Origin of the sequence: Streptomyces sp. NPDC003300, from assembly GCF_040610915.1 — a bacterium.
Taxonomy (GTDB): Bacteria; Actinomycetota; Actinomycetes; order Streptomycetales; family Streptomycetaceae; genus Actinacidiphila.
On record NZ_JBEXNE010000001.1, the window covers coordinates 1 to 56,540 of the forward strand.

The 56,540-nt window shown below is 72.0% G+C and carries 51 protein-coding genes and 7 tRNA genes (1 of these 58 running past the window's edge); 24 read left to right on the forward strand and 34 right to left on the reverse strand.

The genetic code is table 11. The annotated features are described in order from the left end of the window. Positions 1–91 precede the first annotated feature (91 nt). Positions 92–925 (reverse strand): FCD domain-containing protein, encoded by an 834-nt coding sequence (locus ABZX65_RS00005; RefSeq protein WP_355332494.1) that lies wholly within the window; start codon positions 923–925, stop codon positions 92–94. Between the two features lie 72 nt (positions 926–997). Between ABZX65_RS00005 and ABZX65_RS00010 the strand changes: the two genes are divergently transcribed. Genes ABZX65_RS00010 through ABZX65_RS00020 form a run of 3 tightly spaced genes read left to right on the forward strand, consistent with a single transcriptional unit; the run spans position 998 to position 4,584 of the window. Further along, on the forward strand, positions 998–2,371 hold the full coding sequence (locus tag ABZX65_RS00010) for a glutamine synthetase family protein (RefSeq protein WP_355332496.1): 1,374 nt from the start codon (positions 998–1,000) through the stop codon (positions 2,369–2,371). A gap of 11 nt (positions 2,372–2,382) precedes the next feature. Further along, positions 2,383–3,744, forward strand: a complete 1,362-nt coding sequence (locus ABZX65_RS00015; protein WP_355332498.1) for an aldehyde dehydrogenase family protein — start codon at positions 2,383–2,385, stop codon at positions 3,742–3,744. Between the two features lie 6 nt (positions 3,745–3,750). Further along, positions 3,751–4,584 (forward strand): 3-oxoacyl-ACP reductase, encoded by an 834-nt coding sequence (locus tag ABZX65_RS00020; RefSeq protein WP_355332501.1) that lies wholly within the window; start codon positions 3,751–3,753, stop codon positions 4,582–4,584. Between the two features lie 25 nt (positions 4,585–4,609). On the opposite strand, the gene ABZX65_RS00025 is transcribed toward ABZX65_RS00020, so the two are convergent. From ABZX65_RS00025 to ABZX65_RS00035, 3 genes are all read right to left on the reverse strand, one after another. After that, positions 4,610–5,260, reverse strand: a complete 651-nt coding sequence (locus tag ABZX65_RS00025) for a vitamin K epoxide reductase family protein (protein WP_355332503.1) — start codon at positions 5,258–5,260, stop codon at positions 4,610–4,612. 101 nt (positions 5,261–5,361) lie between these two features. Beyond that, positions 5,362–6,651, reverse strand: coding sequence for a histidine--tRNA ligase (gene hisS / locus ABZX65_RS00030; RefSeq protein ID WP_355333550.1), 1,290 nt, complete (start codon positions 6,649–6,651; stop codon positions 5,362–5,364). Next, entirely contained in the window at positions 6,645–7,355 is a 711-nt protein-coding gene (locus ABZX65_RS00035; RefSeq protein WP_355332505.1) for an MBL fold metallo-hydrolase, read from the reverse strand. Before ABZX65_RS00035 ends, hisS begins: the two co-directional genes overlap by 7 nt. A gap of 266 nt (positions 7,356–7,621) precedes the next feature. Here ABZX65_RS00035 and ABZX65_RS00040 point away from each other — a divergent pair, with 266 nt between their 5' ends. After that, on the forward strand, positions 7,622–8,476 hold the full coding sequence (locus ABZX65_RS00040; protein WP_355332507.1) for a peptidylprolyl isomerase: 855 nt from the start codon (positions 7,622–7,624) through the stop codon (positions 8,474–8,476). A gap of 143 nt (positions 8,477–8,619) precedes the next feature. After that, positions 8,620–9,849 (forward strand): DUF349 domain-containing protein, encoded by a 1,230-nt coding sequence (locus ABZX65_RS00045; RefSeq protein ID WP_188285205.1) that lies wholly within the window; start codon positions 8,620–8,622, stop codon positions 9,847–9,849. Positions 9,850–9,954: 105 nt separating this feature from the next. On the opposite strand, the gene ABZX65_RS00050 is transcribed toward ABZX65_RS00045, so the two are convergent. From ABZX65_RS00050 to pgsA, 15 genes are all read right to left on the reverse strand, one after another. Next, positions 9,955–12,285: a bifunctional (p)ppGpp synthetase/guanosine-3',5'-bis(diphosphate) 3'-pyrophosphohydrolase gene (locus ABZX65_RS00050; protein WP_355333552.1), complete on the reverse strand. Its 2,331-nt coding sequence runs from the start codon at positions 12,283–12,285 to the stop codon at positions 9,955–9,957. A gap of 381 nt (positions 12,286–12,666) precedes the next feature. Beyond that, positions 12,667–13,227: an adenine phosphoribosyltransferase gene (locus ABZX65_RS00055; RefSeq protein WP_355332509.1), complete on the reverse strand. Its 561-nt coding sequence runs from the start codon at positions 13,225–13,227 to the stop codon at positions 12,667–12,669. A gap of 169 nt (positions 13,228–13,396) precedes the next feature. Next, a complete protein-coding gene (gene secF / locus ABZX65_RS00060; protein ID WP_355332512.1) occupies positions 13,397–14,593 on the reverse strand; it encodes a protein translocase subunit SecF in 1,197 nt (398 codons plus the stop codon). Then, the gene (secD, locus tag ABZX65_RS00065) at positions 14,593–16,359 is read right to left on the reverse strand and encodes a protein translocase subunit SecD (RefSeq protein ID WP_355332515.1); all 1,767 of its coding nucleotides are present in this window, start codon (positions 16,357–16,359) and stop codon (positions 14,593–14,595) included. Before secD ends, secF begins: the two co-directional genes overlap by 1 nt. A 78-nt stretch (positions 16,360–16,437) precedes the next feature. After that, positions 16,438–16,911 (reverse strand): preprotein translocase subunit YajC, encoded by a 474-nt coding sequence (yajC, locus tag ABZX65_RS00070; protein WP_355332517.1) that lies wholly within the window; start codon positions 16,909–16,911, stop codon positions 16,438–16,440. A 163-nt stretch (positions 16,912–17,074) separates the two neighbouring features. Next, complete coding sequence (ruvB, locus tag ABZX65_RS00075; protein WP_355332520.1) at positions 17,075–18,139, reverse strand: Holliday junction branch migration DNA helicase RuvB; 1,065 nt, start codon at positions 18,137–18,139, stop codon at positions 17,075–17,077. 84 nt (positions 18,140–18,223) lie between these two features. Beyond that, the gene (gene ruvA, locus ABZX65_RS00080) at positions 18,224–18,835 is read right to left on the reverse strand and encodes a Holliday junction branch migration protein RuvA (RefSeq protein ID WP_355332522.1); all 612 of its coding nucleotides are present in this window, start codon (positions 18,833–18,835) and stop codon (positions 18,224–18,226) included. Beyond that, positions 18,832–19,371 (reverse strand): crossover junction endodeoxyribonuclease RuvC, encoded by a 540-nt coding sequence (ruvC, locus tag ABZX65_RS00085; protein WP_355332524.1) that lies wholly within the window; start codon positions 19,369–19,371, stop codon positions 18,832–18,834. Before ruvC ends, ruvA begins: the two co-directional genes overlap by 4 nt. Before the next feature lie 175 nt (positions 19,372–19,546). After that, positions 19,547–20,299, reverse strand: coding sequence for a YebC/PmpR family DNA-binding transcriptional regulator (locus ABZX65_RS00090; RefSeq protein WP_188285213.1), 753 nt, complete (start codon positions 20,297–20,299; stop codon positions 19,547–19,549). A gap of 66 nt (positions 20,300–20,365) precedes the next feature. Beyond that, positions 20,366–20,959 (reverse strand): pyridoxal 5'-phosphate synthase glutaminase subunit PdxT, encoded by a 594-nt coding sequence (gene pdxT, locus ABZX65_RS00095; RefSeq protein ID WP_355332527.1) that lies wholly within the window; start codon positions 20,957–20,959, stop codon positions 20,366–20,368. A gap of 7 nt (positions 20,960–20,966) precedes the next feature. Next, on the reverse strand, positions 20,967–21,875 hold the full coding sequence (gene pdxS, locus ABZX65_RS00100) for a pyridoxal 5'-phosphate synthase lyase subunit PdxS (RefSeq protein WP_355332529.1): 909 nt from the start codon (positions 21,873–21,875) through the stop codon (positions 20,967–20,969). Positions 21,876–22,051: 176 nt separating this feature from the next. Further along, positions 22,052–22,600 (reverse strand): hypothetical protein, encoded by a 549-nt coding sequence (locus tag ABZX65_RS00105; protein WP_355332532.1) that lies wholly within the window; start codon positions 22,598–22,600, stop codon positions 22,052–22,054. A gap of 2 nt (positions 22,601–22,602) precedes the next feature. Then, positions 22,603–23,763 carry a glycosyltransferase family 4 protein gene (locus ABZX65_RS00110; RefSeq protein ID WP_355332534.1) on the reverse strand — a complete coding sequence of 387 codons (1,161 nt, stop codon included), beginning with the start codon at positions 23,761–23,763 and terminating at the stop codon, positions 22,603–22,605. Then, entirely contained in the window at positions 23,760–24,908 is a 1,149-nt protein-coding gene (locus ABZX65_RS00115) for a phosphatidylinositol mannoside acyltransferase (protein WP_355332536.1), read from the reverse strand. Before ABZX65_RS00115 ends, ABZX65_RS00110 begins: the two co-directional genes overlap by 4 nt. After that, positions 24,905–25,573 carry a phosphatidylinositol phosphate synthase gene (pgsA, locus tag ABZX65_RS00120; protein ID WP_355332539.1) on the reverse strand — a complete coding sequence of 223 codons (669 nt, stop codon included), beginning with the start codon at positions 25,571–25,573 and terminating at the stop codon, positions 24,905–24,907. Before pgsA ends, ABZX65_RS00115 begins: the two co-directional genes overlap by 4 nt. A gap of 286 nt (positions 25,574–25,859) precedes the next feature. On the opposite strand from pgsA, the gene ABZX65_RS00125 reads away from it, so the two are divergent. Beyond that, on the forward strand, positions 25,860–28,094 hold the full coding sequence (locus ABZX65_RS00125; protein ID WP_355332543.1) for an elongation factor G-like protein EF-G2: 2,235 nt from the start codon (positions 25,860–25,862) through the stop codon (positions 28,092–28,094). Positions 28,095–28,298: 204 nt separating this feature from the next. Next, positions 28,299–29,984: a hypothetical protein gene (locus tag ABZX65_RS00130; protein ID WP_355332546.1), complete on the forward strand. Its 1,686-nt coding sequence runs from the start codon at positions 28,299–28,301 to the stop codon at positions 29,982–29,984. Positions 29,985–30,064: 80 nt separating this feature from the next. Here the strand turns inward: ABZX65_RS00130 and ABZX65_RS00135 are convergent, their stop codons facing one another. From ABZX65_RS00135 to ABZX65_RS00145, 3 genes are all read right to left on the reverse strand, one after another. Further along, entirely contained in the window at positions 30,065–30,622 is a 558-nt protein-coding gene (locus ABZX65_RS00135) for an HIT domain-containing protein (protein WP_188285222.1), read from the reverse strand. A gap of 70 nt (positions 30,623–30,692) precedes the next feature. After that, positions 30,693–32,675 carry a threonine--tRNA ligase gene (gene thrS / locus ABZX65_RS00140; RefSeq protein ID WP_355332550.1) on the reverse strand — a complete coding sequence of 661 codons (1,983 nt, stop codon included), beginning with the start codon at positions 32,673–32,675 and terminating at the stop codon, positions 30,693–30,695. A gap of 164 nt (positions 32,676–32,839) precedes the next feature. Next, on the reverse strand, positions 32,840–34,027 hold the full coding sequence (locus tag ABZX65_RS00145) for a CoA transferase (RefSeq protein ID WP_355332553.1): 1,188 nt from the start codon (positions 34,025–34,027) through the stop codon (positions 32,840–32,842). Between the two features lie 185 nt (positions 34,028–34,212). Between ABZX65_RS00145 and ABZX65_RS00150 the strand changes: the two genes are divergently transcribed. Further along, the gene (locus ABZX65_RS00150) at positions 34,213–35,898 is read left to right on the forward strand and encodes a helix-turn-helix domain-containing protein (protein WP_355332555.1); all 1,686 of its coding nucleotides are present in this window, start codon (positions 34,213–34,215) and stop codon (positions 35,896–35,898) included. Positions 35,899–36,002: 104 nt separating this feature from the next. Further along, the gene (locus ABZX65_RS00155; RefSeq protein WP_355332558.1) at positions 36,003–37,487 is read left to right on the forward strand and encodes an amidohydrolase family protein; all 1,485 of its coding nucleotides are present in this window, start codon (positions 36,003–36,005) and stop codon (positions 37,485–37,487) included. Between the two features lie 63 nt (positions 37,488–37,550). Here ABZX65_RS00155 and ABZX65_RS00160 read toward each other — a convergent pair whose 3' ends face one another. After that, positions 37,551–38,984: a hypothetical protein gene (locus tag ABZX65_RS00160; protein WP_355332560.1), complete on the reverse strand. Its 1,434-nt coding sequence runs from the start codon at positions 38,982–38,984 to the stop codon at positions 37,551–37,553. Between the two features lie 364 nt (positions 38,985–39,348). Between ABZX65_RS00160 and ABZX65_RS00165 the strand changes: the two genes are divergently transcribed. The 4 genes from ABZX65_RS00165 to solA are packed head-to-tail and all read left to right on the forward strand — an operon-like array spanning position 39,349 to position 43,150. Next, entirely contained in the window at positions 39,349–40,239 is an 891-nt protein-coding gene (locus tag ABZX65_RS00165; RefSeq protein ID WP_355332563.1) for an ABC transporter substrate-binding protein, read from the forward strand. Next, entirely contained in the window at positions 40,226–41,209 is a 984-nt protein-coding gene (locus ABZX65_RS00170) for an amino acid ABC transporter permease (protein ID WP_355332566.1), read from the forward strand. The genes ABZX65_RS00165 and ABZX65_RS00170 overlap by 14 nt, the downstream gene beginning before the upstream one ends. Before the next feature lie 20 nt (positions 41,210–41,229). Continuing rightward, positions 41,230–41,985 (forward strand): amino acid ABC transporter ATP-binding protein, encoded by a 756-nt coding sequence (locus tag ABZX65_RS00175; protein WP_355333555.1) that lies wholly within the window; start codon positions 41,230–41,232, stop codon positions 41,983–41,985. Between the two features lie 28 nt (positions 41,986–42,013). Then, on the forward strand, positions 42,014–43,150 hold the full coding sequence (gene solA / locus ABZX65_RS00180; protein ID WP_355332568.1) for an N-methyl-L-tryptophan oxidase: 1,137 nt from the start codon (positions 42,014–42,016) through the stop codon (positions 43,148–43,150). 105 nt (positions 43,151–43,255) lie between these two features. Here solA and ABZX65_RS00185 read toward each other — a convergent pair. The 4 genes from ABZX65_RS00185 to ABZX65_RS00200 form a co-directional block, all read right to left on the reverse strand. After that, positions 43,256–43,327: transfer RNA gene (locus ABZX65_RS00185), tRNA-Val, on the reverse strand. A gap of 38 nt (positions 43,328–43,365) precedes the next feature. Further along, a complete protein-coding gene (locus ABZX65_RS00190; protein ID WP_355332571.1) occupies positions 43,366–43,836 on the reverse strand; it encodes an SRPBCC family protein in 471 nt (156 codons plus the stop codon). A 97-nt stretch (positions 43,837–43,933) separates the two neighbouring features. Further along, positions 43,934–44,005, reverse strand: a tRNA-Val gene (locus ABZX65_RS00195). Positions 44,006–44,083: 78 nt separating this feature from the next. Further along, on the reverse strand, positions 44,084–44,497 hold the full coding sequence (locus tag ABZX65_RS00200; protein ID WP_355332573.1) for a TIGR02611 family protein: 414 nt from the start codon (positions 44,495–44,497) through the stop codon (positions 44,084–44,086). A gap of 189 nt (positions 44,498–44,686) precedes the next feature. Between ABZX65_RS00200 and ABZX65_RS00205 the strand changes: the two genes are divergently transcribed. Further along, positions 44,687–45,100 carry an SsgA family sporulation/cell division regulator gene (locus ABZX65_RS00205; protein ID WP_003959770.1) on the forward strand — a complete coding sequence of 138 codons (414 nt, stop codon included), beginning with the start codon at positions 44,687–44,689 and terminating at the stop codon, positions 45,098–45,100. A 303-nt stretch (positions 45,101–45,403) separates the two neighbouring features. Next, positions 45,404–45,961: a CGNR zinc finger domain-containing protein gene (locus tag ABZX65_RS00210; RefSeq protein ID WP_355332576.1), complete on the forward strand. Its 558-nt coding sequence runs from the start codon at positions 45,404–45,406 to the stop codon at positions 45,959–45,961. Positions 45,962–46,025: 64 nt separating this feature from the next. Here ABZX65_RS00210 and ABZX65_RS00215 read toward each other — a convergent pair whose 3' ends face one another. Both ABZX65_RS00215 and ABZX65_RS00220 read right to left on the reverse strand, forming a co-directional pair. Continuing rightward, entirely contained in the window at positions 46,026–46,262 is a 237-nt protein-coding gene (locus ABZX65_RS00215) for a hypothetical protein (RefSeq protein ID WP_355332579.1), read from the reverse strand. Between the two features lie 113 nt (positions 46,263–46,375). After that, on the reverse strand, positions 46,376–46,825 hold the full coding sequence (locus tag ABZX65_RS00220; RefSeq protein ID WP_355332582.1) for a hypothetical protein: 450 nt from the start codon (positions 46,823–46,825) through the stop codon (positions 46,376–46,378). Between the two features lie 168 nt (positions 46,826–46,993). Here ABZX65_RS00220 and ABZX65_RS00225 point away from each other — a divergent pair, with 168 nt between their 5' ends. Then, positions 46,994–47,584 (forward strand): DsbA family protein, encoded by a 591-nt coding sequence (locus ABZX65_RS00225; protein WP_355332584.1) that lies wholly within the window; start codon positions 46,994–46,996, stop codon positions 47,582–47,584. A 93-nt stretch (positions 47,585–47,677) separates the two neighbouring features. On the opposite strand, the gene ABZX65_RS00230 is transcribed toward ABZX65_RS00225, so the two are convergent. From ABZX65_RS00230 to ABZX65_RS00240, 3 genes are all read right to left on the reverse strand, one after another. Continuing rightward, positions 47,678–48,523, reverse strand: a complete 846-nt coding sequence (locus ABZX65_RS00230) for a GNAT family N-acetyltransferase (RefSeq protein WP_355332587.1) — start codon at positions 48,521–48,523, stop codon at positions 47,678–47,680. Between the two features lie 94 nt (positions 48,524–48,617). Further along, positions 48,618–49,439, reverse strand: coding sequence for an aminodeoxychorismate lyase (locus ABZX65_RS00235; protein ID WP_355332590.1), 822 nt, complete (start codon positions 49,437–49,439; stop codon positions 48,618–48,620). Continuing rightward, positions 49,436–50,515: a chorismate-binding protein gene (locus tag ABZX65_RS00240; protein ID WP_355332593.1), complete on the reverse strand. Its 1,080-nt coding sequence runs from the start codon at positions 50,513–50,515 to the stop codon at positions 49,436–49,438. Before ABZX65_RS00240 ends, ABZX65_RS00235 begins: the two co-directional genes overlap by 4 nt. A 222-nt stretch (positions 50,516–50,737) precedes the next feature. Here ABZX65_RS00240 and ABZX65_RS00245 point away from each other — a divergent pair. From ABZX65_RS00245 to ABZX65_RS00265, 5 genes are all read left to right on the forward strand, one after another. Further along, positions 50,738–50,810: transfer RNA gene (locus ABZX65_RS00245), tRNA-Gly, on the forward strand. A 35-nt stretch (positions 50,811–50,845) separates the two neighbouring features. Continuing rightward, a tRNA-Cys gene (locus ABZX65_RS00250) sits at positions 50,846–50,919 on the forward strand. A gap of 1 nt (position 50,920) precedes the next feature. Next, positions 50,921–50,992, forward strand: a tRNA-Val gene (locus ABZX65_RS00255). A 32-nt stretch (positions 50,993–51,024) separates the two neighbouring features. Then, a tRNA-Val gene (locus ABZX65_RS00260) sits at positions 51,025–51,096 on the forward strand. 38 nt (positions 51,097–51,134) lie between these two features. After that, a tRNA-Val gene (locus ABZX65_RS00265) sits at positions 51,135–51,206 on the forward strand. 275 nt (positions 51,207–51,481) lie between these two features. Here ABZX65_RS00265 and ABZX65_RS00270 read toward each other — a convergent pair. After that, positions 51,482–51,685: a hypothetical protein gene (locus ABZX65_RS00270; protein ID WP_355332595.1), complete on the reverse strand. Its 204-nt coding sequence runs from the start codon at positions 51,683–51,685 to the stop codon at positions 51,482–51,484. 354 nt (positions 51,686–52,039) lie between these two features. Beyond that, positions 52,040–52,273 carry a hypothetical protein gene (locus ABZX65_RS00275; RefSeq protein WP_188285447.1) on the reverse strand — a complete coding sequence of 78 codons (234 nt, stop codon included), beginning with the start codon at positions 52,271–52,273 and terminating at the stop codon, positions 52,040–52,042. Between the two features lie 241 nt (positions 52,274–52,514). Between ABZX65_RS00275 and ABZX65_RS00280 the strand changes: the two genes are divergently transcribed. The 3 genes from ABZX65_RS00280 to ABZX65_RS00290 form a co-directional block, all read left to right on the forward strand. Next, on the forward strand, positions 52,515–53,855 hold the full coding sequence (locus ABZX65_RS00280) for a serine/threonine-protein kinase (RefSeq protein ID WP_355332597.1): 1,341 nt from the start codon (positions 52,515–52,517) through the stop codon (positions 53,853–53,855). 680 nt (positions 53,856–54,535) lie between these two features. After that, entirely contained in the window at positions 54,536–55,741 is a 1,206-nt protein-coding gene (locus ABZX65_RS00285) for an acyl-CoA dehydrogenase family protein (RefSeq protein WP_355332600.1), read from the forward strand. Continuing rightward, a protein-coding gene (locus ABZX65_RS00290) for an acyl-CoA dehydrogenase family protein (protein ID WP_355332603.1) crosses the window boundary here: on the forward strand, positions 55,738–56,540 show its 5' portion. It continues 343 nt past the right edge of the window; 803 of the gene's 1,146 nt are visible here — the first part of the coding sequence; it begins with the start codon at positions 55,738–55,740; its stop codon lies beyond the right edge, outside the window. The genes ABZX65_RS00285 and ABZX65_RS00290 overlap by 4 nt, the downstream gene beginning before the upstream one ends.

Sequence of the window (56,540 nt, forward strand, 5' to 3'; positions counted from 1 at the left end):
CGCCACCATGCACAACCTCGCCCAGACAGGATGACACCAGCAGGCCAACCGCCACACCAACCCGCCCACACCCACCCTTCTGCAACAACCTTTAGGACAGAAAGCCCCGCAGTAGTGACGCCGTGCCCGCGAGGTGCTGCCGCATCGTCTGCCGCGCCCGCGTTTCGTCGGCGGCCAGGACGGCGGCGACCAGGGCGGCGTGCTGGCCCTGGGAGTGCTCGATGTTGCGGACCAGCATGGGGATGCCGTCCAGGAGTTGGTTGACCCGGGCGCGGACGGCGGCGTACTGGCGGGCCAGCGAGGGGGAGCCGGACAGCTCGGCTATCGCGAGGTGCAGGAGCGTGTCGGCGCGCCGGTAGTCCTCGATGGAGGCGTCCCCGGTGGCGCGCAGCCGGGCCCGCAGCAGGTCGGCGTCCGCTCCGGTGAGGCGGGCGCGGGCGCAGAGCCCGGCGGCGCCCACCTCCAGCACCTCGCGGAAGCGGAGCACGTCGTCCAGGGCCGCCGCGTCCAGACCTGCCGCGCCCAGGCCCGCCGCGTCCACGGGCGGGCCGTCCGCGCCGGGCGGCCTCGGCCGGACGAAGGTGCCGCCCTGGCGACCGCGGCGGCTCTCGACCAGACCCTGCTCGTGCAGCACGCGCAGCGCCTCGCGCAGGGTGACCCGGCTGATCGCCAGCCGCCCGGCGAGTTCCCGTTCCGGGGGCAGGCGTCCGCCCGCGGGGACCAGGCCGAGCCGGACCACTTGGAGCAGCCGTTCCACGGCCTCCTCGAAGCCGTTGCCGCCGCGCACCGGGCGCAGCACCGTGTCGAGCGGATCGGCGGCCAGCGCCGGGGGCTCCGCCGGCCGCCCGGCCGCTGACCCGGCCGCCGGCTCGGCCGTCGAATCGGCCGTCGAATCGGCCATCGGCTCCGTCATCCGCTCCGTCATGGCGAGGCCCCCTTCCCTTCAATGGTTCACAGCCATACCTTAAGTCTTCCGACCGATCCGAGAGGTTCCGCTGTGGCAGAACACACTCCAGCCCTGTCCGTCGGCGCGCTCCGCTCGCTGGTGGCGGCGGGCGAGATCCACACCGTCGTCCTGGCCTTCACCGATATGCAGGGGCGGCTCCAGGGCAAGCGGTTCGCGGCTCCGTTCTTCCTGGAGGAGGTGCTGCCGCACGGCTCGGAGGGATGCAATTACCTGCTCGCCGTCGACATCGACCTCAATACGGTGGACGGCTACGCGATGTCGTCCTGGGAGCGGGGCTACGGCGACTTCGCGATGCGCCCCGATCCCTCGACGCTGCGCCGCGTCCCCTGGCAGGACGGCACCGCGCTGCTGCTGGCCGATCTGACGTGGGAGGACGGCAGCCCGGTCAGTGCCTCGCCGCGGCAGATCCTGCGGCAGCAGCTCGACCGGCTCGCCGGACACGGCCTGACCGCGCACGCGGGCACCGAGCTGGAGTTCCTGGTCTTCCGCGACACCTACGAGCGGGCGTGGGACAGCGGCTACCGCGGGCTGACCCCGGCCAACCAGTACAACGCCGACTACTCGGTGCTGGCCACCGCCCGGGTCGAGCCGCTGCTGCGCCGCATCCGCAACGAGATGGCGGGCGCCGGGCTCGTCCCGGAGTCCGCGAAGGGCGAGTGCAACCTCGGCCAGCACGAGGTGGTGTTCCGCTACGACGAGGCGCTGACCACCTGCGACCAGCACAGCGTCTACAAGACCGGCGCCAAGGAGATCGCCTCGCAGGAGGGCATGGCGGTCACCTTCATGGCGAAGTTCAACGAGCGCGAGGGCAACTCCTGCCATATCCACCTGTCGCTGCGGGACGCGGACGGCGCCCCGGCGATGGCCGACCCCGAGGACCACTCCCCCACCGCGATGTCCCCGCTGATGCGGCACTTCCTGGCCGGACAGCTCGCCGCCCTGCGGGAGTTCTCGCTGTTCTTCGCGCCGAACATCAACTCCTACAAGCGGTTCCGCCCCGGCTCCTTCGCGCCCACCGCGGTCGCCTGGGGCCGGGACAACCGCACCTGCGCGCTGCGCGTGGTCGGCCACGGCCCGTCGCTGCGGCTGGAGAACCGGGTGCCGGGCGGCGACGTGAACCCGTATCTGGCGGTCGCCGCGATGGTCGCGGCCGGACTGCACGGCGTCGAGCGGGAGTTGGAGCTGCCGGAGCCGTGTACGGGCAACGCGTACACGGAGTCGTACGAGCGGGTGCCCGGCTCGCTGCGGGAGGCCGCCGAGCTGTGGTCGGGCAGCGACCTGGCCCGTGAGGTGTTCGGCCCCGAGGTCGTCGCGCACTACGCGAACATGGCGCGGATCGAGCAGCGGCAGTTCGACACCGCGGTCACGGACTGGGAGCGGTTCCGCTCCTTCGAGCGGATGTAAGGGCGGACGGGATGCAGGAGAGCCACAACGTACTCAACCCCGCCACCGAGGAGGTCGTCGCGACGGTCGCGGCGACCTCCCCGGAGGGCGTGGACGCGGCGGTCGCCGCCGCGGTGCGGGCCCAGCGGGGCTGGGCGGCGCTCGCGCCGGGTGAACGCGCCCGGCTGCTGCGGCGGTTCGCCGCCGAGGTCGACGCGCACCTGGAGGAACTGGCCGCGCTGGAGGTGCGGGAGGCGGGCCACACCGTGGGCAACGCCCGCTGGGAGGCGGGCAACGTCCGGGACCTGCTGGAGTACGCGGCGGGCGGCGTCGAGCGCCTGAGCGGCCGTCAGATCCCGGTGGCGGGCGGCCTCGACCTGACCTTCCACGAACCGCTCGGCGTGGTCGGCGTCATCGTGCCGTGGAACTTCCCGATGCCGATCGCCGCCTGGGGCTTCGCCCCCGCGCTGGCCGCGGGCAACGCCGTCGTGCTCAAGCCCGCGGAGACCACCCCGCTGACCGCCCTGCGGCTGGCCGAACTCGCCCTGGCCGCCGGGCTGCCCGAGGGCCTGTTCCAGGTGGTGCCCGGCGCGGGTCCCGTCGCCGGGGCGCGGCTGGTCGACCACCCCGACGTACGGAAGATCGTCTTCACCGGCTCCACGGCGGTCGGCAAGCGGATCATGGAGCGGTGCGCGGCCCAAGTGAAGCGGCTCACGCTGGAGTTGGGCGGCAAGAGCCCCAACGTCGTCTTCGCGGACGCCGATCTGGAGCGCGCCGCGGACCCGATGGCGTTCCTGGACAACGCGGGCCAGGACTGCTGCGCCCGCACCCGGCTGCTGGTGCAGCGCGAGGTCTACGACCGCTTCCTCGACCTGCTGGCCTCCGGCGTGCGGGCGGTGCGGGTCGGCGACCCGGCGGACCCGGCGACCGCGATGGGCCCGCTGATCTCGGCGGTCCAGCGCGAGCGGGTCCGCGGCTACGTCACGCCCGAACTGCCGGTCGTGGCACGGGGTTCCGCGCCCGAGGGCCCCGGTTTCTGGTACCCGCCGACGGTGCTCGCCCCGGCTGACCCCGGCGTGCCAGCGGCCACCGAGGAGATCTTCGGCCCGGTGGCGGTCGTGCTGCCCTTCGACGACGAGGCGGACGCGCTGCGGCTGGCGAACGCGACACCGTACGGCCTGTCCGGCTCGCTGTGGACCCGCGACCTGGGCCGCGCGCTGCGGCTCGCGCGCGGTGTCGCGGCGGGGAATCTGTCCGTCAACTCGCACAGCAGTGTGCGCTATTGGACGCCCTTCGGCGGCTTCAAGCAGTCGGGGCTCGGCCGCGAGCTGGGACCCGACGCGCTCACCGCGTTCACCGAGACCAAGAACGTCTTCATCGGCACCGAGGAGTAGCAGGGTATGCCCGAGACCACAGACAGCACAGACGTGACCGGCACGGCTGCCGCCGCCGGGACGGAGCAGCCGGTCTGCCGCCGCCTCGTCGGCCGTACCGCCGTCATCACCGGCGGCGGCAGCGGCATCGGCCTGGCCACGGCGCGGCGGTTCGCCGCGGAAGGGGCCAGGGTCGTGGTCGCCGACATCGACCAGGACAGCGGGCGGGCGGCGGCCGAGGAGACCGGCGGGCTCTTCGTCGCCACCGACGTGACCGACCCGGAGCAGGTCGAGGCGCTGTTCAAGGCCGCCCACGACACCTACGGCTCGGTCGACATCGCCTTCAACAACGCGGGGATCTCACCGCCCGACGACGACTCGATCCTCACCACCGGGCTGGACGCGTGGCGCCGGGTGCAGGAGGTCAATCTGACGTCGGTCTACCTGTGCTGCAAGGCCGCGCTGCCGTACATGCGGCGGCAGGGCAAGGGGGCGATCATCAACACCGCGTCGTTCGTGGCGGTGATGGGCGCGGCGACCTCGCAGATCTCGTACACCGCGTCCAAGGGCGGGGTGCTGGCGATGACGCGGGAGCTGGGCGTGCAGTTCGCCCGCGAGGGAATCCGGGTGAACGCGCTGTGCCCCGGGCCCGTGGACACCCCGCTGCTGCGCGAGCTGTTCGCGAAGGACCCGGAGCGGGCGGCGCGGCGGCTGGTGCACATTCCGCTGGGGCGGTTCGCGGCGGCCGAGGAGATCGCCGCCGCCGTGGCGTTCCTGGCCAGCGACGACGCCGGATTCATCACCGCCGCCGAGTTCCTGGTGGACGGCGGCATCTCCGGCGCCTACGTCACGCCGCTGTAGCGGGCGGGCCGCTCGGCGGACCCGCTCAGACCAGCGTCTTCCAGTACGACCACCAGCGGGTCAGGATCAGCAGGATGAGCACCCCGTACCAGAGCACCGGCACGACCCAGTGGAACTCCAGCACGGCGGTGCGCGCGCCCTCGGGCACCTTGATGATCCGGTGCTTGACGTTGTGCACCGCCGTGTACCAGAACGCGGCGATGGTCACGACCCAGGCGAGGCTGCACCACAGGCAGAGCGAGCCGATGCTGTACAGCGACTGGTACTGGAGCCAGGTGCAGAATCCGACACCGAACAGGGTGCCCGCCTGGAGGCCGAGCCAGAACCAGGGACGGTAGCGGGCGCCGGCCAGGATGCCCATCGCGACGCAGATCATGACCGGGTAGGCGATCATGCCGATCATCGGGTTCGGGAAGCCGAACGCGTGGGCCTGCTCGCTCTTCATGATGTTGCCGCAGGAGATGATCGGGTTCAGGCTGCACGCGGGGGTGTAATTCGGGTCTTCCAGCAGCTTGAACTTGTCATCGGTGATCACGAACGCGGCGACCGTGCCGAGCAGGCCGCAGATCAGCAGCAGCCAGGTGTACGCGCGCCCTGCTCCGATGCCGTCGGCCGGCCGCCGCTCGTCCTCGGCGCCGCCGTCCGTACGCGTCTCGTCCAACGCGGAAGTCGTCATGATCGCCGATCTCTTAGGTCGTGGGGAGCGGGCACCCAACATTGTGCACCAGGGCGGTCAGGACTGGATAAGTCCTGCACGCCCTGGTACACGGAAGAGGGTCAAACGAGCCGCGCCTTGACGCTCGCGACCACCTCGGCGAGCGGGACCGCAGTCTGCTCGCCGCTGCCCAGGTCCTTGAGCTGGACGACGCCCTCGGCGAGGTCCCGCTCCCCCGCGACGAGCGCGAATCGGGCGCCGGAGCGGTTCGCGGACTTCATCGCGTTCTTCATGCCCTTGCCGCCGAAGGCGAAGTCCGCGGCGATCCCGGCCCTGCGCAGCGCGGTGACCGTGCCGAACAGCGCCCGCCGCGCCTCGTCGCCGAGCGGTACGGCGTAGACGTCGGTGACCGCGGGAAGGGCCAGTTTCACGCCCTCCGAGCGCAGCGCGAGCACCGTACGGTCCACGCCCAGCGCCCAGCCGACCGACGGCAGCGCCGGGCCGCCGATCATCTCGGAGAGCCCGTCGTAGCGCCCGCCGCCGCCGACCGCGGACTGCGAGCCGAGCCCGTCGTGGACGAATTCGAAGGTGGTGCGGGTGTAGTAGTCCAGGCCGCGCACCAGCCGGGGGTCGTCCTCGAAGGCCACGCCCGCCTCGGTCAGCAGCGCGCGCACCTCCTCGTGGTACGCCTTGCACGCCTCGCACAGGTGGTCGCGGATCAGCGGCGCGTCGGCGAGCTGCTTCTGTACGGAGTCGCGCTTGTCGTCGAGCACCCGCAGCGGATTGATCTCGATCCGGGCGCGGGTCTCCTCGTCCAGGTCCAGGCCGCGCAGGTAGTCCTGGAGGGCGGCCCGGTAGACCGGACGGCACTCGCGGTCGCCGAGCGAGTTGAGCAGCAGCCGGAAGTCGCGCAGCCCGAGGTCGGTGTACGCGTCCACCGCCAGGATGATCAGCTCCGCGTCGAGCAGCGGGTCCTCGGCGCCGATCGCCTCCGCGCCGACCTGCGAGAAGTGCCGGTAGCGGCCCGCCTGCGGGCGCTCGTAGCGGTAGTAGGAGCCGGAGTACCAGAGCTTGACCGGCAGATTCCCCGTCTTGTGCAGATTGGCCTGGAGGGCCGCGCGCAGGACGGAGGCGGTGCCCTCGGGGCGCAGCGCGAGTTCGCTGCCGCCCTTGGTGGTGAGGGTGTACATCTCCTTGGTCACGATGTCGGTGGACTCCCCGACACCGCGGGAGAACAGTTCGACGTTCTCGAAACCGGGGGTCTCGACATAGCCGTAACCGGCCCGGCGGGCGGGCGCGGCGATGGCCTCGCGCACCGCGAGGAACACCGCGGAGTCGGGCGGCAGCAGGTCGTAGGTGCCCTTGGGGGCCTGGAAGGCGCGTACGGCGGAACTCACTGAATCCGTCACAATCCTCGTCGCGGAGCCGGGTCTCCGGCTCTTGGGCCGCGGGCCACCTCACCCAGGTAGGGGTTGGCGGCGCGCTCGCGGCCGATGGTCGTCTGGGGGCCGTGGCCGGAGAGCACCACGGTCGAGTCGTCGAGCGGCAGGCACACACGCGCCAGCGACTCGTACAGCTCGGCCATGGAGCCGCCGGGCAGGTCGGTGCGTCCGACGGAGCCGGCGAAGAGCAGGTCGCCGGAGAACAGCACCGACGGGATGTCGGCGGTCTCTGGCAGCCTGAACGTCACCGACCCCCTGGTATGGCCGGGCGCGTGCGCGACGGAGAACTCCAGACCCGCCACCGTCAGCGCGGCGCCGTCGGCCAGTTCCTTGACGTCGTCGGGCTCGCCGATGGTCAGCTCCCCCATCAGCGGCTGCCCGATGGCGCGGCCGAGCGCCTTCTCGGGGTCGCTGAGCATGTACCGGTCCTCGGGGTGGATCCAGGCGGGCACGTCGTGCGCGCCGCAGACCGGTACGACGGAGGCGACATGGTCGATGTGGCCGTGGCTGAGGATGACGGCGACGGGCTTCAGTCGGTGCTTGGCGAGCGTGTCCTCGACGCCCTGGACCGCGAGGTGGCCCGGGTCGACGATCACGCACTCCTCACCCGCGGCGGGGGCGACCACATAACAATTGGTGCCCCAGGCCCCGGCGGGGAACCCGGCAATGAGCACGTTCGTCCTTCTGTCGTCCGCGGTGTCGGCCGCGGGAGATATCGGCCGTTCACGAGCCTACCGGCCGCCGTACCGCCGCAGCGAACTCGTATTGTGCCTTCATCGGACCGCGTGCGGACTGGACGGGGGACGCGCATGCCGCGAAGATCTGCGGCACGCGTATTCGCGTTCGAGCGCACCGCGGCACACGGCCTGCCGACAGGTCGTGGACAGCGGAAACACAGTCATCGCACAGCACTCACGAGACACGACCGGGAGACGGCGAAGTGGTCACCAAGGATCAGCGGCGGCGGCAGCTCGCCCGGGAGAAGTTCGAGCGGCAGCAGCAGCGGCGGGTGCAGATGCGCCGCAAGTCGCGGACGCGCAATTCGGTGATCGCCGCCGTGCTCGCCGTGGTCGTCATCGGCGGCGGTTCCGCCTGGGGCCTGGGCGCCTTCGACAGCAGCGGCAAGAAGAAGTCCACGGACGACGCGGCGGCCAACGCCAGCGCGTCGCCGTCGGCGACCCCCTCGAAGGCGCCGGACCCGTGCGGCAAGGCGGACGCGGGCGCGCCGGGCACGGAGCAGTGGAAGACCGAGCCGAAGATGGCGATCGACAAGAGCGCGAAGTACACCTTCACGCTCCAGACGACCTGCGGCTCGATCCCGATCGCGCTGGACGCGGCGAAGGCCCCCGACACCACGAACTCCTTCAAGTTCCTCGCGGACAAGGGCTTCTTCGACCACACCAAGTGCCACCGGCTGACCACCGAGGGCATCTTCGTCCTCCAGTGCGGCGACCCGACCGCGCAGGGCAACGGCGGCCCCGGCTACACGATCCCGGACGAGAATCTGACGGCGTTCGGCAAGGCCGACGCGCAGAAGACCGTGACGTACCCGGCGGGCACCGTGGCCATGGCCAACACCGGCCAGGCGCACACCGGCGGCAGCCAGTTCTTCCTGGTCTACAAGGACAGCCCGCTGGCTCCGAGCTACACGCCGTTCGGCACGATCGACGCCGCCGGTATGAAGGTGCTCGACAAAATCGCCGCCGCGGGCGCCCAGCCCGCCGACCAGACGACGGGCAACACCGCGCCGAACGCGACCGTGGTGATCAACAAGGCGACCGTCAGCAAATCCTGATTGGGCCCGCATCGGATGCGGACAGCCGGGGTGCTGGTCGCCTATGTTGGCGTTGGACCGGTCAGGGCGTGCGGCCCAACCGGTGAAATTCTGTGGAAGATGCCCGGCCGTGAGCCGGCCGGGCATCACGTGGAGGAGGCGCTGTGAGCAGCGACCCGTGGGGCCGCGTCGATGAGACGGGGACCGTGTACGTGCGTACGGCCGACGGGGAGAAGGAGGTCGGTTCGTGGCAGGCGGGTTCTCCTGAGGAGGCGCTCGCCTACTTCGAGCGCAAGTACGAAGGACTCGTCGTGGAGATCGGCCTCCTCGAACGACGGGTGCGGACCACCGATCTCGCGCCCAAGGACGCGCTGGCCGCGATCGAGCACCTGCGCGTCTCGGTGACCGAGGCGCACGCGGTGGGCGACCTGGCGGCGCTGGGCGAACGGCTCGACGCGCTGGTCGCGCTGGTGGACTCCCGGCGCGAGGAGCGCAAGGCGGCCAGGGCGAAGCAGAGCGAAGAGGCGAAGGTCGCCAAGGAGCAGCTTGTCGCGGAGGCCGAGCAGCTCGCCGAGAGCGAGCAGTGGCGGACCGCGGGCGAGCGGCTGCGCGCCCTGGTCGACACCTGGAAGGGCCTGCCGCGACTCGACCGCAAGGCGGACGACGAGCTGTGGCACCGCTTCAGCCACGCCCGTTCGGTGTTCTCCAAGCGCCGCAAGGCGCACTTCGCGTCGCTCGACGCGCAGCGCGAGGAGGCCAGGCGGACGAAGGAGAAGCTGGTCACCGAGGCGCAGTCGCTGTCGAACTCGACGGACTGGGGGCCCACCGCGGCCCGCTACCGCGAGCTGATGACGGAGTGGAAGGCGGCCGGGCGTGCGCAGCGCGAGGCCGAGGACGATCTGTGGAACCGCTTCCGCGGCGCCCAGGACGTCTTCTTCGCCGCCCGCTCCGAGGTGTTCGCCGAGCGGGACACCGAGCAGCGCGACAACCTCGCGCTCAAGGAGGAGCTGGTCGTCGAGGCCGAGAAGCTGCTCCCGGTGACCGAGCTGAAGTCGGCGCGTGCCGCCTTCCGCTCGCTCAACGAGCGCTGGGAGGCCATCGGGCACGTGCCGCGGGACGCGCGGCCGCGGATCGAGGCCCGCATGCACGCGGTGGAGCGTGCGCTGGCCGAGTCCGAGGAAGCCGAGTGGCGGCGCACCAACCCCGAGGTCCGGGCGCGGGCGGCCGGTCTGACCGGTCAGCTCCAGGCGGCGGTCGAGAAGCTCCAGAAGCAGATCGACGCGGCGCGCTCCGCGGGGAACACCGCGAAGGCGGACAAGCTCCAGTCGGAGCTTGACGGGCGTCAGGCGCTGCTGGACGCGGCCCTGAAGGGCATGGGCGAGTTCGGCGGCTGACCGGCCGCTCGCACGCCCGACGGCCCCGGCACTCATGATGAGTGCCGGGGCCGTCGGGCGTCCGCGGGCCGGTGGTGGGTCGTGCCCGCCCGCCCGCGGCCTCGCTTACCTCTGGCGGCCCGAGGTCACCCGGTAGACGTCGTAGACGCCCTCCACGCCGCGTACCGCCTTCAGGACGTGGCCCAGGTGCTTCGGGTCGCCCATCTCGAAGGTGAAGCGGGAGGTGGCGACGCGGTCGCGGGAGGTCTGGACGGCCGCGGACAGGATGTTGACGTGCTGGTCGGACAGCACGCGGGTGACGTCCGAGAGCAGCCGGGACCGGTCGAGGGCCTCGACCTGGATGGCGACCAGGAAGACCGACGACTGGGTGGGCGCCCACTCGACCTCGATCATCCGCTCGGGCTGCTGCGAGAGCGAGTCCACGTTGACGCAGTCGGCGCGGTGCACCGAGACGCCGTTGCCGCGGGTGACGAAGCCGATGATCGGGTCGCCCGGCACCGGGGTGCAGCAGCGGGAGAGCTTGACCCAGACGTCGCTGGCGCCCTTGACGATGACACCGGGGTCGGCGTTGGCCCGCCGCTTGGTGCGCCCCTGCGTGGGGGTGGTGATCTCCGCGATGTCCTCGGTGGCGCCCTCTTCGCCGCCGAGCGCGTCGACCAGCTTCTGCACGACGGACTGCGCGGTGATGTGCCCCTCGCCGATCGCCGCGTAGAGCGCGGAGATGTCGGGGTAGCGCATCTCGTGCGCGAGGGTGACCAGCGAGTCGCCGGTGAGCACCCGCTGGATCGGCAGATTCTGCTTGCGCATCGCGCGGGCGATGGCTTCCTTGCCCTGCTCGACCGCTTCCTCGCGGCGCTCCTTGGAGAACCAGGCGCGGATCTTGTTGCGCGCCCGCGGCGACTTGACGAAGCCCAGCCAGTCGCGGGACGGCCCGGCCCCGGCGGCCTTGGAGGTGAAGACCTCGACGGTGTCGCCGTTGTCGAGCGTCGACTCCAGCGGTACGAGGCGGCCGTTGACACGGGCGCCTATGGTCCGGTGGCCGACCTCGGTGTGCACGGCATACGCGAAGTCCACCGGGGTGGCGCCCGCGGGCAGCGCTATCACGTCGCCCTTGGGCGTGAAGACGAAGACCTCGCTCTGCGAGAGGTCGAAGCGCAGCGACTCCAGGAACTCGCCGGGGTCCTCGGTCTCCTTCTGCCAGTCCAGGAGCTGGCGCAGCCACGCCATGTCGTTGACCGCGTCGTCCTTCTTGTCGGACCGCGGGCTGTCGGTGCGCACCTTGGAGGCGCCCGCCACCGCCTCCTGCTTGTACTTCCAGTGCGCGGCGATGCCGTACTCGGCGCGGCGGTGCATGTCGAAGGTACGGATCTGCAGTTCGACGGGCTTGCCGCTGGGCCCGATGACCGTCGTGTGCAGCGACTGGTACATGTTGAACTTGGGCATCGCGATGTAGTCCTTGAACCGGCCGGGGACCGGATTCCATCGCGCGTGGATGGTGCCGAGCGCCGCGTAGCAGTCGCGGACGGTGTCGACCAGGACGCGGATGCCCACCAGGTCGTAGATCTCCGCGAAGTCCCGGCCGCGGACGATCATCTTCTGGTAGACGCTGTAGTAGTGCTTCGGGCGGCCGGTGACGGTGGCCTTGATCCGGGCGGCGCGCAGGTCCTGCTGGACCTGGTCGGTGACCACGGCGAGGTATTCGTCGCGCTTGGGGGCGCGCTCGGCGACCAGCCGGACGATCTCGTCGTACATCTTGGGGTAGAGGATCGCGAAGGCGAGGTCCTCCAGCTCCCACTTGATGGTGTTCATGCCCAGCCGGTGCGCCAGCGGGGCGTAGATCTCCAGCGTCTCGCGGGCCTTCTTCTCCTGCTTCTCGCGCTTGAGATAGCGCATCGTGCGCATATTGTGCAGCCGGTCGGCGAGCTTGATCACCAGGACGCGGGGGTCCTTGGCCATCGCGACGACCATCTTGCGCACGGTCTCGGCCTGCGCGGCCTCGCCGAATTTGACCTTGTCGAGCTTGGTGACGCCGTCGACCAGCAGCGCCACCTGGTCGCCGAAGTCGCGGCGCAGCGCGTCCAGGCCGTACTCGGTGTCCTCGACGGTGTCGTGCAGCAGCCCGGCCATCAAGGTGGCGGGGTCCATGCCCAGTTCGGCGAGGATCGTGGTGACGGCCAGCGGGTGCGTGATGTACGGGTCGCCGCTCTTGCGCTTCTGGCCGCGGTGCCAGCGCTCGGCGACCTGGTAGGCCCGCTCGATCTGCCGGAGCTGGGCGCTGTCGCCCTTCGGGTCGTTGCCCCGCACCACGCGCAGCAGCGGTTCGAGCACCGGGTTGTACGGGCTGGAGCGCTGCACGCCGAGCCGGGCGAGGCGGGCGCGGACGCGGCTGGAGGAGGCCCCGGGACGCGTCGGCGCGACGCTGCCGGGCGTACGCACCGGGCGTACGGCGGGCGCGGCCGGTTCTGGCGCGGCGGGCTTGGCGGGCGCGGGAGCGGGGGTGGGTGCGGCGGTCCGGCTGTCGGCGGACGTCCCCGTGCCACCCGCGGCCGGTTCCTTCCCGCCCGCGGCGTCGAGTGGCTGGGCCTGGTCTGGCAAGAGCACTCCTCACGCGGGGTAGAAGTTCCATGGTATCGACCTGCGGCGAGAGGCGGGCGCCCGAGCCCGCCGGGCGCCCGCCTCAGCGGCCCCGTACGGGCCCCGCGTACGCCGTACGGGGCCGCAGGACGCTCGTAGGAGGCCGCAACCGGGCCCCGCGGACCCGAATGGCGTACGAGAGCCCGTACGCGGCCCGAGAGCCCGTACGCGGTCCGGAGCGCGTCAGATCGCGACGAGGGTGTCCAGGGGGGCGTCCCCCAGGACCCGGGCCAGCCGCGCCCGGCCGCCGAGGAAGCCCAGCTCCAGCAGGACGGCCACGCCCGCGACGGTCGCGCCGGTCCGCCGGATCAGCTCAAGCGAGGCTTCCGCGGTGCCGCCGGTGGCCAGGACGTCGTCGATCACCAGGACGCGGTCGCCCTCGGCGAAGGCGTCGACCTGCACCTCGATCTCGGCGGTGCCGTACTCCAGGTCGTACGACTGCGCCAGGGTCTTTCCGGGCAGTTTGCCCGCCTTGCGGACCGGGACGAAGCCGAGGCCCGCGCGGGCGGCGGCCGGGGCGGCGAGGATGAAGCCGCGGGCTTCGAGGCCGACGACCTTGGTGGCGCCGTGCCGCGCGCACAGGGCGGCGAGCGCGTCCACCAGGGCGCTGAAGGCGACGGGGTCGGCCAGCAGCGGGGTGATGTCCTTGAAGATCACGCCGGGCTGGGGGTAGTCCGGTACGTCGCGGATGCGGCCGAGCAGCAGTTCCCTGAGCTCGGCGGAGGCTGCGTCCGTGGTGGTCATCGCGCTACTTTCGTCGGTTCATGTCGCGTCGGTCCATGACGTGCTTGTCGTTCCACGGCGCTTCGGGCCATGGAGCGCTCGTCGGTCGACGAGGGTCGGTCGATGAGGTTCGGAAAACGGAAAATCGCCGCCGCCCGGTCGGTGTCGACCGGGCGGCGGCGATTCACGGTCAGCGCCGCTTGCCCGAGGGGCGGTTGCGGCCACCACGGGTGCCGCGGTTGGCGGACGCGCCGCGGGTGCCGCCGGAACGGCTGCCCGGGGCGGTGCCCTGGGCCCGCGGGCCCACCACACCGGCGCCGGCCGCTGCGGCTTCCGCCTGGTCGTCGTCGTCCCCGTCCCCGTCCTCGGGGTCGGCGGGCTCCTCGCCGCGGGCGGCCGCCTCGGCGGCCTTCGTGGCGTCGGAGGCCCGGCGGGCGAGCACCCGCTTGCGGACCTGCTTCATCGCCGGGTCGCGCTCCTTGAGGTCCGCGACGATCGGGGTCGCGATGAAGATCGAGGAGTACGCACCGGCGGTGAGGCCGACGAACAGCGCGAGCGCGATGTCGTTGAGCATGCCCGCGCCGAGGATGCCGCCACCGATGAAGAGCAGCGCGCCGACCGGCAGCAGGGCGACGACCGTGGTGTTGATCGACCGCACCAGGGTGCCGTTGAGGCTGCGGTTGGCGATCTCGCTGTAGGTGTACCTGTTCTGCTTGGTGATGTCCTTGGTGGACTCCTTCAGACCGTCGAAGACGACGACGGTGTCGTAGAGGGAGTAACCGAGGATGGTGAGCAGACCGATCACCGTGCCCGGTGTGACCTCGAAGCCCACGATGGCGTAGACACCGACCGTGATCGTGAGGTCGTGGAGCAGGGCGATCAGTGCCGCGACGGCCTTGCGCCATTCGAAGGCGATGGCCAGATAGGCGACCACCAGCACCAGGAAGATGATCAGACCCTGAAGGGCCTTGTGGGAGATCTCCTTGCCCCAGCTCGGACCGACGATCTGCGCGTCGATGTCCTTGAGCGGGATGCCCAGTTCCTTGGAGATGTTCTGCTGGACGGACTTGGACGCCTCGGTGGAGATGTCGCTGACCTGGATGCGGAGCTTTCCGCTGCCCAGCTTCTGGATCGTCGCGTCGTGGCCGGCGGTGTGGCCCTCGATCTTGCTCTGCGCGTCCGCGACCGAGATGGAGGTCTTGGCCGTGGTGAAGTCCGCGCCGCCGGAGAACTCGATGCCGAGCTTGAGGCCGTTGACCACCAGGCCGACCGCGGCGACGACCGTGATCAGGATCGATACGCCGTACCAGATCTTGCGGTGGCCGACGAAGTCGTACGCGATCTCGCCGCGGTGCAGCCGGTGACCGAGATTGCTGAGCTTGGACATCAGGCTTCCTTCGTCTCGGTGGGCCGGTTGTGGCGGACGCTCCGACGCAGCGGCGCCTTCACGCCGAGCGCCTTGGGATCGAGACCGGACCACCTGTGGCCCTGAGCGAAGAACGGGCGACGGGCGAGGATCGTCATCAGCGGCTTGGTGAACAGGAACACCACGACGACGTCGAGCACGGTGGTGAGACCGAGCGTGAACGCGAAGCCCTGGACCTTGCCGACCGTCACGGTGAACAGCACGGCGGCGGCGAGGAAGGACACGAAGTCCGACACCAGGATGGTGCGCCGGGCGCGCGGCCAGCCGCGGGCGACCGCGGGTTGCAGCGAGCGGCCCTCACGGAGCTCGTCCCTGATCCGTTCGAAGAAGACGATGAACGAGTCGGCGGTGATACCGATGGCGACGATGGCACCACAGACCGCGGGCAGGTTCAGTGCGAAGCCGATCGCCTCACCGAGCAGACACATGATCGTGTAGGTGAGCGCGCCCGAGACCACGAGGCTCGCGAGCGCCACCAGGCTCAGTCCGCGGTAGTAGGCGAACATGTAGAGCACGACCAGGACGAGGCCGACGGCGCCGGCGATCAGACCGCCGCGGAGCTGCTCGCCGCCGAGGGCGGGAGAGACCGTGGTCGTGTCCTGGATGGAGAACGCCAGGGGCAGCGAGCCGTACTTCAGCACGTTCGCCAGGTCCTCGGCGGACTTCTGGGTGAAGCTGCCGGAGATCTGGGCGCTGCCGCCGGGCAGGGCCTGGGAGACCGACGGGGCCGAGACGACGTTGCCGTCCAGGTCGATCGCGAACTGGTTGTTCGGCTGGGCCTGGGAGGCGAGGTCGCCGGTGACCTTGGTGAACTGGCTGGCGCCCTTGGAGTCGAACGTCAGGTTGACGACCCAGCCGTTGCCCTGCTGCGAGTCGAAGTTCGCGCTGGCGCCGGAGACGCGCTTGCCGTCGATCAGCGTCGGGCCGAGCGCGTACTTGATCCACTGGTTGCCCTGCTGACCGCAGGCGACGACCTTGTCACCGGGCTTGGTGCCCTTGCTGGCCGCGGTGCGCTGCGTGGGGTCGGTGCAGTCGAGCTTGTCGAGCTTCGCCTGGAGGTCGGCGGGGATCGACAGGTCGGCGGCGCCCGTGCCGGGCGTGGTGGCCGGGTTGCTGGGCGTCGCGGTGGGCGTCGGTGTCGGCGCCTTGTTCACACTCGACTTCAGCGCGTCGGTGACGGCGCGGCCCTGCGGACTGGACGTGGTGCTCCCGGTGGCCTTCGGAGTGCCCGTCGCGCTGGGCGTGCCGCTCGGCTTCGGCGTCGTACCGCCGGAGGCAGAGGGGCTGGCCGAGGGCTTGGGCGCGGCCGTGGCCGGGTTGCCGTCCGCGGCGGTCAGCACCTGGCGGAAGGCGAGCTGCGCGGTGGTGCCCACCTGCTGCTCGGCCTGGGCGGCGTTGGTGCCCTTGGGGATGTTGACGATGATGTTGTTCGATCCCTGGGTCTGCACCTCCGCCTCGGAGACACCGAGTCCGTTGACACGGCGGTTGATGATGCTGACCGCCGTGTTCATATTGGACTTGGTGACCGCGTTCCCCTGGTCCGCCTTGGCGGTCAGCGTGATGCTGACACCGCCGGCCAGGTCGATGCCCAGTCGGGGAGTGGTGTTGCCGGAGAGGAACATTCCTCCGGTCAGCGCCACCAGGGCGATCACGATCACGGCCAGAGCGCGCCCGGGGTATCCCTGACTCCCCGGGGACGGCCTGCGGCCCTTGTTGGCTGCTGCCACCTTCTTGATTCTCCCTGTCCTACCGCCCCTGAGCCTGCACGCTCATGGGGTGGCCACGAAGTTGTGAGAGCCGGACCCTTACTTGGACGTGGAGTCGGGGCCGTCCTGCCCCGGCGCGTCCTCGGTCTTGCTCAGATCGATGCGGTGCTCGCCCGAGTCCTTGGCGTCCTTCTTGACGTCGTCCGTCGCAGCGGCATCCCCGGAAGCCGCGTCGGCGGTGACGTCGCCTTCGGTGTCCTCGGTGTCGTCGTGCTCGATCTCCTCCGGCTCGATGCCGTGCACGATCCGGTTGAACTCCTCTTCGGCCAGCACGGCGCCGATGGCGTTCTTCGCGAAGTGTGCGTGCACCCCGTCCGTCAGCTCAAGGAGGACCGTCTCCTCGTTCACTTCCTTGACCACGGCGTACATGCCACCGATCGTGCGGACGCCCGATCCGGGCTCCATCTGGTTCCGCATGGTCAGTGCCTGGCGCTGCTTGTTCTTGGCCGAGCGCGTCATCATGAACATGACGCCAACAATCAGGACCAAGGGGAGGAGAGTGACGATACTCACGGTCTGGACGTTCCTTCGCACGGCCAACGTGGGGCTGGCCTGGGTTTCGGGATGTGGGTGCCGATCCGGAGGAAGGGCGTCGGCGGAGTCTAAGCGCTGGCTCGCCGCCTGAACAACGCCAAGCATGGCACTGGGGTTCCTGAAGGGGCGAGTCTATCGGCGGTCAGGGTCCGAACAACCCGCTCTGTCCGGGTCCGGCGGGATTGTGCGGCGGTACCAGACCGAGGTGCGTCCAGGCCGCGGGCGTGGCCACCCGGCCGCGCGGTGTCCGGGCCAGCAGGCCCTCCCTGACGAGGAACGGCTCGGCGACCTCCTCGACGGTCTCGCGCTCCTCGCCGACCGCGACGGCGAGCGTGGACAGGCCGACGGGCCCGCCGCCGAAGAGCTTCAGCAGCGCCTGGAGCACGGCCCGGTCCAGCCGGTCGAGACCGCGCTCGTCCACCTCGTAGACCTCCAGCGCCTTGGCGGCGATCTCCCGGCTGATCACACCGTCCGCCCTGACCTGGGCGTAGTCGCGGACCCGGCGCAGCAGCCGGTTGGCGATCCGGGGGGTGCCGCGGGAGCGTCCGGCGATCTCGGCGGCGCCGTCGTCGGCGACCTCGACGTCCAGCAGCCCGGAGGAGCGGCGGATGACCTTCTCCAGTTCGGCGGGGGCGTAGAACTCCATGTGGCCGGTGAAGCCGAAGCGGTCGCGCAGCGGGGGCGGCAGCAGTCCGGCCCTGGTGGTGGCGCCGACCAGGGTGAAGGGCGGCAGTTCCAGCGGGATCGCGGTCGCGCCGGGGCCCTTGCCGACGATCACGTCGACCCGGTAGTCCTCCATCGCCATGTAGAGCATTTCCTCGGCGGGCCGTGACATCCGGTGGATCTCGTCGAGGAAGAGCACCTCGCCCTCCTGGAGCGAGGACAGGATCGCGGCGAGGTCGCCCGCGTGCTGGATGGCGGGTCCCGAGGTGATCCGGATGGGCACGCCCATCTCGGCCGCGATGATCATCGACAGCGTCGTCTTGCCGAGGCCGGGGGCGCCGGAGAGCAGGACGTGGTCCGCGGTGCCCTGGCGCTGGCGGGCGGCCCTGAGCACCAGGTCGAGCTGCTGCCGTACGCGCTCCTGCCCGATGAACTCCCCCAGGTCCTTGGGGCGCAGCGCCGCCTCGACCGCCTGGTCCTCATGGTCGGCGGTGGCGCCGACCAGTCGCTCCGGCCGCTCGTCGGTGGCGTCGTCCCAGTTCATGGTTGGTCTCTCGGGTCGGTGTGGGGTCGGCGGTACGGACCGGCGTCACCGGTACGGGTGCGGCCGGCGGCGTCAACAGGGCGGTCAGCGGGTGCGGTTGAGGGTCTGGAGGGCCGCGCGCAGCAGCGCGCCGACGTTCGGCTCCCGCTCGGCCTCGGCCTGCGGGGTGACGGCGGCGACCGCCTCGTCGGCCTCGCGGGTGGCGTAGCCGAGGCTGAGCAGCGCGGCGTGCAGCTGCTCGCGCCAGGAGTCGCCGACCGGGCTGCCGATTCCCCGGTCCGCGCCGGAGCCGACCGGTTCGCCCAGCCGGTCCTTCAGCTCCAGGAGCAGCCGCTGCGCTCCCTTCTTGCCGATGCCGGGCACCGCGGTCAGCGCCTTCTCGTCGCCGACCGCGACCGCGGAGCGCAACGCGTCCGGGGTGTGCACGGCGAGCATCGTCTGGGCGAGTCTGGGGCCGACTCCGCTGACGGTCTGGAGCAGTTCGAAGACCTGCCGCTCGTCCTCGTCCGCGAAGCCGTAGAGGGTGAGCGAGTCCTCGCGGACCACCAGGGAGGTGGCGAGCTTGGCGGGCTGGCCGATCCGCAGCGCGGCCAGGGTGTTCGGGGCGCACTGGACGGCCATGCCCACGCCGCCGACCTCGATGACCGCGGTGTCGGGGGCGAGCGCGGCGACCTGGCCGCTGACGAAGGCGATCACTTGGCGGACTCCTGGGGTCGTACGGGGCGGTGGGCGGCGATGGCCTGCTGGAGGCGGTTGGTGGCGGCGCCGCGCCAGATGTGACAGATGGCCAGTGCCAGCGCGTCGGCGGCGTCGGCCGGTTTCGGCGGGGCGTCGAGCCGCAGCAGCCGGGTCACCATCGCGCCGACCTGCGCCTTGTCGGCCCGGCCGCTGCCGGTGACGGCGGCCTTGACCTCGCTGGGGGTGTGCAGGTGGACGGGCAGGCCGCGGCGGGCGGCGCACAGCATGGCGACCGCGCTCGCCTGGGCGGTGCCCATCACGGTGCGCACATTGTGCTGGCTGAAGACCCGCTCCACGGCGACCGCCTCCGGGCGGTGTTCGTCGAGCCACTCCTCGATGCCGCACTCGATCAGGACGAGCCGGTCGCCGATCTCCGCGTCGGCCGGGGTGCGTACGACGCCGACGCCGACCATCGTCAGCGGGCGTCCGGGAACGCCGTCCACCACTCCGATGCCGCACCGGGTCAGACCCGGGTCCACGCCGAGCACTCGCATGCCGCCCCCTTCCGCGCCCGTCAGCCGCCGTCTTCGCCAACCTGTTCGTGCAGGTTATCGGTTGGGGCCGACAAACAGCGGAGGGGCCGACGGGGTGTGTCCCGTCGGCCCCTCCGGCTGACCGTCCGTCAGGGTCCGCTCGCGCGCGGCCCCGGCGTCACCGCCTGAGCGCGGCTCAGGCGTCGACCTTCTCCATGACCTCGTCGGAGACGTCGAAGTTGGCGAAGACGTTCTGCACGTCGTCGCTGTCCTCCAGCGCGTCGATGAGCTTGAAGATCTTGCGCGCGCCGTCCTCGTCCAGCTCCACCTGCATGGTGGGCAGGAAGTTGGCGTCGGCCGAGTCGTAGTCGATCCCGGCCTCCTGGAGCGCCTTGCGGACCGGCACCAGGTCGGTGGCCTCGCTGATCACCTCGAAGGACTCACCGAGGTCGTTGACCTCCTCGGCGCCCGCGTCGAGCACCGCGTCCAGCACGTCGTCCTCGCCCAGCTCAGCCTTGGGGACGATCACCACGCCCTTGCGGTTGAACAGGTACGACACCGAGCCCGGATCGGCCATCGAGCCGCCGTTGCGGGTCATGGCCACCCGCACGTCGGACGCGGCGCGGTTGCGGTTGTCGGTCAGGCACTCGATGAGCACCGCGACACCGTTGGGACCGTAGCCCTCGTACATGATCGTCTGGTAGTCGGCGCCACCGGCTTCGAGACCGGCGCCGCGCTTGACCGCGCTGTCGATGTTCTTGTTCGGTACCGAGCTCTTCTTCGCCTTCTGGATGGCGTCGAACAGCGTCGGGTTGCCGTCCGGGTCGGCGCCACCGGTCCGCGCCGCGACCTCGATGTTCTTGATCAGCTTCGCGAAGAGCTTGCCGCGCTTGGCATCGATCACGGCCTTCTTGTGCTTGGTCGTAGCCCATTTAGAGTGGCCGGACATCCGACTGTCTCCTTCGCGTCACCAAATGCTGTCTTTCGTCGCGCCGTCGATCCTACCGGGATCCGGTCAGCCCGCCGCGCGCACAGTGTCCACGAAGAATTCATGGACCCGGTGGTCGCCGGTCAGTTCGGGATGGAACGACGTGGCGAGCACATTGCGCTGACGGACGGCGACGATGTGGCCACCGTACTCGGCGAGCACCTCCACGTCCGCACCCACCGACTCGACCCACGGCGCGCGGATGAAGACGCCCTCGACCGGGCCGCCCTCGACGCCCGTGACGTCGACGACCGCTTCGAAGGACTCGTTCTGCCTGCCGAAGGCGTTGCGGCGGACGATCATGTCGATGCCGCCGAAGGTCTCCTGGCCGGACCTGGGGTCGAGGATCTTGTCGGCGAGCATGATCAGTCCCGCGCAGGTGCCGTAGACCGGCAGGCCGCCGCGGATCGCCTCGCGCAGCGGTTCCATCAGGCCGAAGAGCACGGCGAGCTTGGAGATGGTGGTGGACTCGCCGCCGGGTATCACCAGGCCGTCGATTCCGGCCAGTTCCTCCGGGCGCCGGACGGGACCGGCCGCGGCGTCCGCCGCGGCCAGTGCCGTCAGATGCTCCCGGACGTCGCCCTGGAGTGCCAGGACGCCGATCGTGGGAGAGCTGGTCATCGTCGCCTTACCAGCCGCGGTTGGCGTAGTGCTCGGACTCCGGGAGGGTGTCGATGTTGATGCCGACCATGGCCTCGCCGAGGTTGCGGGAGGCGTCCGCGATGACCTTCGGGTCGTCGAAGAAGGTGGTGGCGCGGACGATCGCGGCGGCGCGCTTGGCCGGGTCGCCGGACTTGAAGATGCCGGAGCCGACGAAGACGCCCTCGGCGCCGAGCTGGCGCATCAGGGCGGCGTCGGCCGGGGTGGCCACACCGCCCGCGGAGAACAGCACGACGGGCAGCTTGCCCAGCACCGACACCTCCTTGACCAGCTCGTACGGGGCGCGCAGGTCCTTGGCGGCGGCGTACAGCTCGTTGTTGTCCAGGCCCTTGAGGCGGGAGATCTCGCCCTTGATCTGGCGCAGGTGGCGGACGGCCTCGACCACGTTGCCGGTGCCGGCCTCGCCCTTGGAGCGGATCATGGCCGCGCCCTCGGCGATCCGGCGCAGGGCCTCGCCGAGGTTGGTGGCGCCGCAGACGAAGGGGGTGGTGTAGGCCCACTTGTCGGAGTGGTTGACCTCGTCGGCGGGGGTCAGCACCTCGGACTCGTCGATGTAGTCGACGCCGAGCGCCTGGAGGACCTGGGCCTCGACGAAGTGGCCGATCCGGGACTTGGCCATCACGGGGATGGACACCGCGTTGATGATGCCCTCGATCATGTCCGGGTCGGACATCCGGGCCACACCGCCCTGCGCGCGGATGTCGGCCGGAACCCGCTCCAGTGCCATGACGGCGACGGCGCCCGCGTCCTCGGCGATCTTCGCCTGCTCCGGGGTGACGACATCCATGATCACGCCGCCCTTGAGCTGCTCGGCCATACCGCGCTTGACGCGTGCGGTGCCGGTCTCGGGGGTGGTGGCGGAGGGGCTGGTGGACACGGTGACCTCACTCGCTGACGAAATCGGTGGCTTTTCTCCATGGTCCGGCCGGTCGCCGGGGGCGGGAAAGGGCCAATTCCGCCGCGGTGGCTCCCCGCGGGCCGGCGGGTGGCCGTGTGGCCCGCGCGGATCGGTGTGTCCGGCGGGTGCCGGTGCGCTCCGTGGTGCCGGGGCGTTCAGTGCGACCCGGCGCCGTCCGCCGTGAGCGGCACCGGCGGCTCGTCGTCCATCTCGAAGGCCAGCGGGAAGGGTGCGTGGCCCGCGAGCCGGAACCAGCGCACCACGCGGTGTCTGCGGACCGCCCGCGCGGCGCGGACCGCGTCGTTGTGGAAGCGCCGGGCCATCGGCACCCGCCGTACCGACTGGGTCAGCTCCTTGATCGCCTCGGTGCCGCCCGGCGCCTCCCCGATCTCGGCGACCGCGCCCGGCTCGGAGAAGACCGCGCGCAGCGCCTGGCTCAGCTCGCTCTCGGCGACCTCCCGCTGCTCCGGCTCGGCCTGCCGGGCGGCGTGCGCGGACTCGTACAGCACGATCGACGCGGCCGGGTCCAGCACACCGGCCGTGGCCAGTTCCTGGGCGACCGAGGCGCGGCGCAGCAGTTGCGCGTCCAGGGCGGCGCGCGCCGCGTCGATCCGGGCGTGCAGGCGGTCGAGGCGCCCGGCCGTCCAGCTCAGGTAGAGGCCGATCGCGACGATCGCGACCGCGACCCAGATGATAGTGGTCACTGTCAGTCCCTTGCCAGGCCGAATCTCGCCCGAAGGCTGGTGCGTTCGTCCGCGGCGACATGCGCGGCGCCGTCGGTGACGGTCTCGTAGACGGACAGGATGTCACCGCCGACCACCGACCAGTCGAATCGCCGCACATGGGCGCTGCCGCGGGTGCGCAGTTCGGTACGGCGGGCGGGGTCGCCGAGCAGCCGCAGGGCGGCGGCGGCGAGCGCGTCGGCGTCCTCGTTGGCGAAGAGTTCGCCCGCCGCGCCCTGGTCGAGGACCTGCGCGAAGGCGTCGAGGTCGCTGGCGAGCACGGCGGCGCCCGCCGACATCGCCTCGACCAGGATGATCCCGAACGACTCGCCGCCGGTGTTGGGCGCCACGTAGACGTCGACGCTGCGCAGCAGCCGCGCCTTGTCCTCGTCGCTGACCATGCCGAGGAATTCGACCCGGTCGCGCATCGCCTCGGGCAGCGACTCGACGGCCTCCTCCTCGTCGCCGCGGCCCGCGACCAGCAGCCGGGTGCCGGGCCGTTCGGCGAGGATCTTCGGCAGTGCCCGGATCAGCACGGGCAGGCCCTTGCGCGGCTCGTCGATCCGCCCGATGAAGCCGATCGTGCCGCCCTGCCACTCCTTCTTGGGCTCGGCCCGCGCGAAGAAGTCCACGTCGACGCCGTTGGGGATGACGACCGCGTCGCCGCCCAGGTGCTCGACCAGGGTGCGGCGGGCGTACTCGCTGACCGCGATCCGGGCCCTGATCTTCTCCAGCGCGGGTTGCAGGATCGGGTACGCGGCGATCATCGCGCGCGACCGCGGGTTGGAGGTGTGGAAGGTGGCCACGATCGGGCCCTGCGCCGCCCAGCAGGCCAGCAGGCCGAGCGAGGGCGAGGCGGGTTCGTGGATGTGGATGACGTCGAAGTTGCCGTCGTGCAGCCAGCGGCGGACCCGGGCGGCGGACAGGAAGCCGAAGTTGAGCCGGGCGACCGAGCCGTTGTACGGGACCGGCACGGCGCGGCCCGCCGACACCACGTACGGCGGCAGCGGTGTCTCGTCGTCGGCGGGGGCGAGCACGGAGACCTCGTGGCCGAGGCCGATCAGGTGCTCGGCGAGGTCGCGGATGTGGAACTGGACGCCGCCGGGGACGTCCCAGGAGTACGGGCAGACGATCCCGATCCTCACGTTTTCTCCGTTCCGGAGTGGTCAGGTGGGCCGCCGGCCGTACCGCCCGCGCCCGACGGGCCGTCCGTGCCGGCCGTGCTGTGGGCGCCGTCCGTGCCGTCGGCCCTACCGGCGCCTTCGGCCGCGGCGGTGCCCGGGCCGCCCCGCGGGGAGACGCCGGACGTGCCCTCCGCCGTTGCTCCCGCGCTCTCCCCCGCCGTGTCGGCGCCGCCCGCCGGGGGTTCGGGGCGGGGTTCGAGGTCGGACAGCCACAGGCGTTGCAGCATGTGCCAGTCCTCGGGGTGCTCGGCGATGCCGGAGGCGTACGCGTCGGCCAGTCGCTGCGTCATCGCGGCCGTCTTGGACGTACGGTCGCCGGTCGCGGGGACCTCGACCGGCGGGTGGACGCGACCGCGCATGACGGGCGACTCGTCGTACCAGAGGGTGACGGGGAGCAGCAGCGCTCCGGTCTGCTGGGCGAGCATGGCCGGGCCCGCGGGCAGCCGGGTCCGCTCGCCGAAGAAGTCGACCTCGACGCCGCTGGCCGACAGGTCGCGGTCGGCGACCAGGCAGACCAGGCCGCCGGACCGCAGCCGCCGGGCCAGGGTGCCGAAGGCGGCGCCGCCGGTGTGCGGCAGCACCTCCATGCCCAGGCTCTCGCGGTAGGCGACGAAGCGGTCGTACAGCGTCTCGGGCTTCAGGCGCTCGGCGACGGTGGTGAAGGGGGTGTCGAGCGCGGTGGTCACCCAGGCGCCGGCCAGGTCGTAGTTGGCCATGTGCGGCAGCGCCAGGATGACGCCGCGTCCGGCGGCGAGGCCGTCGGTCAGGTAGTGGACGTCGGCGGGGTCGAAGCCGCCGCGGATGCGGTCCTTGCTCCAGGCCGGGAGCCGGAAGGACTCCATCCAGTAGCGCAGGTAGGACCGCATGACCGAGCGCGACAGCGCGCGCAGCCGTGCCTCGTCGGCGTCCGGCACGACCCGGACCAGGTTGGCCTCGAGGCGTCGGACGCCCTTGCCGCGCTGCCGCCACGTGACGTCCGCGATGGCGCGGCCGAGCGCTCGGGCGGCCGGTTCCGGCAGCGTCTTGACCGCGCTCCAGCCGAGCCCGTAGAGCCCGTCGGCGAGGCTCCCCCTGAGCCGCGCGGCCCGGGAGGCGTCCTCGCTCACGCGCTGCTCCCCTGCCCCGAGGTGGCGGCGGCTGCGGCGTCGGCCTCCGCGGACTCGCGGCGTACGGTGACGACCCGCTGGACGAGGGTGACCAGGCTGCCCGCGGCGACCGCCCACAGGGCGATCGGCAGCAGGTACTGGATGCCGGGGACGCCGAATTTGTGCAGGCCGGCGAAGCCGCACAGGGTCAGCGTGATCACCAGGCGCTCGGCGCGCTCGACCAGGCCGTTGACGTTCACCGGCAGGCCGATCGCCTCGCCGCGCGCCTTGGTGTAGGACACCACCTGGCCGCTGGCCAGGCAGAAGATCGTCACCGCGCACAGCACGAGGTCGTCGCCGCGGCCCGCGTACCACATGGCGAGTCCGCCGAAGATGCCCGCGTCGGCGACCCGGTCGAGGGTCGAGTCGAGGAAGGCGCCCCAGCGGCTGGAGACCCCGGCCTGGCGGGCCATGTTGCCGTCCACCAGGTCGGAGAAGACGAAGAGCGTGATCACCACGGTGCCCCAGAAGAACTCGCCCCTGGGATAGAAGGCCAGTGCGCCCGCCATGACACCCGCGGTGCCGAGCAGGGTCACCGCGTCGGGGCTGACCCCCTTGCGGAGCAGAAATGCGGCGAACGGCGTGAGAACACGCGTGAAGAACGCACGCGCGTACTTGTTCAGCATGGCCTTCCCGACAGGTCGGAGGATGGTGTCACGGCGGCCGGAGCGGCAGCCGGATGGCCCATCGTAGCCAGCCCGCGCGCACCGGATGTCCCAGGCCGTGCCGGAGCGGCGGGGGCGGCGGCCCGGCGTACGACGTATGGACGCACCCGGACGGCCGTGGGAAGGTCGAAAGACCGCGGGCGTCGTCGAGGCCGCCTGTGCGTGGAGCGGTCTCCCGTGGCGCCCCTGTGACGCGCCCCCCACCGAGGGCGCGGTCCGTGCAGTGAGGACCGGGAGGCGAGAACGCGTGGGTGGTGCAGCGGACAGGAGAGACGCACAGCCAGGAGCCGCCGGAAGGGCACCGGCGGCCGACCGCCCCGAGAACGTGCGCAATGTGGTGCTGGTCGGCCATTGCGGATCGGGCAAGACGACATTGGTGGAGGCGCTGGCGCTGACCACCGGCGCGGTGAACCGGGCGGGCCGGGTCGAGGACGGCGGCTCGGTGTCCGACCACGACGAGATCGAGCAGCGGCAGCAGCGCTCCGTACAGCTCTCGCTCGTCCCCGTGGAGTGGGGCGGGATCAAGGTCAATTTGCTGGACACTCCCGGATACGCCGATTTCGTCGGGGAGTTGAGGGCCGGTCTGCGCGCCGCGGACGCGGCCCTGTTCGTCGTGTCGGCCGCGCAGGACGGCGAGGGCATAGGCGGCGCGACCCGGATGGTGTGGGAGGAGTGCGCGGCCGTCGGGATGCCGCGGGCGGTCGTGGTGACGCACCTGGAGTCGGTGCGGGCCGGTTTCGAGGAGATGGCGGCGCAGTGCGCGGCGGAGCTGGGCGGCGACTCCCCCGATTCGGTGCTGCCGCTGTATCTGCCGGTGCACGGGCCCGCGGGCCCCGACGGCCATGCCCCGGTGACGGGCCTGGCGGGGCTGCTCTCGCAGCGGGTGTACGACTACGCGTCCGGCGAGCGGGCCGAGGCCGAGCCGGACGCGGCGCTGGCGCCGCTGGTGGAGCAGGCGCGCAACCGGCTCATCGAGGGGATCATCGCCGAGAGCGAGGACGAGACCTTGATGGACCGCTACCTCGGCGGCGAGGAACTGGACGTCAAGACGCTCGTCGACGACCTGGAGCGGGCGGTGGCGCGCGGCTCCTTCCACCCGGTGCTGGCCGCCGCGCCCGCCGCGGACGGCGCCCGGCAGGGCCTGGGCACCGTGGAGCTGCTGGAGCTGATCACCGGCGGCTTCCCGACCCCGCTGGAGCGGGAGGCGCCGCCGGTCACGACGCCGGACGGCGGCGGGCGCCCCGCGCTGGTCTGCGACCCGGAGGGGCCGCTGGCCGCCGAGGTGGTCAAGACGTCCTCGGACCCGTACGTGGGCCGGATCAGTCTGGTGCGGGTCTTCTCCGGCACCCTGCGGCCGGACGAGACGGTGCACGTGTCGGGCCACGGCATGGAGGACCGCGGGCACGAGGACCACGACGTGGACGAGCGGGTCGGGGCGCTGTCGTCGCCCTTCGGCAAGCACCAGCGGCCGGTGCCCTCGGCGGGCGCGGGCGATCTGGTGTGCGTGGCCAAGCTGACCCGCGCCGAGACCGGCGACACGCTCTCGGCCAAGGACGGGCCGCTGCTGATGGAGCCGTGGGTGATGCCGGACCCGCTGCTGCCGATCGCCATCGAGGCGCACAGCAAGGCCGACGAGGACAAGCTCTCCCAGGGCCTGGCGCGGCTGGTCGCCGAGGACCCGACGATGCGTCTCGAACAGAATCCGGACACCCGGCAGGTCGTCCTGTGGTGCCTGGGCGAGGCGCACGCCGACGTCGCCCTGGAGCGGCTGCGCAACCGGTACGGGGTGCAGGTCGACGCGGTGCCGCACAAGGTGTCGCTGCGGGAGACCTTCGGCGAGCCGGTGACGGCCCGCGGGCGGCACGTCAAACAGTCCGGCGGGCACGGGCAGTTCGCGATCTGCGACATCCAGGTGGAGCCGCTGCCGGTCGGCTCCGGCATCGAGTTCGTGGACAAGGTGATCGGCGGGGCGGTGCCGCGGCAGTTCATCCCGTCGGTGGAGAAGGGCGTCCGCACCCAGGCCGCCCGCGGGGTCGCGCTCGGCTTCTCGGTGGTCGACATCCGGGTCACCCTCACCGACGGCAAGGCGCACTCGGTGGACTCCTCCGACGCCGCCTTCCAGACCGCGGGCGCGCTCGCCCTGCGCGAGGCCGCCGCGGGCGCGCCCATCCATCTGCTGGAACCGGTCTGCGAGGTCGGCGTGCTGGTGCCGGACGCGTACGTCGGTTCGGTGATGAGCGATCTGTCGGGGCGGCGCGGCCGGGTGCTGGGCACCGAACCGGCCGCAGAGGGGCGGTCGGTGGTGCGCGCCGAGGTCCCGGAGATCGAGATCGGCCGCTACGCCGTCGATCTGCGGTCGCTGTCGCACGGCACCGGCCGGTTCAGCCGGCACTACGCGCGGCACGAGCCGATGCCCGCCCAACTGGCCACGAGACTGCGCCGGCAGGAGGAGAAGGACGAGGCGACCGCGCACGGCAGATGACGGGCGCGCGACGGAGAATCAGCGCCGGCGGACGCCGGAACAGCGCCGCTAAGTCGCCAAGTGGACATGTCCGCTGGCCAATCGGCGGCTCGCGGCCACGCCGCGGGCCGTCGCGCCGCTAATCTGGAGACTGCTCCGAACGTGTGACGTTCACCCGTGCGGGGAATGGGCCGGTCGGAGCCGTATGGACCGGTGAACCGGTGGATGTACGGGACTGGCGACTGGGGGCCTGTGGTGACGGACGGTATCGGGTTCGATTTCAGCCCAGGTGCGCAGATTCCGCTGACCGGCAGCGACGGTGAGACCGGTGCGACCCAGGCGCTGGCGTCCGCCGCGTACCGCGACACTCCGGTGACGACGCTGGTCGACGCCAACAGCGAGGCGAGCGTCAAGGCGCCGCGGCTGTCGCTGTTCGCGCCGAATCTGGGCGAGGCGTTCTCCCGCGCCATCCAGGTCAGGATGCTGGGCGCGGCGCGCAGTGAACTGGTGCAGTCCTTCGGTGTGGTGCCGCAGACCGTGGTGGAGCACGCGCTGGCCGCCAACCGGATTCGGCAGGAGCGCGACAACCGGCTGACCGTGGTGATGGGCGTGTGCGGGGTGCTGTTCCTGCCCGGCGTGCTGCTCTGGCTCGGCGCCTTCCAGTTGCGCAAGTCGCTCGGGTCGCTGAAGGCGCGGGGCAACAAGTCGGGGGCCTTCGGGGCCGTCGTGCTGGCCGTGGCCGCCGCCTTCACCGTGCTGCTCGCGGTACGGCCGCCGTTCAGCGGTTTCTGGCAGCAGTATTTCCGCGTCCTGATGATCGCGCCGATCATCGGCTGGTTCTGGGCGAAGCGGATCTGCGAGGCCACCGCGAAGGATCTGCGCAGCCGCTGGGCGGGCCTGGTCGCGGGCACCGCGGTCGGCGCGAAGATCCCCGAGGCGGTGCCGCGCAACCCCAACCAGACCCGCGCGGAGCTGCTGCGGCAGAGCCTGGCCAAGCTGTCCGCGGAGCAGAACAGCAATGTCGTCTTCTACGCGGGGCCCAAGGGCATACTCGGCATGGGCAGCCGCTGGGCGAACTGGCAGATGGCCGAGGAGCTGATCCCGCGCGAGGGGCTGGCCGAGATCCACCCGTTCCGGAGCTGGGACGTCATCCGCGCCATCCACGACCAGCTACGGATGATCGAGCGCGGCCCGCTGCACACCGGCGGCTTCCCCAAGCCGTCGATAAAGCACTGGGTCGTGGTGCCGGTCGGCGAGGGCGCGGGCAAGATCTCCCGGCCCACCGGACCCGAGGTCGACTCGTTCTCGGTCAAGGACTTCGAGATCCAGCGGATCTGCAACACGCAGCAGTTCGGCAAGGGCAACCGGCACTATCTGGGCATCCAGTTCACCCTCTGGGACGGCAATCTCGTCATCACGCTGATGACGACGGTGACGGTGCTGGCGCACACCCTGCGGATCGAGGTCACCGGGCACGCGCTCGGCCCGATCCACGGGATCTTCACCTCCGGGCCGCCCGCGAAGGAGAAGACGATCACCAAGCCGGTGAAGTTCTGGGAGACCAGGACCGTACAGCTCCCGCTGATCGAGTCGGACGAGGTGGTACGGCTGGCCGCCCGCGCGCCGCTGACCCGCTTCCCCGCCGTGCTGGACTACCTCGGCGGCACGCTGAAGCTGCCCGAGCCGTTCGGGCTGCGGCACACGTGGGCCGACAAGCCGTGGAAGCACCGGTTCATGGCCGACGACGCGCTGCGCGCGGCCACTCCGGTGCTGCGGGCGGTGCACGCCGCCGCGATCCAGGTGATGAGCGAGAACGGCGTGGACACCTCGCACTTCACCAGCCGCTCGATGATGCTGAGCGGTCTGTCGCAGAGCGTGGAGCCCAGGAAGGCCGACGCGTACGACGCCTAGGACCTGTCCGGGCTCCGGCTCCGGCTCCCGCTCATGCGGGGTTCAGGGCGACGGGACGTTTCAGGGCGACGGGACGTCCGTCAGGAGGGCCAGACGTCCGCGAGCATCTTGCGGGTGTCGGCGAGGAGCTGCGGCAGCACCTTCGTGTGTCCGACGACCGGCATGAAGTTGACGTCGCCGCCCCAGCGCGGCACCACGTGCTGGTGCAGGTGCGCGGCGATCCCGGCGCCCGCCACATCGCCCTGGTTCATCCCGATGTTGAAGCCCTGCGCGCCGGAGGCGGACCGCAGGGCGGTCATCGCCTGCTTGGTCAGCACGGCCAGTTCCGCCGTCTCGGCGCCGTCCAGCTCGGTGTAGTCCGCGACGTGCCGGTAGGGCACCACCATGAGGTGCCCGCTGTTGTACGGGTACAGGTTGAGCACCGCGTACACGTGCTCGCCGCGCGCGATGACGAGGCCGTCCTCGTCGGACTCGGCCGGGACCGCGCAGAACGGACATCCGTCACCGGCACCGGGGCCGGTGGGCTTGTTCTCGCCCTGGATGTACGCCATCCGGTGCGGGGTCCACAGGCGCTGGAACGCGTCCGGCACCCCCGCTCCGATCTGCTGTTCCGGCTCACTCGTCATGCCGTTCAGCATAGGACTTCCCCCGGAGCACGCGTGCTGCGGGGGAAGTCCCGGATCTCACGGGCGGCGGACCTCGGCGCCGTCAGACCTGGATGCGGCGCTCCACGGCGTCCATCATCTCGGCGATGGCCTCGTCGCGCGGAATGCCGTTCTTCTGCGAGCCGTCGCGGTAGCGGAAGGAGACCGTGCCGCCGGACATGTCCTCGTCGCCGACGATGACCATGTAGGGCACCTTCAGCTTCTGCTGGTTGCGGATCTTCTTCTGCATGCGGTCGGAGGACGCGTCCACGTCGACCCGCAGGCCCTTGCGCCTGGCCTCCGCCGCGAACTCCTGGAGGTACGGCACGTGCGCGTCGCCGATCGGGATGCCGACCGCCTGCACCGGGGCGAGCCAGGCCGGGAAGGCGCCCGCGTAGTGCTCGAGCAGCACGGCGAAGAACCGCTCGATCGAGCCGAACAGCGCGCGGTGGATCATCACCGGGCGGTGCTTGGTCCCGTCGGGGCCGGTGTACTCCAGGTTGAACCGCTCGGGCAGGTTGAAGTCGAGCTGCACGGTCGACATCTGCCAGGTGCGGCCGATGGCGTCCTTGCACTGCACGGAGATCTTCGGCCCGTAGAAGGCGGCGCCGCCCGGGTCGGGGACCAGCGGCAGCCCCTGCTTCTCGGCCACCTTGCGCAGCGTCTCGGTGGCCTCCTCCCAGACCTCGTCGGAGCCGACGAACTTCTCCGGGTCCTTGGTGGACAGCTCCAGGTAGAAGTCGGTCAGTCCGTAGTCGCGCAGCAGATTCAGCACGAAGGTGAGCGTGGTGTCCAGCTCGTCGGCCATCTGCTCCTTGGTGCAGTAGATGTGCGCGTCGTCCTGGGTGAAGCCGCGGGCCCGGGTCAGACCGTGCACGACGCCGGACTTCTCGTAGCGGTACACGGTGCCGAACTCGAAGAGCCGCAGCGGCAGTTCGCGGTAGGACCGGCCGCGGGCGTCGAAGATCAGATTGTGCATCGGGCAGTTCATGGGCTTGAGGTAGTAGTCCGTGCCCTCGTCGAGCTGCATGGGCGGGTACATGCCGTCGGCGTACCAGTCCAGGTGGCCCGAGGTCTCGAACAGGGTGCCCTTGGTGGCGTGCGGGGTGTAGACGAACTCGTACCCCTCCTCCTCGTGCCGCCTGCGCGAGTAGTCCTCCATGGTGCGGCGGATGATGCCGCCCTTGGGGTGGAAGACCGCGAGGCCCGAGCCGATCTGCTCGGGGATGGAGAAGAGGTCCAGCTCGTTGCCCAGCTTGCGGTGGTCGCGCTTGGCGGCCTCCTCCAGGAAGTCCAGATGCGCCTTCAGCTCTTCCTTGGTGGGCCAGGCGGTGCCGTAGATCCGCTGGAGCATCGGGTTCTTCTCGCTGCCGCGCCAGTACGCCGCCGCGTTGCGCATCAGCTTGAACGCCGGGATGTTGCGGGTGCTGGGCAGGTGCGGGCCCCGGCAGAGGTCCTTCCAGCACAGCTCGCCGGTCTTCGCGTCCAGGTTGTCGTAGATGGTCAGCTCGCCGGCGCCGACCTCGACGTCCGCGCCGTCGTCCGAGGACGCGGCGCCGCCCTTGAGCCCGATCAGCTCCAGCTTGTACGGCTCGTCGGCCAGCTCCTCGCGGGCGGCCTCGTCGGTCACGACCCGGCGCGAGAAGCGCTGGCCGCGCTTCTGGATCTCCTGCATCTTCTTCTCGACGGCCTTGAGGTCGTCGGGGGTGAACGGCTTCTCGACGTCGAAGTCGTAGTAGAAGCCGTCCTTGACCGGCGGGCCGATGCCGAGCTTGGCCTCGGGGTGCAGCTCCTGCACGGCCTGCGCCATCACGTGCGCGGTGGAGTGCCGCAGGATGTTGAGGCCGTCCTGGCTGGTGATGTCCACCGGCTCGACCTCGTCGCCGTCGGCGAGGGCGTATGCGAGGTCCTTCAGCTCGCCGCCGACGCGGGCGGCGATCACGGACCGCTCGCCGGGGAACAGTTCGGCCGCGGTCGTGCCCGTCGTGACCGTCCGCTCTTCCAGCTCAACGGAATCGCGTTTGATGATCACACGGACATCTGACACCGGTCTGCTCCTGACTCAGGTCCTGCTGGCTGTGGTGACTCGGCGGCGGCGGGCGCCGCACCGCTGAATCGTACCGAGCCGCGAGGGCTGCCCGCGAAGCGATAACCCGCGGGGGTGGCGGCGCGAGGTGCCGTGAGCCCCGACGACCGGCCGCATCGCGGTCCTCATCCCTGGGGCCGGTCCTGAGGAAGGCCCTGGGGAGGGCCGCCGAGCGGCGGTGCCGGGGTGTCGTCGCCGAGCGGTGTCCGGCTGAAGTCCAGCGGCAGCCGCACGTTCCGGTAGCGGCCGACCGCCGGATGCTCCAGGGTCTCCACGGTGCGCCGCTCGCGCAGATAGTCGTCGTCGGCCAGGGACTCCAGGGTGCGTACGGGCGCGCAGGCGATCCTCGCGGTCCGGCACGCCGACACGATCCGCGCGACGGTGCGGCCGGACACGTAGTCCGCGATGACCGCCTGGACCTCGTCCGACCGGCCGCCGCGCTGTCCCGCGGTGGCGAACCGGGGGTCGTCCAGCAGGTCGTCACGCCCGGCGAGCACGAGGAAGCGCCGCCAGTCGGCGTCGGTGTACGGCATGACGCAGACCCAGCCGTCGCGGGCCGGATGCGGGCGCCGGGCGGGTGCCAGCGACCGCGCCCACCCGATGTCGCCGCGCGGCGGGTCGAAGGTGTGGCCCGCGAGGTGCTCGACGAGGTTGAACGCGGCCATGTTGTCGACCATCGGCACGTCCACCCACTGGCCGTGGCCGTCGCGCAGGCGGCTGTACAGGGCCGAGACCGTCGCGAGCGCCATCAGGAGGCCGCAGGTCTTGTCGGCCGTGACCGACGGCGAGTACGCCGGTTCGCCGCCGCGCAGGCGGTAGCTGTCGGCCATGCCGGACAGCGCCTGGACCGTGTCGTCGTAGCCGGAGACGTCGCGCAGGCCGGAGCGGGAGCTGTACGCCTGTCCGGTGCAGAGCACGATGTCGGGACGGACCCGCGCGAGCGCGTCGTAGTCGAGGCCGAGCCGTTCGCGGGCGCTCGGCAGGATGTTGGTCACCACCGCGTCGGCCCCGGCCACCAGGTCGGTGAAGCGGCGTCGGTCCTCCCCCGTCGCCAGGTCGAGCACCACGGAGGTCTTGTTGCGCAGCAGTCGGAGCGACAGGGCCGAGAGACCGTCGGCCGCCGTCGGCCCGATCCTGCGCCCGATGTCGCCGCCCGGCGGCTCGACCTTGACGACCTCGGCGCCGAGGTCGGCCAGCAGCGAGGTCGCGTACGGCCCCATCACCACCGACGTGCAGTCGATCACGACGGTGCCCGCCAGCGGACCGCCGCGCGGGGCCGCGTATCGCGTCGGCACGGAATCTTCTGTCGGCACGCGATCTCCTGTCGGCACGCGGTCTCCTCGAAGACGTCGGTCTCGGCCCCGGAACCGGGCCACTTGTGCGCCGGGGGCGCGGTGGCATCGTCTCCAGGACGGCCCCGGCGCCGCCCTGGAGTTGCCCACGCACTCGGCGGCGCCGACTTGTGCTCAGCCACAAAGGGGGCCGATAGCCTGGGGCGATGGACACTGGCGAGGGCGTCGCGCGGTCGGTGACCCCCGCCGCCGCGTCCTCGGCGGCCGTGGGCACGCTGCGCGACCTGCTGGAGAGCCTGGGACCGCACACGCTGCGGCTCGTCGGCGGTGACCGGGCGCGGTTGGCCCGGCCCGCGGGCGAGCCCGTGGTCCACGGTCCCGACGAGCCGATCCACGACGTGGCGGGGGCTGTCGTACTGCTCACCGGGGGCAGGTCCGATCCCGCCGAGGTGACCGACCGGATACGGCAGGCCGCCGCCGCGGGCGCGAGCGCGGTCGTGGTGAAGGCGTGGGGCCGGGACCTGGGCCGGGCCGTCGAGGCCGCCCGCGAGGCGGACATCGCCCTGCTGTGCACGCCCGACGAGATGGCCTGGCGGCGCCTGGACGCGTTCGTCACCGCGGCCGGTGCCGCTCGGGCCGCCGTCCCCGAGGAGGCGGGCGGCATCGGCGACCTGTTCGGCCTGGCCAACGCGATCGCGGCGTCGCTGGGCGGGCCGGTCACGATCGAGGAGGTCGACGGCCGGATCCTGGCGTACTCCAACCTGCCGGACCAGGAGATCGACGAGATCCGGCGGTTGGCGATCCTCGGCCGCCGGACACCGGAACGGCCTGGCGACGCGGCGAAGTACCAGGCCGTGATCGCCGCGCAGGGCCCGGTGCGGTTCGCCAGTTCGGGTCCGGAGTACGCCGACCGGATGGCCGTCGCCGTACGGGCGGGGCACCAGGTGCTCGGCGTGATCTTCGTCCTGGCGGACCGGCCGAAGCTGGTGGACGACGCGGAACGCGCGCTGCTGGACGCCGCCCGCAGCGTCGCCTTGCACCTGCTGCGGTCGCGGGAGGCGGTCAGCCCCGAGCGGGAGCTGCGCGGCGACGCGCTCCGCGGTCTGCTGGCCTCCTCGCTGGACGCGGCGAGCGCCGCCGCGGCGCTGGCGCTGCCCGCGCGTGCCTCGTTCGTCCTCGCGACGGTACGGCCGGTCGCCAGTGAGCTGCGGGCCGCCGACGCCGCCCGCGTCCGCGACCTGATCACGCTGCACGGTGAGCACTGGCACCCGGAGTCGGCGGCCGTGCTGGAGGCGGGCGACGTCGTCCTGCTGCTGCCCGTGCTCGACCCGCCCCAGGACGACCGGGGCCAGGCGCGGCTGGCCGCGCGGCTGCGCAGGCTGGGCACGGACCTGGTGACGGCGGCCCGCAGGTCCGCCGGGGTGGAACTGGTCGTCGGCTTCGGCGCCGTCGTCGACGGCCTCGCGGCCGTCGCCGGGTCCCGGCCGCTCGCCCGGCGGGTCGTGGACACGCTGCTCGACCCGCGCGCCGACCCGCCCCACGGCGGTGTCGCCACCCTCCACGACGTGCGCCCTCAGGTCGTCCTCGCCTGTCTGCGGTCCGGGGCGCCGATCGACGAGGACGTGCTGCGGCTGCCCGCCGTGCGCGCCGTCCTGCGCCACGACGCGGACCAGGGCACCGACTACGCCGGGACGCTGCTGGCGTATCTGGGGTCCGCCGGGAGCGTCGCCGCGACCGCCCGCGCCCTCGGCGTCCACGAGAACACCGCCCGCTACCGGGTCCGCAGGCTGACCGAGATGTTCGGGGTCGCCCTGGACGCGGGCGACGACACGCTCGTGACGTGGCTCCAACTGCGCAACGCCGTGCGCGGCCCCCGGGGCGCACGCGGCTGAGGCCCTTGTGGGGACCGACAAGCCGCGGGGTCGGGCCCGTGGCGTGACGACAACGGCGGCGGCGCCCGCGCCTTCTACCGTTCGGGGCGGAACGGAGGAATCAGATGACATCAACCCTGCTCGCCCACGTCCGCGTCGGCCTCGGCGGACCACCTCGCGACGTCCTGGTCCGCGAGGGGCGCGTCACGGCGATCGGCGCCGTCGGCGGCGTCCCGCCCGAGCCGGACACCGAGGTGATCGCGTTCGCCGACGCCACCCTCGTCCCCGGTTTCGTCGACGGCCATGTGCACATCGAGCAGTGGGTACGGAATCTGCGCGCCGTCGATCTCGGCGCCGCACGGAGCCCGCGCGAGGCCGCGGTCATGATGCGGGACGGCATGCGCGCGGTGCACCGTACCGGGATCGTCTGGGGTCAGGGCATCGTGCCCGCACTGTGGGAGGAGGCTCCGCACAAGCGGGTCCTGGACGAGTTGGTGGGCGACGCGGCGGTGGCCGTCAGCACCATCGACCTGCACACCACGTGGCTGAGCAGCGCCGCGCTCGACCTGGTCGGCCTGCGCGGGCACCCCACGGGGGTGCTGCGGGAGACGGCGTCGATCGAGACCAAGGCGCGGCTGGCGGCGATGCTGCCGCCCGCGGAACTCGACGCCTGGGTCGGGGAGTCCGTCGCCGCGCTGCCCGCGCTGGGCGTCACCGGCCTGACCGACCTCGCCTACGCGGACAACGTCGAGGCGTGGCGCCGCCGGTCCCGGCCCGGCGCGGTGCCGGTCAGGGTGCTGGCCGGCGTCTGGACGCCGTGGCTGGACGGTGCCATCGCCGCGGGGTTCCGTACGGGGCAGGTCGTCGCGGGGACCCACGGGCGGGTGCGGGTCGGGCCGTACAAGATCGTCAGCGACGGGTCGCTCAACACGAGGACGGCGTGGTGCGTCGATCCGTATCCGCACCCGGCCGGGGCCGGGGCCGGTGACGCGTGCGGGCTGTCGCTGGTGCCGCTCGACGAGCTGGTCGAGCTGATGGGCAGGGCGTGGGCGGCCGGGCTCGAACCCGCGGTGCACGCGATCGGCGACCGGGCGAACTCCGCGGTGCTCGACGCGTTCGAGCGGGTCGGGTGCCCCGGCAGGATCGAGCACGCCCAACTGGTGAGCGAGCGGGACATGCCGCGCTTCGCCCGGCTCGGCGTGGTCGCGTCGGTCCAGCCGCAGCACGCCGTGACCGACCGGGACGTGGCCGACCTGCACTGGCCGGGCCGCACTGACCGGGCCTACGCCTTCCGCTCCCTGCACGCCGCCGGCGCCCGGCTTGAGCTGGGCTCCGACGCGCCGGTCAGCCCGCTGGACCCGAGGCTGGCCATCGCCGACGCGGTCTTCCGCACCGACGACGACCGGCCCGCGTGGCACCCCGAGCAGAGCGTCCCGCTGGAGGTGGCGTTCGCGGCGGCCGCCGCGGGCCGGGGTCCGGTGTCCGTCGGCGACGTCGCCGACCTCGTGGTCATCGGCGGGGACCCGCGCGCGTTCGACCGCGCCGCGCTGCGGACCATGCCGGTGCTGACCACGATGGTCGGCGGCACGCTCACGCACCGGTCGGTCTGAGGGGCCGCCCCCGCGTCGGGCCCGCCCGGCCGCGGTCGGGTGCCGTCCCCGGCGACGGCGTGCCTACGGGCCGGGCGCGTCCTCGGGGGCGCCGATCAGCCGCGACACGCGGGCGCCCAACCGCCGTGCGACGCCCTCCAGTTCCCGTGTCCGCGGCCTGATGCTGTCGGTCGAGCCGACCAGGCAGGCCGCGGCGGCGACCGAGTTGCTGGAGTCGCGTACCGGCGCGGAGATGGAGATGATCCCCAGTTCGTCGATGGACTTCATCGACAGCACGCCGTCGCGCCCGGCGCGGGCGAAGCGCCGCAGGAACTTCTCGACCTGCTCCGGCGGGTGCCTGTTCGGCAGGACCCGGCGCAGCTCGTCGGCCTCGAAGTCCGATGCCAGGGTCGGTCCGCCGTCGGAGCCGATGATGGGGGCGAGGCGCCCGAGCCACGGCGTCATGCTCAACCCCTCGCCGACGCTCTGGAGTTCTTCGACGAGCGTGAGGCTGTGCATCCCGTTCAGCACGGTGATGAACGCGCACACCCCGGTCGTCGCCGCCGCTTCGGCCACGAGCGGCCGGCCCTTTTCGAGGATCATCGGCAGGGTCGCGGCGCGATGCCAGCCGTGCACCGCCCAGCTCGCCTCGAACCGCGCGCCGTCCTTGCTCCTGCGGACGACTCCCGCCCGGCCGCACGACTCCAGCAGGCGGCGGACCCGGTCGGGCCGCAGCCCCGTCCCGGTCGCGATACCGGCCAACGAGTCGCGCCCCGCGGACAGATGCCACACGATCCGCAGTGCCGCCTCAAGGCCCAGCGGGCTGCCGTCGCGGCCGAGCGGACCTCCGGGCGCGATGTTCGGCCGGTCCAGTTCGTCGTCCACCGTGCGTTCGAGCAGCCGCCGCGCCTCGTCGAGCACACGGCGCGCCCGCGGTACGACCTTGGCGGCGCGGCTGACCGGCAGCCGGGCCGCCAGTACGGCGACACATTCGCCGACGGGGCTCATGACCGGCACGGCGATCTCCACGCCCATGCCGATGGTCGACTCGGCGCGGAGCGCCCGCGACGGGCCGTCGGTGTCTTCCAGGCGCGCCGCGCGCACGATCGCGCGCCGGGCGTCGTCGACCGACTCGCCCACCTTGGCGTGCGCGCGCAGGGGCCACACCGACTCGACCGAGGCGACCACCCGCATGCCCTGCGCCGTCGGTGCGGCCAGGCACGCGGTCTCGCCGGTGAGCGTCGCGACGAGCGTCAGCGCGGACCGGACGGACCTGGCGAACGGGGCCGCCGCGCGGCCGGAGAGCTCGATGGCCCGCCGTCCGATGCGGTAGGTCCCGTACGCGCTCCCGCGCTCCAGCAGTTCGAGTTCCGCCAGTTCACCACAGAGCCGGGAAGCGCTGCTCAGCACCGTGCCCAACCGTCCGGCGATCTCCCCGACCGGCATCGGCAGGGTGGGGTCGGGACGATTGCCGACCTGCTGCACCGCGTTCAGTCCCGACAACACATGTGTCGTCATCACCGGGTCCTCGACGATCCGTGTCGCGTGGGCCTTCCGTCGTGGCCGGGGCGACGTGCGTTCCCCGCACCGTAGCAGTGGCCCGCCCGCGCGCCCGGTGGTGCGCCGCCGCGGCGACCGCCCGGCCCGGGCGTTCGCGCAGAACCGTCAATTCGCCGTGCCGCGATTTGCCGGAAACGCATCGTGCGGCGTGACAGCACTTCCGCGGTGCTTATAGTGAGCCAACTCGTTTTGAGCACCGCCGGATTTCCCTTTTCCACAGAACGGAAAACGGCGTATCGGTCCTCGCATGTTGTTCCCGACTGCCGCAAGGAGCCCGACTCACGTGTTCAGCAAACACCTTACTGGTAGACCGGCGACAGCCGTGACAGCAGTGGCGGGATTCGCCTTGACCGTCGGCGTCCTCGCCGGTTGCACCTCGCATGCCACCGCGACCGCCGATTCCGTGGGCGAGGATTTCATCCGGGGGACGTACGACAAGAGCGTCGCGCGACTGGTTCCTTCGGACATCGCGGGAAAGGGCGGGATCGACGTGGCGAGCGGGCCCGGCTATCCGCCGTTCTTGCTGCTCGCCGAGGACGGCAAGACCCTGGCAGGCGCGGAACCCGAGCTTCTGCGGGCCGTCGCCGACGTGCTGGGGCTGAAGGTGAGGTTCGCCGACGTCAAGTTCGACGCGATGATCCCCGGCCTCCAGACCAACCGCTACGACATGGTCGCCGCGGCGCTCAGCATCACGCCCGCCCGGCTGAAGCAGGTCGACTTCGTCAGCGAGTACTCCGGCGGCACCTCGCTGATCGTGGACGCGGGCAACCCCGAGAAGCTGACCCTCGACACGATGTGCGGACACACCATCGCCGTCATGAAGGGCAGCATCTACGCCGAGAACTACATGCCGACGTTCGACCGGGACTGCGTGCGTGCGGGCAAGCCCGCCATCACCGTCTCGGTGTTCCCCGCCCAGGCCGACGCCACGCTCGCGGTCAGCAGCCGCCGCGCGGACGCCAGCATGTCCGACTACGGCCCGCTGTCCTACATCGCGGGGCAGTCCAACGGCCGGCTCGACGTGCTGAACGCGAACTACCTGCCGACCACATGGGGCTACGCGCTCCCGAAGGGCTCCGCCCTGGCGCCCGCGGTCGCCGCCGCGATGAACAATCTGATATCCGACGGCACGTACGGCAAGATCCTGGCCAAGTGGAAAGTGAACCAGGGCGAGATCGCGAAGTCAGAGGTGCACACCGATGGCCAACGCTGAAATGCCCTCGCTCGCGCAAAGAACCGGCGGCCCGGACGGCGGCGTGCTCAAGGTCGCGCGCACCCGGCATTACGGTCAGTGGATCGCGACCTTCGTCATCATTTCCCTGGCGGCCCTCGTCGTCAATTCGCTGATCACGAATCCCCGCTATCAGTGGGACGTCGTATTCAGCTATTTCCGCGATGTACAGGTGGTGCACGGACTTGTCACGACGATCGTCCTGACCGTCGTCGCCATGGTCGTCGGAATCGTCATCGGCGTCCTGGTCGCGGTCTGCCGTGATTCCAGGAACCGGTCCGTCGCCGCCGCGGCGCTGGCCTACGCCGGATTCTTCCGCGGCACGCCGCTGCTGGTGCAGTTGATCTTCTGGTTCAACCTGGCCGCCCTGTACCCGGTGCTGTCGATCGGCGTCCCGTTCGGCCCGACGCTGGTGTCGGGTGAGGCGAACACGCTGATCACGCCGTATGTCGCGGCGATCCTCGGCCTCGGGCTGAACGAGGGCGCCTACATGTCCGAGATCGTCAGGGCCGGGCTCCAGTCGGTCGACCCCGGCCAGACGCAGGCCGCGCAGGCGCTGGGCATGCGCAGGGGCCAGATCTTCCGGCGCGTCGTGCTCCCCCAGGCCATGCGGGTCATCATCCCGCCGACGGGGAACCAGACGATCTCGATGCTCAAGACGACGTCGCTGGTCAGCGTCATCGCGATCCCGGAGATCCTCTTCCGGGTGCAGGAGATCTACTCGCGGACGTACGAGGTGATCCCGCTGCTGATCACCGTCAGCCTCTGGTACCTCGTGGTGACCACCGTGCTGAGCACGGGCCAGTTCTACCTCGAACGGCATTTCAAGCGCGGTGACACCCACTCCCCCCAGCCGTCGCTGCTGGCGGCGCTGCGGGCCGGGATCGTCCCGCGCAGGGCGAGGGCCGCCGCGCCGACGGGCCCGGCCGGCACCGAGGGAGGCCGCGCATGACCGCCGTCTCCACCCGGCCGATGGTCGAGGCCGTGGGCGTGCACAAGTCCTACGGCGGCAATCGCGTCGTCAAGGGGATCGACCTGACGGTCGCGGAGGGCGAGGTGCTGTGTCTCATCGGCCCGTCGGGGTCGGGCAAGAGCACGTTCCTGCGCTGCGTCAACCATCTGGAGAAGATCGACGCGGGCAGCATCAGCGTCGCCGGCGACCTGGTCGGCTACCGCGAGCACAACGGGTGGCTGCACGAACTGCGCGACGCGGAGACCGCCAAGCGCCGCAGCGAGATCGGCATGGTCTTCCAGCACTTCAACCTCTTCCCGCACATGACCGTGCTGGAGAACCTGATCGAGGCCCCGCTCCGGGTCCGCCGGGAGAAGCGCGGGGCGGCCGTCGAACACGCGCGGGCGCTGCTCACCCGCGTCGGGCTCGCCGACAAGGCGGACGCGTACCCGCGGGCGCTGTCCGGCGGGCAGCAGCAGCGGGTCGCGATCGCACGGGCGCTCGCCATGCGCCCCAAGCTGATGCTGTTCGACGAGCCCACCTCCGCGCTCGACCCGGAGCTGGTCGGCGAGGTGCTCGACGTGATGCGGGGTCTCGCCGCGGACGGCATGAGCATGATCGTGGTCACCCACGAGATCGGCTTCGCACGCGAGGTCGCCCACACCGTGGCCTTCCTCGACGACGGCGTGATCGTCGAGAGCGGCCCTCCCGAGCGGGTGCTGGGCAGTCCGCGGCACGAACGCACCCGTTCCTTCCTGGCGAAGGTCCTGTCATGACAACTCATCGAATCCGGAAGGAAGCACCGTGAGCAACCCGCTGGAGACCTTCGACGTGGCCGTCGTCGGCCTGGGCGCCCTCGGCAGCGCCGCCGCGTACCACCTGGCCAAGCGCGGAGTCCGCACCGTCGCGTTCGAGCAGTTCGACCTCGGACACGTACGGGGCGCGTCGCACGACACCTCACGCATCATCAGGACGTCCTACGGCGCGACCAGATACGTCCGGCTCGCCACGTCCGCGTACCAGGACTGGGCGGACTTCGAGAAGGTCGCGGGCGAGCGGCTGGTCACGGTGACCGGCGGGGTGATCTTCCTGCCCGCCGACGGCCCCTACAGCGCCGGTGACTTCACCGGCAGCCTGACCGAGGTCGGCGTCCCCTACGAGCTGCTGGACCCGGACCGGGTCCGTGCGCGGTGGCCGCAGTTCGACATCCCCGAGAACGTCGAGACCGTCTACACGCCCGACACCGGGATCGTGAACGCCTCCCGTACGGTGGCCGCGCTCCAGATGCAGGCGCGGGCCCACGGCGCCGACTTGCGGGCGCGCACGCCCGTGACGGCGCTGAGGCCGGACGGCGCGGGCACCGTACTGGAGACGGCGGCCGGTCCCGTGCGGGCGAGGAAGGTGGTCCTGGCGGCCGACGCGTGGACGAACCGGCTGCTCGCCCCACTGGACGCCGCGATACCGCTGGAGACGATGCAGGAGCAGGTCACGTACTTCAAGCCCGCCGACGCCGAAGCGTTCGACCCCGACCGCTTCCCCGTGTGGATCTGGGAGGACACCGACTGCTTCTACGGATTCCCCGCCTACGGCGAACCCACCGTCAAAGCCGCCCGCGACGTGTCGAACAACCTGATGACGCCCGAGGACCGGACCTTCGAGCCGTCCGCCGAACTGCTCGACCAGCTCTCGGCGTTCATGGGCGCCACGATCCCCGCCAGCGGCCACGTGCTGCGCACCGTCACCTGCCAGTACGCGATCACGCCCGACCGGGAATTCGTGCTGAGCCCGCTCGCGCGGTACCCCGACATCATCGTCGCCCTCGGCGCGGGCCACGCCTTCAAGTTCACCCCGGCCATCGGCCGCATCCTCGCCGAATTGGCGCTGGACGGTGAATCCACCGACGACATCTCGGCGTTCACCGCGCCCGGCGCTGCCGCCTGACGGTCTCACCGGCCGGCGTTCCGCGACGGCCGCCGCGGAACGCACAACGGCCCGCCGACTGATGTCGGCGGACCGTCACGGTACTTCGAGGCCGGTGAGCCTCGGTGGGCGATACTGGGATCGAACCAGTGACCCCTTCGGTGTGAACGAAGTGCTCTCCCGCTGAGCTAATCGCCCGGGACGCCTCGAACCATACAGCGCGACGGGCCCGCCGTTCAAACCACATGCGCGGCGTCGGCGGCGAGGCGCGCGAGCAGCCCGTGGCGTCCGCCGCGCATCATCAGCGCGTGGTTGGCGAGGAAGAGCGGGCGGCAGGGGACGGCGAGCAGCCGCATCAACGGCTTGCGGACGACGACTTCCTGTTCGTACAGCAGCCGGGTGCGGGTCCCCGGGAGGCCGCCCGGCGTGATCGTCCAGCGGAACCAGCCCTCCAGGTCGCCGGTCATCGCGGCTTCCAGGACCCGCGTACTCGGGTCGTGCCGGACGGATCTGGCGCTGACGACGAGGTCGTACGGGAGGAGGGAGCGGAAGCGCAGCATGCCGGTGGTGTCGCCGGTCTGCCGCACCTCGCGGATCTGGGGCCACCAGACGGGGTAGTCGTCGGGCCGTTCCAGCACCCGGTAGACGGCGTCGGGGTCCGCGTCGAGCTGCCACGTCCTACGGAATCGGTAGTGACTCCAGTCCATACCGCAAGTGTGCGCGATCGAATCCGCGTACGGCGCGGGAACGCAAAGGATCCCGGGGAGCGGTGTGGAAACCGGTCCCCGGGATCCTCGAATCCGGTGGGCGATACTGGGATCGAACCAGTGACCCCTTCGGTGTGAACGAAGTGCTCTCCCGCTGAGCTAATCGCCCGGACGCGTGGACAACTTTACCGCACGTGGGAGGGGCCTCGGACCAGGCTCCCGAGGGCCCGCGACGGGCGCGCGGGGCCTAGCTGTCGGCCCAGGGCGTGTCGAGGCCGAACTGCCACAGGTAGCACCCGGCGAGTCCGGCCAGGGCGAGCACGGCGGCGGTGGTGAGCAGCAGATTGCGCCGCCGTACGCGGGGGTCCAGGGCGGCCCTGGCAGCGTCGGCGACCTTGCGGCGGGTCCAGCGCAGGACGCGCTGGGCCCAGGCGAACTCGGTGGCCCAGATCGCCATGCCGCCGAAGATCACCACCCAGCCGGGGCCGGGCAGCGGGAGCAGGACGACTCCGCCCGCGACGACAGCGAGGCCGACGAGGAAGACGCCGACCCGCCAGGACTGGTGCAGCAGCCGTGACTTCCTGATGAAGCCGGGGGCCCGTGACCCCAGCCGCGAATCCTTGGCCACGGCTCCGCCGGACTCGTCACTCTCCGCAGTCATACCGACAATTTACCCGACCGGCGTTCGTCACCGAAATGGCTGATCGGCCCGTCTCGGGACTAGGCCGGACGAGGTACCAGAAGCCTCACAAACCCCTCAGAGGGGTTTACAACGTCCTCGCAGGTGGCATGTCGATTTCGCCGACGTGCGAATCCCCGAGCGCACACTGAGCGAAAGGCCCTGGCGCTTATGAACACCACGGTCAGCTGCGAGCTGCACCTGCGCCTCGTTGTGTCGAGCGAATCCTCACTGCCTGTACCCGCGGGCTTGCGGTACGACACGGCCGATCCGTATGCCGTGCACGCCACCTTCCACACCGGAGCCGAAGAGACGGTCGAATGGGTGTTCGCCCGCGACCTGCTCGCCGAGGGGCTGCACCGCCCCACCGGCACCGGAGACGTCAGAGTCTGGCCGTCCCGCAGCCACGGTCAGGGCGTCGTCTGCATCGCCCTCAGCTCCCCCGAGGGCGAAGCGCTGCTGGAAGCACCGGCGCGGGCCCTGGAGTCCTTCCTAAAGCGGACGGACGCCGCGGTTCCGCCGGGCACCGAGCATCGTCACTTCGACCTCGACACCGAGCTCTCCCACATCCTCGCGGAGAGCTGAGACCCAGCCCGTCACCGCAGTCCGCGGCCGTCCTACTCGGGGGGACGCCCGGACCCGACCAGCGGAGCCGGACGCTCGCGCCCGGCCCGGCCGCCTGTCATCTCGACACGACTTCGCACGCGATTTCGCTCATGACATCGCTCGTGACGTCGCTCGCCGCGACACGCACGACACCGTCACCCGTCGCGTACGTGACACGCACGACAGCCGTCTCCGTGGGGCCTGCACCCCCACGGCGGCGGCTTTCGCGCGCTAGAGTCACCGGAACGCAGCCGACCGATCACGCCGGCAGGGAGCAGTTCCGTGCTGATCAACCATGACACCAGGTGCGCGCTCGACAGCGTCGTCGACCTCGTCAACACCGCGCCGCAGATCGAGGGCCGGGAATCGCTCGCGGACGTCGCGGACCTCCGCGGCTTCGTGGAGCGCAACCAGGTCAGCGAGGTCGGACGGCTCGACGAGCGCGACCTCACCGCCGTCCACGCCGTACGCGCCCGCTTCACCGCCGTCTTCGGCGCCGCCGACAACGCGACGGCCGCCACCATGCTCAACGCGATGGTCGCCGAGGCGGGCACCACGCCGCGGCTGACCGACCACGACGGCTACGACTGGCACGTGCACTACTTCGCGCCGGGCGCCTCGCTGGCCGACCACCTCGCCGCGGACTGCGGCATGGCGCTGGCCTTCCTCATCGTCGCCGGGGAACGCGACCGGCTGCGGCGGTGCGACGCGCCCGACTGCCGCCGGGCCTTCGTCGACCTGTCCCGCAACCGCTCACGCCGCTACTGCGACAGCCGCACCTGCGGCAACCGGCTCCATGTGGCGGCCTACCGGGCCCGCCAGCGCGAGGCGAGCGCCTGAGCGCGGGCGGCACGAACAGCCGACCGCGGACGCCGCCGCGTGCGTCCGCCCCCGGCCCGCGGCGTCAGAGCAGCAGCAGGTCGTAGATCGCGCCTGCCCCGAGCAGCCCTCCGATCACGCACAGGAACAGCATCAGCGGGGGCTGCGAGAGGGCGTACAGGCACCCCTGCGGCTCTCCCTCCCCCGCCCTCGCGGCGGGTTCACGACCCTCGGCGCGCGGGCCTGGAACGACGTTCTCGACAGTGGATTCGGCACGGTCCGGCCGCGGAGGGGAGAGACGATCCCCGGAGGTGGGCAGCACAGGCCGATGATCGCGCAGAGAACGATCACTCGTCTCCCAACACGCCAACTCCCAGGGGTGTTTCGGACCCCCACACCCGTTCGAAGAGGACCGTGCGGCGCACGCCTTTCCGGTCAGATACCGCGCCGCTTGAGGATCTCCTCGACGTCGGCGAAGTCGGACAGACCGCTGTCCGCCGAGGCGCGCCGTTTCGTGCTCGGGCGGGAGGAGGCGGGCAGCGCGGGGCTGGAGGCGCCGGGCACGGCCGCCGGGGGCTGCTGCCCCTCCTCGGGTCCGACGCGCGCGGCGATCAGCCGGGTGACGCCGTACAGCAGCACGGAGACGCCGATGACGCCGAAGCCGAGCCAGACGGTGGGCTTGAAGATCAGGTCGGCCGCCCAGTTGCCGGTGGCGGTGCCGATCTTGCGGCCGAGGGTCACGAGCCCCGCCATGGCCAGGCCGACCGGCAGCAGGGACACGGCGGCGATGCGGGTGGCCCGCAGATAGCGTCGGCGGTAGGCGGTCTGCACGGCGATGGCCAGGCCCGCGGCGGACAGGACGGCGCATAGGGCGGTGGTCAGCATCCCGAGGCTCCTGCGGCAGTTGCGGATGGCCCCGTGAGGTCCGGCCAAGGGCCCGCACGAGGTCGCGTCCTCCCATCCTGCCTCGACACGGGCGCGCGAGGCCACGGTGGGGGGCCGGGTTCAGGGGGATCTCGGGGGTGCCTCCTCCCCGAGTGGGAGACTTGGACCATGGATCAACCCTCCCCCGCCGTGCCGCGTCCCCCCGTACTCGAGGTCTGGTGCGAGCTCCAGTGCCCGGACTGCCGCACCGCCCTGGACGACGTCCGCGCGCTGCGCGAGCGGTACGGCGACACGCTCGACATCCAGCTCAGGCACTTCCCGCTGCCCAAGCACGCGCACGCCCTGGCCGCCGCGCAGGCGTACGAGGAGGCGTACGAGCAGGGCAGCGGCTGGCCGTACGCGGAGGCCGTGCTGGCCAGGGTCGAGGAACTGGACAGCCGCGGTGAGGCGCTGCTGGTCGAGGTGGCCCGCGATCTCGGCCTGGACGCCGACGAGGTGGACACCGCGCTGATCGACGGCCGCCACCTGCTGGTCGTCGACTCCGACGAGGCGGAGGGCAAGGCCATCGGCGTCACCGGCACGCCCACGTATGTGATCGGCGGCGAGCGTCTGGACGGCGGCAAGAGCCAGGACGGGCTGCGCGAGCGGATCACCGCCATCGCCGACCGCCTGCTGGCCGAGGCGGGCTCGGCCGTCCCCGGCCCCGGCCCGGCCACCGGCGACGACGCGCAGGTCTGCCGGATCCCCGGCCGCGACTAGACCGGCGCCGGGCCCATCGGGGTCGGGATCAGACGCGGGCAGCGGGCACGGGTCCGGGCTCAGACGCGGGCACGGTCCGGGCTCGGGTCCGGGCTACAGCAGCGGCTTCGTCAGGTGCCGCACCGTCGTGCCGTAGCCCAGCGACTCGTACAGCCGCAGCGCCGGTGCGTTGCCCGCGAAGACGTCGAGGGCGACGGCGGGGGCCCCGGCCTCCCGGCAGGCGTTCTCGGCGGCGAGCATGAGCGTACGGCCGTGTCCGCGGCCCCGGTGCGCGGTGTCGACCTCGACGGCCAGCACCCACGCGGGCGCGGCACGGTCGGCCTCGTCGTACAGCCGCAGCGCCACGCGGCCGACGGTCACACCGTCGTGCGCGAGGGCGTACAGCGCGGCGCCCGGAGTGTCCCGGCCGCGCGGCAGCACGTGGTCGAAGGCGGCGGCCTCGCGGGCCGCCGCCTGCTCGCGCGGCATGCCGCGGTCGACCAGCGAGGCGATGAACTCCTCCGCGCTGTGCGCCCGCCACGGCCCGTACTCGGCGGCGGTCAGCGGGCGGGTGCGGCTGCCGGGCGGCAGCGGGTGCGGCGGGGCGGGCTCGCGCAGCGGCTTGAGCATGCCGCGGGCGCGTTCGACGTAGCCGAGCGCGGTGGCCAGCCGCAGCCCGTACTCGGCCGCGGCCGGGACCGAGACCTCCGCCCGCGCGCAGCCCCACAGCCGCAGCACCTCCTCGGCGGCCAGCGCGGCCACGGTGCCGCGCCCGCGCCGCCGGTCCGGCTCGTCGACGGCCAGCGCCGCGATCCGCCCGGTGCCGGGGCCGAGCCCCGTTTCCGCGCTCAGCTCGACACCGCCAACCGGGCGGCCGTTGACGCAGACGGTGAAGGCGCGGGCGCGACCGCCGTCGGGCGCGCGCCGCTCCGGGCCCGCGGGTCTGAGGGTCGTCGTCATGGTCGCGCTCCCGGGATGTCGCCGTACCGATCGCATGGGGTGCCGGGTGACGTTCTACCGCGCCCGGCCGCCGCCGTGCCGGGACTTGGGGGACCTACGGGTTCGGATCGGCCGCCGCGCGCTCGGCGAAGATCCGCATGGCCTTGGCCGTGACGGGCCCCGGAGCGGCGGACAGCCGACGGTCGTCCGTCCGGTGCACGCCCTGCACATCGCGCAGCGACGAGGTCAGGAAGATCTCCTCAGCCCGGTCGAGGACGTCGAGCGGCAGATCGGTCTCCTGCGCGCCGGTCCAGTCGATCACCAGCTCGCGGGTGATCCCGGCCAGGCAGCCGGACGCCAGCGGCGGGGTCAGCAGCCGGCCGTCGAGGACGACGAAGACATTGGACCCGGTGCCCTCGCAGAGCCTGCCCCGGGTGTTGGCGAACAGCGCCTCGCTGGCGCCGTGTTCGTGCGCCCGCGCGAGAGCGACGACGTTCTCCCCGTAGGAGGTGGTCTTGAGCCCGGACAGCGCGCCCTTCTCGTTGCGCGCCCACGGGACGGTGACGACGGCGGTGGTGTCGGGGCGTACGGACGCCTCGCCGAGCGCCACGACCAGGGTGGTGCCCGCGTCGCCGCGGTCGGAGCCGAGCGGTGACGGGCCGCCGGTGTACGTGATCCGCAGCCGTCCGAGCGGCATCGGGTTCGCGGCGAGCACGGCGTCGCAGGCGCGGCGCACCTCGTCCTGGTCGGGCTCCGGCAGGCCGAGGCCGCGGGCGGACCTGGCCAGCCGCTCCAGGTGGCGGGTGACCGCGAAGGGCCGGCCTTCGACGGCCTTGAGCGTCTCGAACACGCCGTCGCCGACCGTCAGTCCGTGGTCGAACACCGACACGGTGGCGTCCGCGGTGTCCCGCAGTCCGCCGTCCACCCAGATCTTCACCGAAGCATCCCTCCGCTTGTCTCCTGGACTCCCGACGCTACCGCCAGCAGCCTGGCCGCCTTCAATTCGGTCTCGGCCCACTCGCCTTCCGGATCCGAACCCCAGGTGATCCCGGCGCCGGTGCCGAAGCGCAGCAGGGGGGCGCCGGGGCCCGTCCTGTCGATCCAGAACGTCCGGATGCCGACGGCCAGTTCACCGGTCCGCCGGTCGGCGTCGACCCAGCCGATCCCGCCGCAGTACGGGCCGCGCGGGGCGGTCTCCAGCTCGCCGAGCACCCGCAGCGCGCTCGACTTGGGCGCGCCGGTGACCGAGCCGGGCGGGAAGGCGGCGGCGAACAGCTCCGGCCATCCGGCGTCGGGGCGCAGCTCGCCGCGGACGGTGGAGACCAGGTGCACCAGGCCGGGGTGCGGCTCGATCGCGCACAGCGCGGGCACGGTCACCGAGCCGGTGGCGCAGACCTGGCCGAGGTCGTTGCGCACCAGGTCGACGATCATGACGTTCTCTGCGTGGTCCTTGGGCAGCAGCTCGTCCGCGGTCCGCGCGGTGCCCTTGATCGGCCCCGACTCGACCGTCGCGCCGTCGCGCCGCAGGAACAACTCGGGCGAGGCGGTGGCGATCTCGACGCCGTGCGCGGGCAGCCGAATCGTTCCGGCATACGGGGCCGGGTTGCCGCGGGCCAGGACCGCGGACAGCGCGTCGATGTCCGGGCCGCCGTACCCGCCCCGGCTCTCCGCCTCGGGCAGCGGCGCGGTCAGGACCCGGCAGAGGTTGACCTGGTAGACCTCTCCGGCCGCGATGCGCTCGCGGATCGCGCGCACCCCGGCCACATAGGCCGCGCGGTCCAGCGAGGAGGTCCACGCGGCGGGGTCGGGGCCGCGCCAGGGGCGGGTCCGGGGTGTGGAGGGGGCGGGGTCGCGGCGTACGTCGCCGAAGCGGGCGCAGACCGTACGGCCCTCGAAGTCGGCGGCGACCGCCCAGAAGCCCGTGGAGTCGAGCGCGCTCAGGTCCGCGGTGACATCCCGCAGGTCGGAGGCGACGAGGCCGCCGAAGCGGGCCATGGGGGCGAGGTCACGCACGGGGCTTCCCTGGTGGACGGCGAGTGGACGACGGGAGGGCCGAACCGGTGCTCGGCGGCAGGTGGAGCCGAGTCTAGGCGGGGCGCCGTCGCGGTGCTCCGCCGGTCATGCGCCCGTCATTGGCCCGGCACGCTGCGGAAACCAGTTTTTGAGCTTGACCGGGAATCCGCTAGAGTTCACCACGTCGCCGGGACACGAGAGTGCCCCGGAGCTACGGCGCCTGCGGACGTGGCTCAGTTGGTAGAGCATCACCTTGCCAAGGTGAGGGTCGCGAGTTCGAATCTCGTCGTCCGCTCGACGTGGGGGATCTTCCCGAACCCCCGCTGTGTTGGTGGAGTGGCCGAGAGGCGAGGCAACGGCCTGCAAAGCCGTCTACACGGGTTCAAATCCCGTCTCCACCTCCAAGGACGATTAGCTCAGCGGGAGAGCGCTTCCCTGACACGGAAGAGGTCACTGGTTCAATCCCAGTATCGTCCACTGGACCCCACAGGGTCCTGGAGAAAGATCCCGCGCGATTAGCTCAGCGGGAGAGCGCTTCCCTGACACGGAAGAGGTCACTGGTTCAATCCCAGTATCGCGCACGCGTCATCAGCACCATCCGCGTCACCCGCACGACCGAGGACGATTAGCTCAGCGGGAGAGCACTTCCCTGACACGGAAGGGGTCACTGGTTCAATCCCAGTATCGTCCACGCGCAGGACACCGAGGGCCGGAAGCGATCGAGCTTCCGGCCCTCGGTCGTGCGGGTCCCTCGGCGGTGCGGGTCCACTCGGCCGTGCGGGTCCACTCGATCGCGGGAGGACCGCCTCCGTCGTCGGGATCGGGGGCAACTGGCCCCGGAAAAGCGCAATGCCCGGGTATCTCGCGATACCCGGGCAAACGCAGTCGTCCGCCGTACCCCCGTCCCCACGGGGTTCACCGGTATGTCCCCGGCCCGGACCGCTCTTCCGGGCCTGGGGCGTTGTGTCAGCGCCCCATCAGGCCGGCTACGGACGACGCTTGTGTGACCACCGCGTCCACTCCACCGAAGAAGTAGGCGAGCAGCGCTGCCAGCGGCAGCACCATGGCCGCCGCCACCAGCGGATGCCGGGTGCCGGTCGGACGGGCGCCGACGATCAGCGCCCTGCCGCCGCGCACGGCACGCGCGGTGCGTTCCACCGTGTTCGCCATGGCCCTCTCCAGAGGTGTGGTGTGGTCAGATCTTCTGTTGTCAGATTTGGGGCGGCGGACGTTTGACCTCGGGGGACGAGTGCTTCGCCCGCCGCTTGACCTCAACATTAGGGGCGCGACGGCGGCCGGTCGTCATGCCCTCGTACCCCTTTACCGGCCTCCCGGAGGATGACGGCGAGCGGCCCGGATACTCCCCTGGGTGGAGGAGGCGACCTAGGTCACCAGGGGTATCCCGGAGGGGACACCGGGCCGGAGGGGCGGCTTTTCCTGAGGAGGGTCCGGGACCGCGTCGGTAGCCGGCGGGGTGACAGGGCGGTGACGGGGTCGGGCGACGGCGCGGTGACGGGGCGGTGCTCAGCCCGCCTGCTCGACCTCGCGCGGTACCGGCTGCTCCACCAGGGCGAGCACTCTGGTGGACATGAAGCGGGCGGTGCGGACCACCGTCCCATTGCGGGTGACTTCACTCACTTCCACGACACCTCGGCGCACCGCCGTCTCCACTCTGCGGCCCGCCCGGGTGGCGATGACCTCATAGGTGCGGGTGGTGTCCCCCGCGTCGACGACTATCTCCACACGATCACCTTTCACGGCGTCATTCCCCCTTGGCAGACGGTCCGTTGGCGAAGCGGGCGCGGTGCTGACCACCCGTCGGACGGGCGCGCTCCCGCCTCTCAAGGATCCCACCGGGCACTGACAATTAGCGTCCGCGCGCCTGCGGGGCATCAGCGCGCGGGGGGACTTGAGTCCGTAAGCTGTGGGCGGCCGGCCCAGCGGCCGGTCAGTTCAGTGGAGTGGGGCCTCCCCCACCGGAGGCAGGGGACGGACGGACATGGCGATGATGCGGCTCCGGCGCGAGGATCCGCGGGTCGTCGGCGCGTTCCGGTTGCACCGGCGGCTCGGGGCGGGCGGCATGGGCGTGGTCTACCTCGGCGCGGACAAGCGCGGGCAGCGCGTCGCGCTGAAGGTCATCAGGCCCGAGCTGGCGGAGGATCAGGAGTTCCGCTCGCGGTTCGCCCGTGAGGTGTCCGCCGCCCGGCGGATCCGCGGCGGCTGCACGGCCCGGCTGGTGGCGGCCGACCTCGAGGCCGAACGCCCGTGGTTCGCCACGCAGTACGTGCCGGGGCCGTCCCTGCACGACAAGGTCGCCGAGGGCGGCACCCTGCCCGCCGCCGAGGTCGCCACGATCGGCGCGGCCCTCGCCGAGGGGCTGGTCGCCGTGCACGAGGCCGGGGTCGTGCACCGCGACCTCAAGCCGTCGAACATCCTGCTGTCCCCCAAGGGCCCGCGGATCATCGACTTCGGCATCGCCTGGGCGACCGGGGCCAGCACGTTGACGCACGTCGGTACGGCGGTCGGCTCGCCCGGCTTCCTCGCGCCCGAGCAGGTGCGCGGCGCCGCGGTCACCCCGGCCACCGACGTCTTCGCCTTCGGCGCCACCCTGGCGTACGCGGCGACCGCCGACTCGCCCTTCGGGCAGGGCAGTTCCGAGGTCATGCTGTACCGCGTGGTGCACGAGGAGCCGGATCTGACCGGCGTGCCCGACGCGCTCGCGCCGCTGGTCTACGCGTGCCTGGCCAAGGACCCCGAGGAGCGGCCGAGCACCGTGCAGCTCTCGGAACGGCTCGCCGAGATCGCCGCCCGCGAGGCCCGCGGGATCGGCGCGCCGCGCCGCGAGGGGCTGCCGAAGGCGGCCGGGCCGCGCCCGGAGCGGCCGACCGGCCGCAGGGCCGAGGAGTACGCGCAGCAGCACACCGAACGGCGGCCGGCCGGCGGGCCGACCAACGGGCGTACGGGTCCCGGTACCGCGCCCGGCCGCGGCAGCCGTACGGGCGGTGGCCAGGGGCCGCACGGCACCGGGGCCGGTGCCGGGGGGCAGGGCGGCGCCGGCACGTCCGGGGGGCGCTCCGGGTCGCGTACGCCGCCGCCTCGGCCGCCCGGCCCCCGGTCCTCCGGGACCCGCACCCCCGCCGCCCGGACGCCGACCGGGCGGCGTCCCGGTGCCAGCCCGAAGCGGCGCCTGTTGCGCCAGCGCGTCTTCGTCTTCGTCATCGTCACCCTTCTCGCGGCCGTCATCATCGCCGCCGCCCAGGGGTGCCACCGGCTTTCCCGCGGACTCGGCGTCCCGCCCACGGTCACCGTCTCGGCTTCCGCCGGGGATTCAGGCCCCTAGGGCTGCCGCCCGGGCGGCCCGATGTCGGCTTCCGTCCCGGCCGATCGCGCCGTTCCCCCGGGTGGGTGCCGCTTTTCGGCCGTGCGGACAGTCCCGGTCGGCCGTGGCTCGTCGCGCAGTTCCCCGCGCCCCCAGGTGGGTGCCACATTCCGCCGCGCGAACAGCACCGGTCCGTTGCGGTTTCGCGCGCAGTTCCCCGCGCCCCTACGGGGCCCCACCCGGCGTCGCGGAGACAGTCCCGCCATGACGTGGCTGGTCGCGCAGTTCCCCGCGCCCCCAGGTCAGTGCCACATTCCCGCCATGGGAACAGCACCCGCCCGCTGCGCTTGCCCGCGCAGTTCCCCGCGCCCCTACGGGGCCCCACCCGGCGTCCGGAGGGCGGGCTTTTGAGGGGCGCGGGGAACTGCGCGACCAGCCCACGCCGGGGCGCGGGTGAAGGACGGCAGGTACGAGCCCCGAAGGGGCGCGGGGAACTGCGCGACCGGCCCCCACCGGGGCGCGGGGAACGGCGCGGGGGGCCAGGGTGGGGCGGGGCTGTCTCCGCGACGGGATGTGGCACTCGCGCGGGCGTCCGTACTCGTGAAGCCTCCCCCGCAGGGGGGCTGGCGTGGGTGGGCGGACTTCGGCTAGGTTTCCAAGCGCTTGCTTAGTAGGCTCGGGCGATCGGAAGGACGCGGCGCATGACGACCACCACCGCGAAGGACGGCCTCGGCGAGGAGGAGCTGCGCCGACGGGCCAGGGCGCTGCTGGCGGCGTGGGAGCCGGGGCGGACGGAGCCGCTGGAGTTTCTGCGGGCGCGGTTCGACGCGGGGCTGGCGTGGGTGCACTTCCCCGAGGGCCTCGGGGGCCTGGGTGCGCCGAGGGCGGCGCAGGCGGCGGTGGACGCGGAGCTGACGGCGGCCGGGGCACCGGACAACGATCCCCGGCGGATCGGCATCGGGCTCGGCATGGCGGCGCCGACCATCCTGCGGTACGGCACCGAGGAGCAGAAGTCCCGCTTTCTGCGACCGCTGTGGACCGGCGAGGAGGTGTGGTGCCAGCTCTTCAGCGAACCGGGCGCGGGCTCGGACCTGGCCGGGCTGCGGACGCGGGCGGTCCGCGACGGCGACGAGTGGGTCGTGGACGGCCAGAAGGTCTGGACGTCGAGCGCCCACACCGCGCGCTGGGCGATCCTCATCGCCCGTACCGACCCGGATGTGCCCAAGCACCGAGGGATCACGTACTTCGTGTGCGACATGACCGACCCCGGCGTCGAGGTGCGTCCGCTGCGGCAGATCACCGGGGAGGCCGAGTTCAACGAGGTGTTCCTCAGCGGGGTGCGGATTCCCGACGCGCACCGGCTCGGCGAGGTCGGCGACGGCTGGCGGGTCGCGCAGACCACGCTCATGAACGAGCGGGTGGCGATCGGCGGGCAGAGCCTGCCGCGTGAGGGCGGCATGATGGGCCCCGTCGCCGCGACCTGGCGCGAGCGGCCCGAGCTGCGGACGCCGGAGCTGCACGACCGGCTGATGCGGCTGTGGGTGGACGCGGAGATCGCGCGGCTCACCGCCGAGCGGGTCCGCCAGCAGCTCGTGTCCGGCGCGCCGGGCCCCGAGGGCTCCGGGCTCAAGCTGGCCTTCGCCCGGCTCAACCAGCAGATCAGCGGCCTTGAGGTGGAACTCCTCGGCGAGGACGGCCTGCGCTACGGCGACTGGACGATGGTCAGGCCGCGCAGTGTCGACTTCTACGGCCGCGACGCGGGCTACCGCTATCTGCGGGCCAAGGGGAACTCGATCGAGGGCGGCACCTCCGAGATCCTGCGCAACATCGTCGCCGAGCGGGTCCTCGGCCTGCCCTCCGAGCCCCGCACCGACAAGGACGCCGCCTGGAAGGACCTCCCCCGATGACCGCCGCCTCCGCCCCCTCCCCCGGCCCCGCCGACCTCCTCTACTCCGAGGTCGAGGACGACCTGCGGGCCGCCGTGCGCGACGTCCTCGCCGACCGCTGCCCGCCGACGGCCGTGCTGGCCGCGATCGAGACCGACACACCGTACGACCCGGCGCTGTGGCGGGTGCTCGCCGCCGAACTCGGCCTCGCCGGGCTGCTGGTGCCGGAGAAGCTCGGCGGCCAGGGCGCCACCGCGCGGGAGGCCGCCGTCGTCCTCGAAGTCCTGGGCGGCGGCGCCGCGCCCACGCCCTTCCTCGGCAGCGCCGTCCTCGCCACCACCGCGCTGCTCGGCTGCGACACCGAGGACGCGGGGACGGCGGCGCTGCTCGGCCGCCTCGCCGCAGGCACGGCCACGGCGGCGCTGGCCGTCCCGCTGTCCGCCGCTCCCGGCGGTGCCTTCCCCACAGCGGTACGCGCCGACGCGGGCGGTCTGCTGACCGGCCGTGTCACCAGCGTCGTGGAAGCCCTCGTCGCGGACGTGCTCGTCGTCCCCGCCGTCGGCCCGGAAGGCCCGGGGCTCTACGAGGTCGCGGCGGCCGACGTCCGTACCGTACGGCCGGTCTCCCTCGACCTCACCCGGCCGCTCGCCGATCTGGAGCTCTCCGGCGCCGCCGGGCGTCTCCTGCCCGCCGCAGACCCGGCCGCCGCGCTGGACCGCGCCCTGCTCACCGGCGCCGGGCTGCTCGCCTCGGAACAGCTCGGCATCGCCCAGTGGTGCCTGGACGAGACCGTCCGCTACCTCGGTGAGCGCCACCAGTT

Coding starts and splice junctions, on each gene's coding strand:
- ABZX65_RS00005 (WP_355332494.1), bottom strand. CDS start 925: ATGACGGAGCGGATGACGGAGCCGATGGCCGATTCGACGGCCGATTCG.
- ABZX65_RS00015 (WP_355332498.1), top strand. CDS start 2,383: ATGCAGGAGAGCCACAACGTACTCAACCCCGCCACCGAGGAGGTCGTC.
- ABZX65_RS00020 (WP_355332501.1), top strand. CDS start 3,751: ATGCCCGAGACCACAGACAGCACAGACGTGACCGGCACGGCTGCCGCC.
- ABZX65_RS00025 (WP_355332503.1), bottom strand. CDS start 5,260: ATGACGACTTCCGCGTTGGACGAGACGCGTACGGACGGCGGCGCCGAG.
- ABZX65_RS00055 (WP_355332509.1), bottom strand. CDS start 13,227: ATGACCACCACGGACGCAGCCTCCGCCGAGCTCAGGGAACTGCTGCTC.
- secF (WP_355332512.1), bottom strand. CDS start 14,593: ATGTCCAAGCTCAGCAATCTCGGTCACCGGCTGCACCGCGGCGAGATC.
- ruvB (WP_355332520.1), bottom strand. CDS start 18,139: ATGAACTGGGACGACGCCACCGACGAGCGGCCGGAGCGACTGGTCGGC.
- ruvC (WP_355332524.1), bottom strand. CDS start 19,371: ATGCGAGTGCTCGGCGTGGACCCGGGTCTGACCCGGTGCGGCATCGGA.
- ABZX65_RS00090 (WP_188285213.1), bottom strand. CDS start 20,299: ATGTCCGGCCACTCTAAATGGGCTACGACCAAGCACAAGAAGGCCGTG.
- pdxT (WP_355332527.1), bottom strand. CDS start 20,959: ATGACCAGCTCTCCCACGATCGGCGTCCTGGCACTCCAGGGCGACGTC.
- pgsA (WP_355332539.1), bottom strand. CDS start 25,573: ATGCTGAACAAGTACGCGCGTGCGTTCTTCACGCGTGTTCTCACGCCG.
- ABZX65_RS00130 (WP_355332546.1), top strand. CDS start 28,299: ATGTACGGGACTGGCGACTGGGGGCCTGTGGTGACGGACGGTATCGGG.
- ABZX65_RS00135 (WP_188285222.1), bottom strand. CDS start 30,622: ATGCTGAACGGCATGACGAGTGAGCCGGAACAGCAGATCGGAGCGGGG.
- ABZX65_RS00150 (WP_355332555.1), top strand. CDS start 34,213: ATGGACACTGGCGAGGGCGTCGCGCGGTCGGTGACCCCCGCCGCCGCG.
- ABZX65_RS00155 (WP_355332558.1), top strand. CDS start 36,003: ATGACATCAACCCTGCTCGCCCACGTCCGCGTCGGCCTCGGCGGACCA.
- ABZX65_RS00160 (WP_355332560.1), bottom strand. CDS start 38,984: ATGACGACACATGTGTTGTCGGGACTGAACGCGGTGCAGCAGGTCGGC.
- ABZX65_RS00170 (WP_355332566.1), top strand. CDS start 40,226: ATGGCCAACGCTGAAATGCCCTCGCTCGCGCAAAGAACCGGCGGCCCG.
- ABZX65_RS00175 (WP_355333555.1), top strand. CDS start 41,230: ATGGTCGAGGCCGTGGGCGTGCACAAGTCCTACGGCGGCAATCGCGTC.
- ABZX65_RS00190 (WP_355332571.1), bottom strand. CDS start 43,836: ATGGACTGGAGTCACTACCGATTCCGTAGGACGTGGCAGCTCGACGCG.
- ABZX65_RS00200 (WP_355332573.1), bottom strand. CDS start 44,497: ATGACTGCGGAGAGTGACGAGTCCGGCGGAGCCGTGGCCAAGGATTCG.
- ABZX65_RS00205 (WP_003959770.1), top strand. CDS start 44,687: ATGAACACCACGGTCAGCTGCGAGCTGCACCTGCGCCTCGTTGTGTCG.
- ABZX65_RS00220 (WP_355332582.1), bottom strand. CDS start 46,825: ATGCTGACCACCGCCCTATGCGCCGTCCTGTCCGCCGCGGGCCTGGCC.
- ABZX65_RS00225 (WP_355332584.1), top strand. CDS start 46,994: ATGGATCAACCCTCCCCCGCCGTGCCGCGTCCCCCCGTACTCGAGGTC.
- ABZX65_RS00230 (WP_355332587.1), bottom strand. CDS start 48,523: ATGACGACGACCCTCAGACCCGCGGGCCCGGAGCGGCGCGCGCCCGAC.
- ABZX65_RS00270 (WP_355332595.1), bottom strand. CDS start 51,685: ATGGCGAACACGGTGGAACGCACCGCGCGTGCCGTGCGCGGCGGCAGG.
- ABZX65_RS00280 (WP_355332597.1), top strand. CDS start 52,515: ATGGCGATGATGCGGCTCCGGCGCGAGGATCCGCGGGTCGTCGGCGCG.
- ABZX65_RS00285 (WP_355332600.1), top strand. CDS start 54,536: ATGACGACCACCACCGCGAAGGACGGCCTCGGCGAGGAGGAGCTGCGC.